The 55,718-nt window shown below is 68.9% G+C and carries 50 protein-coding genes and 10 pseudogenes; 38 read left to right on the forward strand and 22 right to left on the reverse strand.

Annotated features, from left to right (window positions below):
- Positions 1 to 602: tectonin domain-containing protein (locus ACZ7DE_RS38075; protein ID WP_470768977.1), on the forward strand; the 602-nt coding region annotated here is incomplete at its 5' end.
- A 293-nt stretch (positions 603 to 895) separates the two neighbouring features.
- Here ACZ7DE_RS38075 and ACZ7DE_RS38080 read toward each other — a convergent pair.
- The gene (locus ACZ7DE_RS38080; RefSeq protein ID WP_470768978.1) at positions 896 to 1,123 is read right to left on the reverse strand and encodes a hypothetical protein; all 228 of its coding nucleotides are present in this window, start codon (positions 1,121 to 1,123) and stop codon (positions 896 to 898) included.
- On the opposite strand from ACZ7DE_RS38080, the gene ACZ7DE_RS38085 reads away from it, so the two are divergent.
- Positions 1,111 to 1,329, forward strand: coding sequence for a hypothetical protein (locus tag ACZ7DE_RS38085; RefSeq protein WP_470768979.1), 219 nt, complete (start codon positions 1,111 to 1,113; stop codon positions 1,327 to 1,329). The two genes, ACZ7DE_RS38080 and ACZ7DE_RS38085, sit on opposite strands and share 13 nt — an antisense overlap.
- Before the next feature lie 446 nt (positions 1,330 to 1,775).
- On the opposite strand, the gene ACZ7DE_RS38090 is transcribed toward ACZ7DE_RS38085, so the two are convergent.
- Together ACZ7DE_RS38090 and ACZ7DE_RS38095 are read right to left on the reverse strand one after the other, a co-directional pair.
- Positions 1,776 to 2,372: an NADPH-dependent F420 reductase gene (locus ACZ7DE_RS38090; RefSeq protein ID WP_054238924.1), complete on the reverse strand. Its 597-nt coding sequence runs from the start codon at positions 2,370 to 2,372 to the stop codon at positions 1,776 to 1,778.
- A 43-nt stretch (positions 2,373 to 2,415) separates the two neighbouring features.
- A complete protein-coding gene (locus ACZ7DE_RS38095; protein WP_470768980.1) occupies positions 2,416 to 3,234 on the reverse strand; it encodes a 3'(2'),5'-bisphosphate nucleotidase CysQ in 819 nt (272 codons plus the stop codon).
- A 139-nt stretch (positions 3,235 to 3,373) separates the two neighbouring features.
- On the opposite strand from ACZ7DE_RS38095, the gene ACZ7DE_RS38100 reads away from it, so the two are divergent.
- Positions 3,374 to 4,267: a LysR family transcriptional regulator gene (locus ACZ7DE_RS38100; RefSeq protein ID WP_470768981.1), complete on the forward strand. Its 894-nt coding sequence runs from the start codon at positions 3,374 to 3,376 to the stop codon at positions 4,265 to 4,267.
- Positions 4,268 to 4,636: 369 nt separating this feature from the next.
- Here ACZ7DE_RS38100 and ACZ7DE_RS38105 read toward each other — a convergent pair whose 3' ends face one another.
- Positions 4,637 to 5,623: a GlxA family transcriptional regulator gene (locus ACZ7DE_RS38105; RefSeq protein ID WP_470768982.1), complete on the reverse strand. Its 987-nt coding sequence runs from the start codon at positions 5,621 to 5,623 to the stop codon at positions 4,637 to 4,639.
- Between the two features lie 71 nt (positions 5,624 to 5,694).
- Here ACZ7DE_RS38105 and ACZ7DE_RS38110 point away from each other — a divergent pair, with 71 nt between their 5' ends.
- The gene (locus ACZ7DE_RS38110; RefSeq protein ID WP_470768983.1) at positions 5,695 to 6,024 is read left to right on the forward strand and encodes a cupin domain-containing protein; all 330 of its coding nucleotides are present in this window, start codon (positions 5,695 to 5,697) and stop codon (positions 6,022 to 6,024) included.
- 440 nt (positions 6,025 to 6,464) lie between these two features.
- Here ACZ7DE_RS38110 and ACZ7DE_RS38115 read toward each other — a convergent pair whose 3' ends face one another.
- Positions 6,465 to 6,770 carry a hypothetical protein gene (locus ACZ7DE_RS38115; protein WP_470768984.1) on the reverse strand — a complete coding sequence of 102 codons (306 nt, stop codon included), beginning with the start codon at positions 6,768 to 6,770 and terminating at the stop codon, positions 6,465 to 6,467.
- 7 nt (positions 6,771 to 6,777) lie between these two features.
- Here ACZ7DE_RS38115 and ACZ7DE_RS38120 point away from each other — a divergent pair, with 7 nt between their 5' ends.
- Entirely contained in the window at positions 6,778 to 7,053 is a 276-nt protein-coding gene (locus tag ACZ7DE_RS38120; protein ID WP_470768985.1) for a hypothetical protein, read from the forward strand.
- Positions 7,026 to 7,421, forward strand: coding sequence for a hypothetical protein (locus ACZ7DE_RS38125; protein ID WP_470768986.1), 396 nt, complete (start codon positions 7,026 to 7,028; stop codon positions 7,419 to 7,421). Before ACZ7DE_RS38120 ends, ACZ7DE_RS38125 begins: the two co-directional genes overlap by 28 nt.
- A 340-nt stretch (positions 7,422 to 7,761) precedes the next feature.
- On the opposite strand, the gene ACZ7DE_RS38130 is transcribed toward ACZ7DE_RS38125, so the two are convergent.
- Entirely contained in the window at positions 7,762 to 8,154 is a 393-nt protein-coding gene (locus ACZ7DE_RS38130) for a hypothetical protein (RefSeq protein WP_470768987.1), read from the reverse strand.
- 241 nt (positions 8,155 to 8,395) lie between these two features.
- Here ACZ7DE_RS38130 and ACZ7DE_RS38135 point away from each other — a divergent pair.
- Together ACZ7DE_RS38135 and ACZ7DE_RS38140 are read left to right on the forward strand one after the other, a co-directional pair.
- Positions 8,396 to 9,231 (forward strand): annotated as a pseudogene (locus ACZ7DE_RS38135) (MerR family transcriptional regulator); the annotation flags it as partial.
- A 3-nt stretch (positions 9,232 to 9,234) separates the two neighbouring features.
- A complete protein-coding gene (locus tag ACZ7DE_RS38140) occupies positions 9,235 to 9,738 on the forward strand; it encodes a transposase family protein (protein WP_470769020.1) in 504 nt (167 codons plus the stop codon).
- A 19-nt stretch (positions 9,739 to 9,757) separates the two neighbouring features.
- On the opposite strand, the gene ACZ7DE_RS38145 is transcribed toward ACZ7DE_RS38140, so the two are convergent.
- A complete protein-coding gene (locus tag ACZ7DE_RS38145; protein ID WP_366885585.1) occupies positions 9,758 to 9,895 on the reverse strand; it encodes a hypothetical protein in 138 nt (45 codons plus the stop codon).
- 71 nt (positions 9,896 to 9,966) lie between these two features.
- On the reverse strand, positions 9,967 to 11,493 hold the full coding sequence (locus ACZ7DE_RS38150; RefSeq protein ID WP_470768988.1) for a glycosyltransferase family 39 protein: 1,527 nt from the start codon (positions 11,491 to 11,493) through the stop codon (positions 9,967 to 9,969).
- 128 nt (positions 11,494 to 11,621) lie between these two features.
- Here ACZ7DE_RS38150 and ACZ7DE_RS38155 point away from each other — a divergent pair, with 128 nt between their 5' ends.
- Positions 11,622 to 12,302, forward strand: a complete 681-nt coding sequence (locus tag ACZ7DE_RS38155) for a response regulator transcription factor (RefSeq protein WP_327187359.1) — start codon at positions 11,622 to 11,624, stop codon at positions 12,300 to 12,302.
- Entirely contained in the window at positions 12,289 to 13,758 is a 1,470-nt protein-coding gene (locus ACZ7DE_RS38160) for a sensor histidine kinase (protein WP_391981633.1), read from the forward strand. Before ACZ7DE_RS38155 ends, ACZ7DE_RS38160 begins: the two co-directional genes overlap by 14 nt.
- A gap of 574 nt (positions 13,759 to 14,332) precedes the next feature.
- On the opposite strand, the gene ACZ7DE_RS38165 is transcribed toward ACZ7DE_RS38160, so the two are convergent.
- Positions 14,333 to 15,505, reverse strand: coding sequence for an epoxide hydrolase family protein (locus tag ACZ7DE_RS38165; protein ID WP_470768989.1), 1,173 nt, complete (start codon positions 15,503 to 15,505; stop codon positions 14,333 to 14,335).
- Between the two features lie 103 nt (positions 15,506 to 15,608).
- On the opposite strand from ACZ7DE_RS38165, the gene ACZ7DE_RS38170 reads away from it, so the two are divergent.
- The gene (locus ACZ7DE_RS38170) at positions 15,609 to 16,184 is read left to right on the forward strand and encodes a CGNR zinc finger domain-containing protein (RefSeq protein ID WP_470768990.1); all 576 of its coding nucleotides are present in this window, start codon (positions 15,609 to 15,611) and stop codon (positions 16,182 to 16,184) included.
- Between the two features lie 303 nt (positions 16,185 to 16,487).
- Here the strand turns inward: ACZ7DE_RS38170 and ACZ7DE_RS38175 are convergent, their stop codons facing one another.
- Positions 16,488 to 17,078 carry a L,D-transpeptidase family protein gene (locus ACZ7DE_RS38175; protein WP_470768991.1) on the reverse strand — a complete coding sequence of 197 codons (591 nt, stop codon included), beginning with the start codon at positions 17,076 to 17,078 and terminating at the stop codon, positions 16,488 to 16,490.
- Between the two features lie 251 nt (positions 17,079 to 17,329).
- On the opposite strand from ACZ7DE_RS38175, the gene ACZ7DE_RS38180 reads away from it, so the two are divergent.
- Entirely contained in the window at positions 17,330 to 18,427 is a 1,098-nt protein-coding gene (locus tag ACZ7DE_RS38180; RefSeq protein WP_470768992.1) for a helix-turn-helix domain-containing protein, read from the forward strand.
- 51 nt (positions 18,428 to 18,478) lie between these two features.
- Entirely contained in the window at positions 18,479 to 18,742 is a 264-nt protein-coding gene (locus ACZ7DE_RS38185) for a hypothetical protein (protein ID WP_470768993.1), read from the forward strand.
- Positions 18,743 to 19,168: 426 nt separating this feature from the next.
- Here ACZ7DE_RS38185 and ACZ7DE_RS38190 read toward each other — a convergent pair whose 3' ends face one another.
- Entirely contained in the window at positions 19,169 to 19,924 is a 756-nt protein-coding gene (locus tag ACZ7DE_RS38190; RefSeq protein ID WP_470768994.1) for an ASCH domain-containing protein, read from the reverse strand.
- A 507-nt stretch (positions 19,925 to 20,431) separates the two neighbouring features.
- On the opposite strand from ACZ7DE_RS38190, the gene ACZ7DE_RS38195 reads away from it, so the two are divergent.
- On the forward strand, positions 20,432 to 20,728 hold the full coding sequence (locus tag ACZ7DE_RS38195; protein ID WP_470768995.1) for an ANTAR domain-containing protein: 297 nt from the start codon (positions 20,432 to 20,434) through the stop codon (positions 20,726 to 20,728).
- On the opposite strand, the gene ACZ7DE_RS38200 is transcribed toward ACZ7DE_RS38195, so the two are convergent.
- A complete protein-coding gene (locus tag ACZ7DE_RS38200; RefSeq protein WP_470768996.1) occupies positions 20,685 to 21,050 on the reverse strand; it encodes an STAS domain-containing protein in 366 nt (121 codons plus the stop codon). The genes ACZ7DE_RS38195 and ACZ7DE_RS38200 overlap by 44 nt on opposite strands.
- A gap of 213 nt (positions 21,051 to 21,263) precedes the next feature.
- Here ACZ7DE_RS38200 and ACZ7DE_RS38205 point away from each other — a divergent pair, with 213 nt between their 5' ends.
- From ACZ7DE_RS38205 to ACZ7DE_RS38230, 6 genes and pseudogenes are all read left to right on the forward strand, one after another.
- Positions 21,264 to 21,713, forward strand: a complete 450-nt coding sequence (locus tag ACZ7DE_RS38205; protein ID WP_470768997.1) for an ATP-binding protein — start codon at positions 21,264 to 21,266, stop codon at positions 21,711 to 21,713.
- 921 nt (positions 21,714 to 22,634) lie between these two features.
- Positions 22,635 to 22,838, forward strand: coding sequence for a hypothetical protein (locus ACZ7DE_RS38210; protein ID WP_470768998.1), 204 nt, complete (start codon positions 22,635 to 22,637; stop codon positions 22,836 to 22,838).
- 181 nt (positions 22,839 to 23,019) lie between these two features.
- The gene (locus ACZ7DE_RS38215) at positions 23,020 to 23,214 is read left to right on the forward strand and encodes a hypothetical protein (protein WP_470768999.1); all 195 of its coding nucleotides are present in this window, start codon (positions 23,020 to 23,022) and stop codon (positions 23,212 to 23,214) included.
- Between the two features lie 433 nt (positions 23,215 to 23,647).
- Entirely contained in the window at positions 23,648 to 23,881 is a 234-nt protein-coding gene (locus tag ACZ7DE_RS38220; protein ID WP_470769000.1) for a hypothetical protein, read from the forward strand.
- Positions 23,882 to 25,068: 1,187 nt separating this feature from the next.
- A complete protein-coding gene (locus ACZ7DE_RS38225) occupies positions 25,069 to 25,944 on the forward strand; it encodes a hypothetical protein (protein ID WP_470769001.1) in 876 nt (291 codons plus the stop codon).
- Positions 25,945 to 27,261: 1,317 nt separating this feature from the next.
- Positions 27,262 to 27,514 (forward strand): annotated as a pseudogene (locus ACZ7DE_RS38230) (RNA-guided endonuclease TnpB family protein); the annotation flags it as partial.
- A gap of 246 nt (positions 27,515 to 27,760) precedes the next feature.
- Here the strand turns inward: ACZ7DE_RS38230 and ACZ7DE_RS38235 are convergent.
- Positions 27,761 to 28,240: a MarR family winged helix-turn-helix transcriptional regulator gene (locus tag ACZ7DE_RS38235; RefSeq protein ID WP_470769002.1), complete on the reverse strand. Its 480-nt coding sequence runs from the start codon at positions 28,238 to 28,240 to the stop codon at positions 27,761 to 27,763.
- Positions 28,241 to 28,275: 35 nt separating this feature from the next.
- On the reverse strand, positions 28,276 to 29,190 hold the full coding sequence (locus ACZ7DE_RS38240; protein WP_470769003.1) for an NADP-dependent oxidoreductase: 915 nt from the start codon (positions 29,188 to 29,190) through the stop codon (positions 28,276 to 28,278).
- A gap of 596 nt (positions 29,191 to 29,786) precedes the next feature.
- Here ACZ7DE_RS38240 and ACZ7DE_RS38245 point away from each other — a divergent pair.
- Positions 29,787 to 30,209: a hypothetical protein gene (locus ACZ7DE_RS38245; protein WP_470769004.1), complete on the forward strand. Its 423-nt coding sequence runs from the start codon at positions 29,787 to 29,789 to the stop codon at positions 30,207 to 30,209.
- A gap of 389 nt (positions 30,210 to 30,598) precedes the next feature.
- Here the strand turns inward: ACZ7DE_RS38245 and ACZ7DE_RS38250 are convergent.
- A pseudogene (locus tag ACZ7DE_RS38250) lies at positions 30,599 to 30,946 on the reverse strand (IS5/IS1182 family transposase); the annotation flags it as partial.
- Positions 30,947 to 31,178: 232 nt separating this feature from the next.
- On the opposite strand from ACZ7DE_RS38250, the gene ACZ7DE_RS38255 reads away from it, so the two are divergent.
- Complete coding sequence (locus ACZ7DE_RS38255; protein ID WP_470769005.1) at positions 31,179 to 33,125, forward strand: glycoside hydrolase family 9 protein; 1,947 nt, start codon at positions 31,179 to 31,181, stop codon at positions 33,123 to 33,125.
- Between the two features lie 11 nt (positions 33,126 to 33,136).
- Here ACZ7DE_RS38255 and ACZ7DE_RS38260 read toward each other — a convergent pair whose 3' ends face one another.
- Entirely contained in the window at positions 33,137 to 33,640 is a 504-nt protein-coding gene (locus tag ACZ7DE_RS38260; protein ID WP_470769006.1) for a hypothetical protein, read from the reverse strand.
- A 499-nt stretch (positions 33,641 to 34,139) separates the two neighbouring features.
- Here ACZ7DE_RS38260 and ACZ7DE_RS38265 point away from each other — a divergent pair.
- From ACZ7DE_RS38265 to ACZ7DE_RS38275, 3 genes and pseudogenes are all read left to right on the forward strand, one after another.
- Positions 34,140 to 34,232, forward strand: a pseudogene (locus tag ACZ7DE_RS38265) (transposase); the annotation flags it as partial.
- Between the two features lie 88 nt (positions 34,233 to 34,320).
- Complete coding sequence (locus ACZ7DE_RS38270; protein ID WP_470769024.1) at positions 34,321 to 34,797, forward strand: hypothetical protein; 477 nt, start codon at positions 34,321 to 34,323, stop codon at positions 34,795 to 34,797.
- Positions 34,794 to 34,985 (forward strand): hypothetical protein, encoded by a 192-nt coding sequence (locus ACZ7DE_RS38275; protein WP_470769025.1) that lies wholly within the window; start codon positions 34,794 to 34,796, stop codon positions 34,983 to 34,985. Before ACZ7DE_RS38270 ends, ACZ7DE_RS38275 begins: the two co-directional genes overlap by 4 nt.
- Before the next feature lie 47 nt (positions 34,986 to 35,032).
- Here the strand turns inward: ACZ7DE_RS38275 and ACZ7DE_RS38280 are convergent.
- A pseudogene (locus ACZ7DE_RS38280) lies at positions 35,033 to 35,209 on the reverse strand (telomere-protecting terminal protein Tpg); the annotation flags it as partial.
- Between the two features lie 155 nt (positions 35,210 to 35,364).
- A pseudogene (locus tag ACZ7DE_RS38285) lies at positions 35,365 to 35,553 on the reverse strand (hypothetical protein); the annotation flags it as partial.
- A 109-nt stretch (positions 35,554 to 35,662) separates the two neighbouring features.
- On the opposite strand from ACZ7DE_RS38285, the gene ACZ7DE_RS38290 reads away from it, so the two are divergent.
- Positions 35,663 to 38,056, forward strand: coding sequence for a non-reducing end alpha-L-arabinofuranosidase family hydrolase (locus ACZ7DE_RS38290; RefSeq protein WP_470769021.1), 2,394 nt, complete (start codon positions 35,663 to 35,665; stop codon positions 38,054 to 38,056).
- A gap of 559 nt (positions 38,057 to 38,615) precedes the next feature.
- Here the strand turns inward: ACZ7DE_RS38290 and ACZ7DE_RS38295 are convergent.
- Positions 38,616 to 40,805 carry a WD40/YVTN/BNR-like repeat-containing protein gene (locus ACZ7DE_RS38295; protein ID WP_470769007.1) on the reverse strand — a complete coding sequence of 730 codons (2,190 nt, stop codon included), beginning with the start codon at positions 40,803 to 40,805 and terminating at the stop codon, positions 38,616 to 38,618.
- 555 nt (positions 40,806 to 41,360) lie between these two features.
- Entirely contained in the window at positions 41,361 to 41,597 is a 237-nt protein-coding gene (locus ACZ7DE_RS38300; protein ID WP_470769008.1) for a hypothetical protein, read from the reverse strand.
- Between the two features lie 135 nt (positions 41,598 to 41,732).
- On the opposite strand from ACZ7DE_RS38300, the gene ACZ7DE_RS38305 reads away from it, so the two are divergent.
- Genes ACZ7DE_RS38305 through ACZ7DE_RS38315 form a run of 3 tightly spaced genes read left to right on the forward strand, consistent with a single transcriptional unit; the run spans position 41,733 to position 44,198 of the window.
- Positions 41,733 to 42,170, forward strand: a complete 438-nt coding sequence (locus tag ACZ7DE_RS38305) for a GntR family transcriptional regulator (RefSeq protein ID WP_470769009.1) — start codon at positions 41,733 to 41,735, stop codon at positions 42,168 to 42,170.
- Between the two features lie 4 nt (positions 42,171 to 42,174).
- Positions 42,175 to 43,107, forward strand: coding sequence for an ABC transporter ATP-binding protein (locus ACZ7DE_RS38310; RefSeq protein ID WP_470769022.1), 933 nt, complete (start codon positions 42,175 to 42,177; stop codon positions 43,105 to 43,107).
- Positions 43,104 to 44,198, forward strand: coding sequence for an ABC transporter (locus ACZ7DE_RS38315; protein WP_470769010.1), 1,095 nt, complete (start codon positions 43,104 to 43,106; stop codon positions 44,196 to 44,198). Before ACZ7DE_RS38310 ends, ACZ7DE_RS38315 begins: the two co-directional genes overlap by 4 nt.
- Positions 44,199 to 44,239: 41 nt before the next feature.
- Here the strand turns inward: ACZ7DE_RS38315 and ACZ7DE_RS38320 are convergent.
- Positions 44,240 to 44,371, reverse strand: a pseudogene (locus ACZ7DE_RS38320) (IS5/IS1182 family transposase); the annotation flags it as partial.
- 9 nt (positions 44,372 to 44,380) lie between these two features.
- Between ACZ7DE_RS38320 and ACZ7DE_RS38325 the strand changes: the two are divergent.
- The 8 genes and pseudogenes from ACZ7DE_RS38325 to ACZ7DE_RS38360 form a co-directional block, all read left to right on the forward strand.
- Positions 44,381 to 44,602, forward strand: a pseudogene (locus tag ACZ7DE_RS38325) (transposase); the annotation flags it as partial.
- A 732-nt stretch (positions 44,603 to 45,334) separates the two neighbouring features.
- A complete protein-coding gene (locus ACZ7DE_RS38330; protein WP_470769011.1) occupies positions 45,335 to 45,532 on the forward strand; it encodes a hypothetical protein in 198 nt (65 codons plus the stop codon).
- A gap of 2 nt (positions 45,533 to 45,534) precedes the next feature.
- A complete protein-coding gene (locus ACZ7DE_RS38335; protein ID WP_470769023.1) occupies positions 45,535 to 46,278 on the forward strand; it encodes a 2OG-Fe(II) oxygenase in 744 nt (247 codons plus the stop codon).
- Positions 46,279 to 47,479: 1,201 nt separating this feature from the next.
- Positions 47,480 to 47,694 (forward strand): annotated as a pseudogene (locus ACZ7DE_RS38340) (IS5/IS1182 family transposase); the annotation flags it as partial.
- Positions 47,695 to 47,805: 111 nt separating this feature from the next.
- A pseudogene (locus ACZ7DE_RS38345) lies at positions 47,806 to 47,904 on the forward strand (RapZ C-terminal domain-containing protein); the annotation flags it as partial.
- Between the two features lie 659 nt (positions 47,905 to 48,563).
- The gene (tap, locus tag ACZ7DE_RS38350) at positions 48,564 to 50,813 is read left to right on the forward strand and encodes a telomere-associated protein Tap (RefSeq protein ID WP_470769012.1); all 2,250 of its coding nucleotides are present in this window, start codon (positions 48,564 to 48,566) and stop codon (positions 50,811 to 50,813) included.
- Positions 50,814 to 50,825: 12 nt separating this feature from the next.
- On the forward strand, positions 50,826 to 51,383 hold the full coding sequence (tpg, locus tag ACZ7DE_RS38355; protein WP_470769013.1) for a telomere-protecting terminal protein Tpg: 558 nt from the start codon (positions 50,826 to 50,828) through the stop codon (positions 51,381 to 51,383).
- Positions 51,384 to 51,728: 345 nt separating this feature from the next.
- Positions 51,729 to 52,328 (forward strand): lytic transglycosylase domain-containing protein, encoded by a 600-nt coding sequence (locus tag ACZ7DE_RS38360; protein ID WP_470769014.1) that lies wholly within the window; start codon positions 51,729 to 51,731, stop codon positions 52,326 to 52,328.
- Between the two features lie 254 nt (positions 52,329 to 52,582).
- Here ACZ7DE_RS38360 and ACZ7DE_RS38365 read toward each other — a convergent pair whose 3' ends face one another.
- Complete coding sequence (locus ACZ7DE_RS38365; RefSeq protein WP_470769015.1) at positions 52,583 to 55,102, reverse strand: helicase associated domain-containing protein; 2,520 nt, start codon at positions 55,100 to 55,102, stop codon at positions 52,583 to 52,585.
- A 212-nt stretch (positions 55,103 to 55,314) separates the two neighbouring features.
- Here ACZ7DE_RS38365 and ACZ7DE_RS38370 point away from each other — a divergent pair, with 212 nt between their 5' ends.
- Positions 55,315 to 55,590: a hypothetical protein gene (locus ACZ7DE_RS38370; protein ID WP_470769016.1), complete on the forward strand. Its 276-nt coding sequence runs from the start codon at positions 55,315 to 55,317 to the stop codon at positions 55,588 to 55,590.
- Positions 55,591 to 55,718: the final 128 nt, after the last annotated feature.

Below are 55,718 nucleotides of genomic sequence, written 5' to 3' on the forward strand. Positions count from 1 at the left end.
GGTACACCGGGCACGACGCGAACCCGTGGATCGGTATCCCGGGCAAGGCGGTGGACATCGGTGTGGCCGCCGACGGGACGGTGTGGCACGTCAACTCCGCCGGTGGGATCTTCCGTTACACCGGGGACCAGGGCTCCACCGACTGGGTGGGCGTCGCCGGCGGGCTGACCCGCATCTCGGTGGGGTCGCGGACCCATGTGTGGGGGGTGAACTCGTTGGGGCAGATCTACCGGTACACCGGGCACGACGCGAACCCGTGGATCGGTATCCCGGGCAAGGCGGTGGACATCGGTGTGGCCGCCGACGGGACGGTGTGGCACGTCAACTCCGCGGGCGGAATCTACCGTTACACCGGGGACCAGGGCTCCACCGACTGGGTGGGCGTCTCGGGCGGCCTGTCCCGCATCTCCGCCGGCTCCCGGACGAACGTCTGGGGCATCAACTCCTCCAACCAGATCTACCGCTACACCGGCCACGACGCCAACCCCTGGACCGGCATCCCCGGCAGCGCGGTCGACGTCGGCGCGGCTGCCGACGGCACCGTCTGGGTCGTCAACTCCGGGGGCGGCATCTACCGCTACACCGGAGACCAACCGAGCTGACCTGCGTGAGCAAGTCGTGCAGGGTCCCAGTCCGCAGCGACCGGGGCCCTGCACCTGGGTGGCGGTCACGGCAAACTTCGACTCCCTCATCGCAGCGCAGCCGCGACCTCCACCACAGCCAGGCCCGGCACGGCCACATGCGCGTCATTGATCTGCGTCATGCCGGTCGGCGGCCGCAGAGGTTCTCCGATCCCGCCGTCTTCACCCGACCGAGTAGGGGCGGCCTCGGTGGACGACGTCTTGGACCGGCTCGTGCGCGCGACGGCCGACCGGCTTGAGGGAGCGTTCGGCGGCTAGCTGGAGGCGCCGACCGCCTGCTGTTCGTGGTGGTGCTTGAGCGCGTTTCGGGCCGCGAGGACGTCGGCCGGGGCGAACTCGCTCCAGTACGCGTGCGTGACGATCGCCGTGGCAAGTTCGCGTTCCCGCGCCGTAGCCGGGCAATCTCCGCCGCGTCCTGGGGATCCCAGCCGGGGGAGGCGGGGCGGGACGACTGCCGCCAGGCGTTCTCGTGCGTCTCCCACGCATCCAGCGGTTCGACCGACCACGGCACCCGCTGGTAGAGCGTCTGCAGTTCAGCGCGGACCTGGCGGAGCTCGTCCTGGGCGTCGGTCAGGTCCGGGGGAAGTCGTACGAGGCTGCCACGAGGCAAAGCGAACTCATCGCCAACCTCGCCGACCTGCCCGCCGGTCCTCGCCGCATCGTGATCGGTTGTGGTGGGGGTCTCTAGCGACAACCGACTGTTGCTGAGACTTCAGTGACTGTGAGTGGCCGCCGCTGGCGGAGTGGGCGCACGCGCACGGCACGCAGACGGGACAGCCGCTGCTGCTGCGGGCCGATGGTTGGTCGGTGCCAGAGGTCAACGGGTTCTTCGCCTCAGCGCGGATGCGCAACGCGAGCGCGGGCACGCGGAGGAGAAGTACGCCTTTGCGGTAGCCGTCTGGCTGGGGTTCCTTGATGCGGCGGGCCGGGCTTGGCACGACGCCGACGAAGAGGACGTCGCCGGGTTCAAGTTCTGGCGGATGACTGACGAGGCGAGATTTTGTGCCTGACGCCCCCAGGTCAACGTCGGCTCCGCCACCAAGTCGGACAGTACATCCCACGATCGTGTCCCACCGGGAACCCATCCATGCCACGCGCCGGCTCCGGCTACCTCCAGCCGGCGCAGCTCGACAGTCAGCGGGCGATTGAGATCGCGAAGGGTGTGAATCCGGTGGAACGGATGACGTGAGGTACGAACAGGATCGCGGCCTCCGTGGCGCGGGCGGTCTGGATCCCGCCGAGGTCGGTGATCCATTCCTTTTGCCAGCCGAGGTCGGTGAGCAGTTCGCGGACGCTCTGCTTGGCCTGCGCGTCCTCGCCGGAGAGGAACACGGTCGGTGTCTGGGCGAGCGTGTCCGGCGAGGTCATCACCGGGAAGAGCATGGTGTTGAGTGTCTTGACGACGCGCGTTTCGGGGAGCGCCTTCTGGAGCTGTTCGGCCAGGCTCGAGCCGGGGTAGATCAGATCGGCGGGCAGTCCGTCCGGTCCGTCGGTGGTGGCGTTGGAGACGTCGACGAGGATCTTGTCCCGGAGTTCTTCGCGCAGAGCGGCGAGCCGGTCCAGCGAGCCGGCGCCCGGGGTGGCGTTGATGACGATCCGGGCAGTCCGGGCGGCGTCGGCGGCGGCGCCCGGCGTGCGGTCCGCCACTGTCACTTCGTGTCCTGCCCGGGCGAGGGCCGCGGCCAGGTTGCCGCCGACGCGGCCGTTTCCGAGAACTGCGATCTTGGTCATGATGATCTGGTCCTTCCGTGGGCGTGCGGGTTGTAGTGCGCGGTCAGCGCGAGAGCGTGGACACGGCCTCGGCGTGGACGCCCGGCGCGGCGGCCACAAAGCTCTGGCTCTGAGGGGTCCAGGGGCGGCCCTCGGCGTCGGAGATCCGTCCGCCGGCCTCGGTGACGAGCAGCGCTCCGGGAAGCAGGTCCGCGCGGGCGCCGGCGAACTGCCAGAAGGCGTCGATCCGGCCGGCGGCTACGTTCAGCAGGTGCAGGGTCGCGGGCACGGCGACGCGGACGACGAGCGCGTCGAAGAGCATCGCGGTGATCGAGGAGCCGACCCGCCGCACGACCTTTTCCTCCTCGTCCGGCCGGGCCTGGCTGGTGGCCACGATGCTCAGGCCGAGGTCGGCGGTCTGGGAGACGTGCAGCGGCCGGCCGTCGAGGTGGGCGCCCGCGCCGGTGAGCGCGGTGTAGGTCTCGCCGGTCAACGGCAGGTGCACTGCGGTGAGCACCGGCTGGTTCTCCCGCACGAGGGTGGCGGTCACCGCCCACTCCGGCAGGGCGTGCAGGTGGTTGACGTTGCCCTCGGCCGGATCCACGACCCACCACTCGCCGGCCGGCAGCGCCCCGCCGTCCAGTTCGTCCTCCACCCAGCCGGCCTGCGGGCGCAGGCTCGTGAGACGGGGACGCAGGATGTCGAGAGCCGCGTCGTCGTTGACGGCCAGCGCGCTCATCAGCTCTTCGCGGCTCTGGTAGCGGACCACCTCGCCGAAGCGCTCGCGCAGCGCCGAACCCGCCTCACGCACGGCGATCGCGGTCTGGGCGAGCAGGTCGGCGTCGGAGGCGGCGACGTCGGTGGTCTGGAGCGTTTCGGACATGGCGGTATTCCCGTCTGAGGAGGGGTGCTGAGGCCGGTCGAGTGCCGAACTGCGCGTTACTTCTTGCGCTTTCGCCTCAACGGTAGGCAGCCCAGCCATTAACTTCAAATGCATGTCAGGCACGGCTAGGATTACTCACATGCAATTGGATTTGAACCTGCTCGCCGCGCTCGACGCGTTGCTGGAGGAGGGCAGTGTGGCCGGGGCGGCGGCGCGCCTGCATGTCACCGCCCCCGCGATGAGTCGGAGTCTGGGCCGGATCCGGCGCACGACCGGGGATCAGATCCTCGTGCGCACCGGCCGAACGATGACCCCGACGCCGTATGCGATCGCCGTCCGGGAACAGGTGCACGAGCTGCTGCACCAGGTCCAGGGGGTGCTGGCACCGAGCCGTGAACTCGATCTGGCAACGCTCGAGCGCACGTTCACACTCCGCTGGCACGATTCCCTCGTCGCCTTGAGCGGTCCCGCACTGCTCGCGGCCGTGCGCGGACAGGCGCCGGGTGTGCGACTGCGCTTCGTCGCGGAATCGAGCATCGACACCCCCGAGTTGCGGCGCGGCGAGGTCGACCTGGAGGCGAACTCGAACCGCCCGAGCGCACCGGACATCCGTGCCGAGAACGTGGGCGAGACCCGCCTCGTCGTCGTCGCGAGGCAGGGGCACCCCCTCACCCGCGTCAGGACCCTCACCGCACAGCAGTACGCCGATGCTGAACACGTCACCGTCTCGCGACGTGGAAACCTCACCAACGCCATCGACGACGCCCTCGCCCGGCTCGGCCTCACCCGCCGTGTGGTGGCGACCGCGCCCACGGAAGGGGCCGCTCTGGAGTTCGCGCGCGGCTCCGACGTCCTGATCAGCGTCCCCGAAGCCACCACGCGGTCAGCGGTCGCCGACCTCGGCCTGGTCGTGCTCCCCCTCCCGCTCGAACTGCCGTCGGCACCGATATACCTGTCATGGCATCAGCGCTACGACACCGATCACGCCCACGCCTGGCTGCGCGGACTGGCGCGAACCGCGCTGGCCCTGTGAGGAGCGTCGTCGGCGCCGTGGCTGCGTCACCCATACATCCACGATCCACGCGACCACCACGGCGATCTGCTTGAACGTCAGCAGCGGCCTGTCCGTGCGGGCGCTGGCCGTGGAGGAAGCCAGACCGACGTCTGCGGCTCACAATCGCGGATCGCCGGTGTGCAGATCAATCTCACCGGGATTTCGCTGGTGGCCGGCAGCGCATCCGCGCGGGCCCGGATGGTTTTCGCGATCGGTCGGTATTTGAGATCCGCCTTGGGCGAGTCCGGCTGATGTGAGGGGTAGTTGCAGGTGGCGAATCGCAGCTCGATCAAGCTGGTGCGGGCTCCATCGTCTAACGAACTCGTGCACGGTTGGCCGTTGCACGAGTCAGGGCCGGCGGATCTCGCACTGGGGCACTGCCGGGCTCTCTCCGAACACCCTCCGATAGGCCCCCGGCGTGGTCCCCAGCACTGCCCGGAAGTGTCGTCGCAGATTCACCGCCGACGACAATCCGACCCGCGCGGCCACCGTCTCCACTGGCAGGTCGCTCTCCTCCAGCAACACACGCGCCGCCTCGATTCGCCGCGCGAGCACCCACTGCCCCGGACTGACCCCGAGCTGCCGCGCGAACCGTCGGGCCAGCGTCCGCTCGGACACCCCGGCCCGCCCGGCGAGCCGTCCCACCCCCAGTTCCTCGCCCAGCCGGCCGAGCGCCCAGTCCAGCAGCGGCGCGAGCGAGTCGTCCGTTTTCTCCGGCGCCCCGGGCGGACTCACGTACTGGAGCTGGCCGCCCTCCCGGTGCGGTGGCAGCACCATGCTGCGGGCGACAGCCGCGGCGTACCCGGCGCCCTGGTCACGGCGTACGAGCTGGAGGCACAGGTCTATCCCGGCGCCGCTGCCCGCGCTGGTGGCGACGTCTCCGTGGTCGACGTACAGCACGTCGGAGACGACCTCCACAGCAGGGAAAGCTGCGGCCAGTTGGGCCGTCCGGCGCCAGTGCGTGGTCGCCCGGCGGTCGTCGAGCAGCCCTGCCCGCGCGAGGACGAACGCGCCCGTGCAGATGGACACGACCCGCGCCCCACGCCGGTGAGCGCTGCGCACCGCCTCCAGCACCGCCCCGCTCACCGTGCCCCCGGGCGGCTGCCACCCCGGCACCACAACGGTGTCCGCCTCCGCGAGCGCCTCCAGTCCCGCCTCGACGAGCAGCGCGTGCCCGACGGTCGTCCGCAGCGGTCCCGACCGCTCGGCGCACAGCCGGACGTCGTAGCGGACGGGCAGGTCGGGCCGTACGCCGCCGAACACCTCGGCGGCACAGGCGAGTTCGAAGGGCGACTGGGGTTCGTTGAGGAGCGCGACAATCCGGTGGACAGCCATGGCAGGAATATACCCACAGATGTCATTTCAGACTCTCGTACGAGGCCTGGAGGCCCCCGCAGGATGAGCTCATGACCATCGAACGCAGCGAACCCAGCGCTCTCGTCACCGTTGTGCACACCGACCAGGTCGATGCCGAGGAGGTCGCCCCCGGCATCGTCCGCCGTCGCCTCCCCCGCACCGACCACGCCCGCGGCTGGCTCATCGACTTCGGCCCCGGCAGCCAGTGGCCGGCAGTCGACGTCCACGAGTCGGAGGAGCGCTACTTCGTGCTCGATGGCGAGGTCATCGAGGGCGAGGAGCGCCACGGCCCGGGCACGTACGTGGTCTTCGCCCCCGGCAGCCGCCACCGCCCGCGCACCGAACTCGGAGCACGCATGCTGGGCATCACAGTGCTATAGCCTCGTTGCCTCATATGGCCCTTTGCGACCTCGACCTCGCACGCCCCCGACCTCGACCGCGCCCCCGCAGCATCGACCGTGCCCAGGCCCACGTTTGGTCTGCCAGCACGGTTGCCTCATGTCCGGCCCGCCATGGCGGGGCCCTCCGGTACGCAGCCAGCAGGGACAGAGAGCCAGCCCTGCATGCCGTTCAAGTAGTACAGGGGAGGCGTGTCGCGGCAGGGGGCGTGGTCGAAGAACCTGTTGTCTGTTTCGATAAGGATTTTCTCGCACGCCGGGATAGGGGCGGGGAAGAGGGTCGTTGGTGGCGGCGATGACCTGACAGGCGTAGCCGTCGGGGGAGGCGTCGTCGGCGATGTCGATGAGCGTGTCGATCAGGCGCAGCCCGCTGGCGTGGTCCAGGCCCTGGGCTCCGAGGCCAGTAGGCGGCGAATCGATGATCAGGAGCGGGGGCACGCGGACGCCGGGGTCGGCGCGGCCGAGGTCGCGCAGGGCCAGGAGCATTGCGGCGTTGGTGGCCACCTTGGGCTGCCGGCGACCGAGCTCTCGGCGAAGGGCTTGTCGGTGGTGTGCCGCTCCTTGACGCGCGTGGTGAAGTCGCCCGGGTCGATGGAAGCAGTCTCGACGTCGGGATTGATCTGCTGCAGCCGGGTGAGGAAGAACTCCGCCCAACGACCGGTGACTTCCTTACGGCGCACGTCGTGGGCGGTGACCGCAGCGTCCCGGGCGGCCTGCGCCGCTCCCATCTGCTCCTTGGCCGCCCTTGATGACCTTCTTCTGAGCACTGATGTGGTCAGCCGATTTCAGACGTTCCTTGAACTGAGCGACGTCACGGCTCAGGCCGTGAGCCTCCTTCTCGGCCTGCTGCGCGGCCATGCGGGCGGACTGAAGATGGCCGTCGTCGTAGACATCGCGGGCGGTAAGCGCAGCCGCGACTGCCGTGTCGGCTTCCGCCGCCTCCGCAGCGGCAGCGACCGAGGCATCCTCCCCGCCGGGCAGGCGTGGCTTTCCTCATCGCCTGCTCACTGATCTCGCTGTCCGCAGGCATACCGGCGTGGGCCGCCGCAACCCTGCTCGTCACCGCGGTGGTGATCCATACGGTCGGCGAACTGTGGAACTCCGCCGCTGGCTTCGAGGTGTCCTTCGCCCTCGCCCCGCAGCACGCTACCGGCCAATACCTGGGCGTCTTCGGCCTTGGCGCGGGCATTGCCGAGGCCCTCGGCCCAGGACTGCTCATCGCCCTCTGCATGACCTGGGGCCGCCCCGGGTGGTATGTCGCAGGAGCCATGTTCGCGCTGACCGGCTTGGCGGCACCACCCGCCGTCCGCTGGGCGCAACGCCACCAGCGCGCTCCGCAGACACAGCTCACACCTGCGGAAAAGGCGACAGCTGCCTGACCGCCCCGAACAACCAGCTCAACCCCCGTTCGGGGTGGGCCCAAATCAAACCGCCCCCCGGAGCCGCCTCATGGCGCTCGATCTTCGCGAATCATCCGCGAACTGGGCCCAGTTGGGGTCGCCTCGATGGGGCCGCTAGAACCCGCCCTGGCCAGCCAGTTGATGGTTTGCTTGCCGTTGCGACCGTAGACGACGCTCCCCACGTGCTCTCGGTTAGATTCCGGCAGCACCACGCGATGGTCTTGCCCGGCCGCTTCTCCTCGGCTTGCATCACCGACGTCGTGTCCCGCGACAACCAGGCCGCCTCCCCACCTTCCACTCGAAGCGGACGGCGGGCCCGTCAGGCCGCACTCCGGTCGTTGTAGTGGCGGACGATCTCGTCGAACGCGGCTCGGGCGGCGTCGTCGAGGCGGTAGGTGTCGCGGTGGGGGAGGGGTGGGCGGGTGCAGTCCGGCCCGTGGACCTGGCCGCCGGAGTGCTTCCAGTACAGGCAGCACGGCGTGAGCTGCCGGACCTGCTCGCCGGCCTCCAGCCGTGCCGCGTGCTGTGCCTCGGCCCGCGCGCGGTGGTGCGCGGACCGGCATAGGCCGTCGGCGGCGAGCAGGCTGGGCGCGGCCCAGACGACGAGGATGCCGAGCAGCCACTCGTGGTTGACGAGCAGCCAGGCCGCGGCCGCCAGTGCGGTGAGGGCCAGGGTGCGGCAGGCGAGGGCGAGGGCGAGGTGTCGGGTCACGGATGGCTCCCGGTGGGTGGGCTGTTCCTGGTGTAGTTGCGGATGCCCCGTCCGGCCCGCGTCAGCCCGCCGGCCTGCGCAGGCGCCAGCCATGGCCCACGAGATCTTCCGGCCGCGCGACGGAGGAATTGCCAAGACTTGTGGATGAGGAGTGGGTTGCCTGCTGGCAGGCGAAGGGACTTGAGTCTCCAGTAGGGGGAGACACAAAAGTGGGGGCAGGGACGGCGACACGCTTTACTCGATCGGCGAGCTCGCTCGACGGACCGGTCTCACGGTCAAGGCCATTCGGTTCTACTCCGATCGCGGAACCGTGGTGCCGACGGACCGTAGCCCGGCCGGCTACCGCCTCTACCGCATCGACGCCGTCGCACGCCTGGACCTCGTGCGGACCCTGCACGAGCTGGGACTGGACCTTCCCACGATCCGCAAGGTCGTGGACCGCGAGCTCTCGCTTCCCGAGGTCGCCGCGGCGCACGCCGAAGCACTGGCAGGGCAGATCCGCGTCCTGCGCCTGCGGCGGGCGGTGCTGATGGCGGTGGCCGAGCGCGGGTCCACACCTGAGGAGACGGAACTCATGCACCGGCTGGCCCAGCTTTCCGAGGACGAACGCCGACGTCTGATCGGCGATTTCCTCGACGCCGTCTTCGGCGGTCTTGACGCCGCCTCCGCATTCGCGGGGTCATGCGCTCGATGACCCCCGAGTTGCCCGACAACTCAGAGGCAGAGCAGGTCCGGGCATGGGTGCAGTTGGCCGCAATTCCCTGGACCCGGCTTTCCGCGCCATGGTGCGGCGGATGGCCGAGGACCAAGTGGCCGAGCAGCCCCGAAGCGACATGATGGGCCCGCGCCGCGACATTGCCGCAGTCGTCCGTGACCAGGTCGGCTCGGCCCTGGCCGCCGGCATCGACCCGGCCTCGGCCGGCCGATCCAATCGCCGCTGCGTTCACGGCGCAGTGCGCGCACCTCCTGGGCCGCCCCGACGACGTTGAGCTTCGCCGCCGGCTGGCGACTCGGCTGGAGAGCGTGAGTGACCCCCGCAGGGACCGGGCCCTGAAGAAGATCGCCCGAATGGGTGGCGGCATGGTACTGCTGGACGGATCGGTGGTCCGCACCCGGCGCAGAACCGGGAAGGAGAACCGGAAGAACTACTCCGGCAAGAACAAGTGCCACGGCCTGCTCGTGATCGCCCTCACCGACGACCGGGGCCGGCTGCTGTGGATCTCGGCGGCCCGCCCAGGGCGCACCTCGGAGATCACCGCCTGCCGGCACGACCAGCTCACCCGGAAACTGCGGGAAGTCGGGCTCGGCGCCATCGCCGACCTGGGATTCGTCGGCCTCGACGACGGCGGCCCCGACGCCGAACCGGCGGTGATCACCGGCTACAAGGCCGCCCGGAACCGGCCCCTGACGCGAGGCCAGAAGCTGTCCAACACGGCACTGGCGGCCGTCCGGGCACCCGTCGAGCACGGCTTTGCCCACCTCAAGAACTGGCGCGTCCTCGGCATGGTGCGCACCGACCCCTCCTGGGCGACCTCCCTGGTCAGGGCCTTGCTGGTCCTCACGAACCGCGAAGTCGCCCGATGACCGACGATCTTCACCAAAGTCACCTGCCAGCGACCAGCACGAGCATCCCGATGCCCACGCACACCAGCCCTGTGACCAGCAACTTCAGCTTGCGCACCTCCCAGTTGGGCAGCGGCGGAGAACAGCCGCAGCCTCCCACGGCAGCAGCGATCGGCAAGCCGAGGTCTATGGCTTCCGGGTCGGGACAGCGTGACGGCGGTGGTGCTGGCCGGCCGGCGCCAGTCGCGGTCACCTCATCACCCCACCGCTCTCTCTCGGGCTGTTGGACCCAGGACCGGCCTTCCGAGACGGGTCGTGGTCTCGGACATAGACGGTGACTCGCGCCCCGTTGACGTGGGTTGTTCCGTACGCGCGGAAGTGGCGCCGCAGGGTGCTTGTTTTCGCTTCCTCCTGCGGGTTGGTCGAGTGCGTACCCGCCGCGCGGACCACGACGATCCGGTCGAATTCCAGCATGCGTGCCGCAATTTCCAGGGCGGGAAACTCGACACCTGCAAGTGTGTTCGACGAAACGGGGTCCTGTGCCAGGGCGAGATCTGTCAGGAAACGGGTGTCCTCGGGGTTGGCCGCAGTCAGGATCCGGTGCTGGCCGGAGAGATAGAGCAGACCGTCGCCGGGACGGCCTTCCTTGCGTACGGTGGCGCCGATGGCGGTGACGTCATTGCTCCGGCTCTGGGGCGTCCTCAGCGAGAGGCTCGGCTGGACGAGCGCGGCCAGTACGGCAACCGCCGCGATCCACGCGTAGCGGGAAGACCGCTGCCGCCGGAGGAAGTAGTCCGTCCAGGCGCCCAGCAGCAAGGCGACTCCGATATTGCTGTAGAGCACATACCGGTCGACGAAAAGGGGCTTGACCAGTGAGGCGATCAGCAGCAGAAGGCCCGGAAGCGCAAGAATCGGCACAGCCAGCGCGGAAAGCCGCACGGGCCCCCTCACCCTCAGGGGCGCCAGGGCACACGCCACGCCCACGACCGCCACCACCAGAAAATAACCAGGCCGCACCGGTCCGCCGATCCAGGACACCTGCTCCGACTGGCCCGCACTGCAGATTGCCAGCGGCAACAGCCCGGCCACGACGCACGCGGCAGCCACACTCCACGCCCTCAGCACCGGTCGTGGAGCACGGGAGACGACCAGTGTGACGCCGTGTGCGACCAGGGCGAGGACCGCGAACTCATGGAGCAGACAGGCCAGCAGCATGGTGGAGCCATAGACCGCCCATCGCCACCGGGTGCGATGCGGGACGCTGACCACGAGCGCATAGGTGGCCCAAGTGAGCAGGGCACAGACCATGGCATACGAGCGGCCTTCCTGCGCGTACTTCTGTACCTGGGGAAGGAGCGGGAACACCAGCCCGGCCAGCAGCCCGGCACGGGGTCCCGCCAGGCGTAGCGCCAGAAGCCCGACTCCGCTCGCCGCCACGGACATAGCCAGCACGGACGGCAGCCGCAATGTCAGCAGCCCTCCGCCGAAGAGGCCGAAGATCTCGTGCATCACGGCGTAGTAGAGGGCATGGACCAGATCAATGTGCTGGGCGGTGAGCCATATCTGCGAAAGATCGCGGTGCGCGAGCTGATAGGTGACGGACTCGTCCCCCCACATGGTGTTCTTCCTGCGGATACCCCAGAGCCCCAGAGCGATGGTCAGTGCCAAGGGCGCGATGACGACAACGGCCTTGGCCGGGCCCGGTGTTTGTCGACGGGCGGGCACAGGAGGGGAAACCGTCTGGGCCGCGACGGGGGCACGTTCATCAACGGACATCGGCGACAGGGCCTTTCAGCAGTGGCGAAGACACTCCGCCAGCGTGCCCGGACCTCGTTGACCGGAGGCTGACCCAACCTGACCAGCCGATCAGGAAGGCGGGCCGGCGCTGTGCGAGGCTGCACCGCATGCGCATCCTGGTAGTCGAAGACGAGGTGGACCTTGCCCACACCCTGCACACCGGTCTGACCGCCGAGGGCTACAGCGTCGACCTCGCCCATGACGGCCGGCAGGGACTGTGGATGGCCCGGACCGGCGAATACGCCCTTGTCGTACTGGACTTGATGCTGCCCGGACTCAACGGCTACAAGGTCTGCGCCCAGTTGCGCCGGGAGGGCAACGCGACCCCCATCCTGGTACTCACCGCCAAGGACGGGGAGTGGGATCAGGCAGAGGCCCTGGACACGGGGGCCGACGACTACCTGGCCAAACCATTCTCCTACGTGGTGCTCGTCGCACGGCTGCGAGCGCTGGTCAGACGGGCCGCCACGGTCGCCCCGCCCGTCCTTGCTGTGGGCGACCTCTCGTTGGATGTCGCCGGCCGGGTCTGCCGCCGGGCCGGGGCCCGGGTGGAACTCACGCCCAGGGAGTTCGCCGTGCTGGAGCTGCTGGCCCGCCGGGCGGGTCAGGCGGTCTCCAAATCGGATCTGCTCTATCACGCGTGGCCCGAGGAAGCCCTGGATCCCAACCTGGTGGAGGCACGCGTCAGCGCACTGCGCAAGAAGGTGGACTCCGCGTTCGGCCGACGGTCCCTGCAGACCGTACGGGGTACCGGTTACCGGCTGGTGGACGACCGTGAACGCGACTGAGCCGCGGCGCCGTTGGTGGCCGCGTTCGGTACGGGCCCGCGCGGCCCTGGCCGCTGCCTCGGCCGCCGCCGTCATCCTGGTCGGCATCGGCTGGTGGCTGCACCACGACGTCTACCGCCAGAGCACGCAGATCGCCGAAGACCAAGCCAAGGAACAACTCTGGTCTCTCTGCGACAAGTTGCAACAGGGTGTCATTCCTGACTCCATAAGCACTGTGCCGTACGAGGTCGTCGCGACCGGTCGGCGCACCGCTGTCGCCTACGGCGGAGGCATGGACGACTTCGCTCCCGGCACCCACCACGTGATGCCCGCCCCGCCGAAAGCCTTGAGGGCCGAGCTCATTACTACCGTTCGCCTGCCTGCGAACCCCGACTACGACCCCCATGACAAATCCTCTGTGGCCGGCGGGACCAATCAGGTCATCACGGCCAATATCCCGGCCGATGTTCTGGGCGATGACAAAGCCGCTGCTCTGGGCGTCACCGCCGACGCCAACCTGCGGGTATATGTGGTGGTGCTCCCGCACACAGCCGAGGCAATCACCGAGACCACCGACCTCCTGCTGCTGCGGGCCGGGCTCGTGAGCCTCGTACTGATCGCCGCCGCCGCCTACTTCGCCGTCCGAATCGCGCTGCGGCCGGTCGAAGCCATCCGCGTCCTCACCGCCTCGGTCACCGCGAGCGACCCCCGCGAACGCGTCACCGTCCCCGCCACGGGACACGAGATCACCGCCCTGGCCACCACCATCAACAGCACCCTCCAGCGCCTCGACGACGCCGCCGCCCAGCAACGCCGCTTCGTCGCGGACGCCGCCCACGAACTACGCAGCCCCCTCACCACACTGCTGGCCAGCCTGGAAGTCGCGCTCGCCTACCCGGAACGCACCGACTGGCCCGCCGCGGCCACCACCGCCGCACGACAGACCCGCCGCCTCCAGGCCCTCGCCGAAGACCTGCTGCTCCTGGCCCGCCTCGACACCCGCACCCTCATAGCCGGCCCCGAAACCGTCGACCTGACAGCCCTCGCCTCCCGGCTGACCGAGCAATACCCCCTCACCGAACGGCCGTTGACCCTCACCTGCGACAGCACCGCCCCCGCACACGCACGCGGAAACCCGGACGAATACGAACGACTGCTGCGCAACCTCATCGACAACGCCGCCCGCCACGCCGCACACCGCATCCAGATCACCATCCGAAACCAGGACGCCTGGGTCGTCCTCACGGTGCACGACGACGGACCGGGCGTGCCCACCGAGGACGCCGAGCGCATCTTCGAACGCTTCGTCCGGCTCGACGACGCCCGCTCCCGCGACCACGGCGGCACCGGCCTGGGCCTCGCCATCGCCCGCGACCTGGCCCACCGTCACCGAGGCACCCTCACCCTCACCCCCCGGCCCCTCGGAGCATGCTTCCAGCTACGCCTTCCCCGAGCCTCCACCCCGGCCGAGGAATGACGCGCTTCACCGCGGCAGCCCTTCGGAACCGGAAGACCACCAGATGACCACGCCCAAGAAGCTCCCGCCCGCGAAGAAGCAGGTCAACCAGCTGATCGCCGCAGAACGAGCCGTCTGCGAACACGCCTTCGCACACCTGAAGAACTAATCCCTTTTCAAGGGCAACCCGGCTCGTCCGCGCGCTTATGGTCGTCAACTGGCACGAGATCGCCCGCTGACCGACGATCTTCACCGCAGACAACCGCCGCCGACCAGCACGAGCATGACCTCACCCCACCCATGCCACCCCCGTGACCTGCACGTTCAAGATGAACACAACTCATTGAGGGCCTGCTGAGCGGCTTGGGCGGCCTGCTCGGGCTCGCCCTCGTCGAAATAGTGCGGCGGCCAGGCCGGCGCGGTCCAGGACGCGGACCCGATCGAAGCCGGGCTTGCGCAGGGCGAGCGCGTCGGTGAAGTGGATGCTCGCACGGCCGTGCCGACCGCCGATGCCGTTCAGGTAGCGGGCTGAGACCGCGCGGGCAACGCCTTGAACCGGAGCAGGCGGTGATCGAGTGCCGGCATCCAGCCGCGTTCACCTATTGACGGCCAGCACTGCCGCGAGGCCCTCTTGCAGATCTTTGACGAAATAATCGGGGACCTCCAGCGACGGGAAATGACCCCCGACTTCGGCCGACCTCCATCGGACGATCTGTCGGTACCGCTCCTGTGCCCAGGGCCGCGGACACTTCTCGATGTCGCGCGGATACATACTGATTGCTGACGGGACGTCGACCCGAAGTTCAGGGTCCAGCGAGTTGTGGCTTTCGTAGTAAATGCGGGCCGCCGATGCGCCGGTCCGCGTCAGCCAATACAGGGTGACGTCGTCAAGAACTCTGTCTATGGAAATCGTCTCGAACGGGCTGTCTTCGGTGTCTGACCACTCAGCGAACTTGTCAAGGATCCAGGCAAGAAGCCCGACCGGTGAGTCGACGAGCGAGTAGCCGATGGTCTGCGGTCGGGTCGCCTGCTGCTTCGCGTACGCCGCGCGGTGGCGCCAGAAATGGCGGGTTTCCTCAGTCCACCTGCGCTCGACCGCCGTCAGTCCGTCCGTTGTCAACCCGGGCGGTCCCTCCGCGAACGTTGTGTGGATGCCAAGAACGTGCGCGGGGAACCTGCCGCCGAGAACCGTGGTGATATTGCCTCCCCAGTCGCCGCCGTGGGCTGCGAACTTGCTGTAGCCGAGCCTTCCCATCAGTTCCACCCATGCGGCTGCGATCTTTTCGGTTCCCCACCCGGTGGTGGTCGGCTTGTCGCTGTAACCAAAGCCTGGTAGCGACGGGACCACGACGTGGAATGCCGGTGCGTCTACATCTTTCGGATCTGCCAGCTCGTCTACTGCATCGACGAACTCAGCAATGCTGCCTGGCCAGCCGTGCGTCAAGACCAGAGGAGTGGCATCTGCGCGCGCGGATCGGCGGTGCAGGAAGTGGATTCCCAGATCATCAATGGTCGTGCGGAACTGGCCGATCCGGTTGAGGCGCTCTTCGAACGACCGCCAGTTGTACCCGGTGCGCCAGTAGTTGACGACATCGACGAGGTCGGCGAGAGGAACGCCCTGATCCCATCGGCGAGGGTCCGGCGCGGCGCGACAGACCGTCTCAGCCTCCGGTAGTCGCGCCGCGGCCAGTCGCACGCGCAGATCGTCGAGGTCAGCGTCAGTTGCGTGAGCTTCAAAGGCTTGCACATCGCTGGTTGGGCGGGGCATGAGACCTCCTGGCCGTCGTGGAACCGACTACGGTCTATCGCGAACCGGCTAAGACGGTTCTAGCAGTTCTCCGAGCGACGCTGCAACCGGCTAAGGTGGTTCTATGCGTGCTGCTTTCCCTGACTTCCGCCTCGGTAACGTGCTGGCGACCAGCTTCACGGGGACTCTGTCGGAACGTCATGGCGACGCTGTGGAGCGCATTCCCACGCCGCAGCGACTCATCGACTGGCTGGCAGTGAACGAGCTCGCCGTGGACTCCTGCACCACTGCCCAGCTCGAACTCGCTCGGGAACTGAGGGAGTCGATTCACGCCACCGCGACAGCGGCCGCGATCCAGGACGCTCTCCCTGCATCTGCTGTCCAAGTCATCAATGACTGCAGCGTTCAAGGTCGGGCCGCGGCTATCTTGACGCCCGAGGGTAAGCGCCGATGGCAACTCGGCTCGGTTTCCTGTGTGGAAGATGCCCTCAGCGTGATCGCCGCCGACGCGATCAGCATCATCGCAGGCGAACGAGACGGAAGGTTGGCCTTGTGTGCGTCACCAACCTGCCAAGCCGCCTTCTTCGACACCAGTCAAAGTCGCACCCGCAAATGGTGTGACATGAACACGTGCGGGAATCGTCAGAAGAAAGCGCGCTTCAATGCCAACCAGCGCAAAAGCCCCAGATCAGCGCAGTGATCGTTACCTCGGTACATCCAGGTGGGCTCCATGCCTGCGACACGCGTGAACCGCGTCCGCGCCGAGCCGCGCCCTCGTTTGACCACGATGCCGTGGCCCATGATCCGGCTCCAGCACGGTGACTTCGCCCGGCGTCCTGGCTCGCCTACCGGGCTCGGCGCGTCTGGCCGGTGCGATGCCGGGGCCGACGTCTGCCTCACCCCTGCATGTGGGTGGATGTGAACAGTCCCGCCCGGGTACCGGGCGGGACTGTTCTTGCGCGTGCGGGGGCTCTACCCCCACGCTCTCAGCCGGCGCGGTGGGTTACTTGACCGTGAGCGTCTTCGGCCAGCCGTAGCGGTTTGCCGTGGCGAACAGGTCCTTGATGTCGGACGGCTTCAGCTTGATGCAGCCGTTGGAGTAGTAGTCCCTGTCGCCATCCCAGCGCTCCGACTCGATGCTGCCCTGCCCGCCGTTCGGCTTCATCTCGCTGTGCACGAACAGCTCCGTGCGCTTGGTGCCGCTGTGGCCGTTGTCCTTGCACCTCATGTCGGACACCTTGATGACATAGCCGTTGATGATGCCGTCGAAGTTCGTGCGGTGAAACTCGATGTTGTACTTGCCGTTGGGCAGCCACCCCTTGCCGACGGCGCACGGATTCTTGCTCATGTTGCCGGAACCGGCACGATACTTGGCGTTGCCGACGACCTTGTCCGCGGCGTTGGGCACGCTCTTCATGAGGTAGAGCCTGGAGTTGATCGGGTTGGCCGCGTTCTTCTTGAAGTACAGGTAGTAACCGCCGCCGGCCGCATGAGCCTGCGGGGCCGTCGCGGCGGAGGTGACGGCGATACCGCCGACCAGGGCCGCCGTGAGGACGAGCGGGGCGATACGGGTACGCAGACTGTACGAGTGCATGGGAGCAACTCCTCTTCGTTGAGTGTGTGTTGCCTGGGTGCGCCGCCGCCGGCCCACCCTTTCTGGGCCCGGCCTCGGCGACAGACCAGAGCCTGGGCGGGGAGCCTTCTGTCCGGCAAGGGTTTGCGCTGTCCGGGACAGCCAGCCCCTGTCCGGGCTGGTCAGCGGCTCGGCCGGACACCCGGACGCAGTCGCCGGAACTGACTGGGACGGGGATTGTCGGGTGCAGTGGACGGGACGACAATGACCGCATGGCGATCTTGGGGGAGCCGGATCCCGGCGAGGCACGTAACGCGTCCGAGTACGTCGCCCTGTTACGGCAGCTGAAAGAGGCCAGTGGGCTGACGTATCGCCAGCTCGAGCACCGGGCCGCCAGGCGCGGTGAGGTGTTGGCGCGCAGCACACTGGCGGACGTGCTGCGCCGCGACGGGCTACCGCGCGCGGAACTGGTCACCGCCCTCGTGCGGGCCTGCGGCGCCGCAGCGGACCTTCCCGAATGGCTTGCTGCCCGAGAGCGACTCGCCTCCACCCAGAGCGGTGTCCCGCAGACTCAAGAAGATCCACAAGCCCTGAAGGCCCCGGAGGTCCCAGGGACCCCCGAGGACCGACAGGCCCAGCGGACGAACGGGTCCGACGCAAACGGGCCCGAGGAGCACGGACCGGGCCGCGACCGGGTGGGATCCCCCGGCCGCCGAGGCACCACGGTCGCCGACAACCGCGTCAGGACGGCCTCACTCGCCGTACTGAGCTCACTCGGCGCGATCGCCCTGCTCGTCGTGGGCGCGCTCAACCTGCTCCCTGACGACAACGGCGCACCGGCTGAGGAAGGTGCGGGCAACGAGTCGGCCACGACCCCGCTGCCCACACCGACGGGACCTGGCCCGACGCCGGGCTTCTCGCACATCCGCCCCGCCCTCGCACCAGAACTGTGCGTGACCGACGGGGAAACCCGTCTCGCCGGTGCCGACCGCTCCAAGACCGTCGCCGTCCAGCGGCCCTGCACCGACGCCGTCCCACCGCGCACCTACCTCCAGCGCACCGACGATGGCCTGTACCGCATCCAATGGCGTCACCCCCGGCAGGGCACCGGCTGCCTCACCGTACTGGCCACCGGCGACTTCCGCGGCACACTCGAACCCTGGGACGACTGCCGCGCGGCCGGCCCGGCCCAGCTGTTCCTCATCGAACGGAACGGCGGCTCGGAGCGGTGGCGCATACGTCCGGCCTTTGACGACAAACTGTGCCTTGACATCCACGGCGAAGCCGCCGAAATAGGAGCCGTGGCCATGACAGAGCCCTGCACGGCAACGGACGGCGGGACACAGACGTTTCTGATCGGACCGGAGTAGGTCGCGCTTCGCCATGCCTGCGGAGGAGCGTCGCCTCGAAGTCCGCGCCCTGTGCAGAATCCCGAGCAGCTCAGAGCCGCCCGTTTCGACGGCGCGAAACTCCTCGGCGAGGTCGACCCCGCCGTCATGGCCCGCGTGGACCAGGCGCTGCGCGCCGTCCTCGACCTGCAGCCCGCTAGCAGGCGCAGAACCGCCCTGCGCCTGGCTGTGACGGGGGCTCGGGAGCATCCTGGGGCCGTGGCCGGGAAGAAGGTCCAAGCGGGCAGCCAGTACGGCATCCCGTTGCCCGAGGGCAGCCGGCGCTCACGTCGGTAGTGTTCAGCGGCCTGTCGCACGAAAGCGTGACGATGGAAGCGCGAGCATGAAAGGTGGTGGCGGGGCAACATCGAGTTTGCCGCTGCCCTACGCGAAGGTCGCCCATATCACCGTCCGAAGAAGCGGTGCCCGATCTGCAAGGACTGGCGGGTCACGGGCGAGACCACGGGCGGCAACCGCAAGCGGGTGGATGCCCTGTACTGCTCACCGAGATGCCGCACCCGGGCGTACCGCAAAGGCGTTGTGCCGCGACCCTCGACGCCACGCAGCAGCTTGCCGCGCTCGGCCTCGGCGACGACCTGGCGGGCGGGGGGCGACGCCCTGTGAGGCGCGGTGAGATCTGGACTCTCCCCGACGGCCGGATCTTGGCGGCCCTCAGTGCTGGTCGTCACCTCGCGGTCTGGTCGCCGTTGGCGCATCCGTCGTTTAAGTGGCGCCCGTCTTGTCGTTGATCTGGAAGGTGATGACGTCGACTTCGTCGGTTCCCGCCAGATCTGGGTAGTGGCCCGTGAGGCCTTCCCGGAGTTCGGCTGCGGTCGTTAGCCCCTCGGCTTGGGCGTCCTGGTTGGTGAGGTCGCTGACCAGGCAGTGCCTGATGCCGGTCACCTCTGCCGACAGGACGACTTCGGGGTCGCTCTCAAACACCAGCCGTGCCGGCCCGAGCTGGGCCGGGTCACGGAAGCGGGTGGTCTTGGTCTTGGCGCCGGAGCGGACGACTTCGAGGTAGCGGGGGTTGAACCGAATGATCGGGGGACCGGCCGTCTCGGGGTCTTGGTAGAGCGATGGATCGAGACCGTTCATGCCCGCCTCCGGGGTCCATCGCTGGGCCAGCGGCATCAGGTCGGCGGCGAGAACGGACCTGAGCCCCGCGGGCGTGGGCACGATGACGCGCATGGTGGGGTAGTAGTCCACGAAGACCTGCCGATCGCGCCCGCACGGGCCGATGACCCCGCGCCCGTGGTTTCCCACGGCGACGATGCAGCGCATCTGGCGGGCGCCCTGGGCTCGGGCGGCTCCCAGAGCCACGAGTTCGGCGCAGGGGCCGCCGGTGAAGTGGTAGAGGTTCACGCCAGCGAACATCCGGTAGTCGGCGGCCATGACCGCGGCGCCCATCGTGTGGATCCCGTCTTCGTCGGGCCCGGCGTCGGTATGCGCGTCTATGGTGCGGCGTGCCAGCTCCACGAGCTCACGCTCGTCATCGTCGAGAGCTCGTGCAGATGACGGGACGTACACCTTTGTAACCTTCCCTTCCGTCAGCAGTCGCCCAAGAGCATTCCACGCCATGCAGGTGGGCTCCACAGGGTTTCGGCCTACCTTGGCTGGACCCCTATCCCGTGGGCGGGGATGGAGCGCTCTGGCTGACGCTGGTGGTGGTCACGGACGACGATCCCGGGCCGCGACTCTGCCGTGGATGTGGTGGCCCAGTGAGGCCGACGGTGAAGGCGGCGGCGGTTTTCTGATCGTCGGCTTGTCGTGCGCGGCACTGGCGGCGGATGCGGAGAGCGCGGGCGCGGACCGAGGCGGTCCAGGCCGACCGGACGGCGAACTGCCCGGAGTGCGGCGCGAGTTGGACGGTCGGGGCGGAACATCCGGCCTCAGCACGGTATTGCTCTCCCTGCTGCCGCAAAAGGGCATGGCATCGGCAGCGCACTGGGCCAGTTGCGGCATGCGGACGACTCTCATGCCGCTGTGGATCAGGCCATCGGGATCCTCGTCGCGCTGCACCGCATCTCGCCCACGGTCGGGTTCGAGGTGCTGCGTGAGGTGTCCCAGCACACCGACACCAAGCTGCACACGGTGGCTGAGACAGTGATCACCTGGGCGTTGGGACAGCCCCTGCTGGAGCCGGTGGAGCTGGAGTTGGACGCGGTCGTGCGGCGGCGCCTCACGCCCGGACGCGGAAGCCGGATAGAAAGCCGTGGCCGGGCCGGGCCGGTGTTGGTCAGGGGGCCAGGGCCTGTTCGACGGTGGGATGGCAGCCGATGAGCTGGTCCAGGCCGACGAGCTCAAGGACCCGCAGCACCGATGCCTGGGCGCCGGCGATACGAAGCCATCCCTGGGCGTCGCTCATGGCCTGGTGGGCGGCGATGAGGGCGTTGATGCCGCTGGAGTCCATGAAGATCACGCCGCTGAGGTCCACCACGGTCCGCGGCCGCGTCCCGCTGCCGTGGGACAGCAGGGCCTCGATGAGCTCCTCGGTGACGGTGTGGTCGATCTCGCCGTGCAGAGTGACCACCTGAACGTCGTCGACGGCGGTGTGGCCGACCGACAGGCCGCCGGGCCGGGCTGCTCCATGGGTGTCTGTCACGGTTTCCTCGACTGCGCTCGCTGATGGGGGCTCGGGTCCCGACACGATGTGCGTTGGCAGCCTGCCCCGATACTACGGTGAACACCCGTTCGACCCTCTGCGTAACCGAGCCCACGGGCATGCGGGGGACGGTCCGGGGTACGTGCAGGCGGGTGAACAGGGGGAAAACGGGTGGATCCGACGGAATCAGCCCCCGAGGGCGAGGACAGCGTCATGCCCTGTGACGCCCCTTCGATACAGGACACCATCGCCTTGGACGGCGACGGATCCTGCATAGCCCAGGCACGCCACCGCGCGGTGGACTTCCTCACCCGTGTGCAGGCCGAGCACGGCCTGCCGGTGTCCGCACGCGCCATGGACCTGGCCCAGCTGGTGGTCAGCGAGCTCGTCACCAACGCTCGCAAGTACGCGCCCGGACCGGTGCTGATGGAGCTGCGCATTGTCGGGGACCTGGTGGAAGTGGTCGTGTGGGACAGCGATCCGGTCCTGCCGGTGGCGCGGGCCGCTGATGCGGGCCGGGTCGGGCAGCACGGCCTGGAGATCGTCATGGCCGTCGCCCAGGGCTTCGAGGTGCAGAGGGAGTCGGTCGGCAAACGCATCACCGCCCGCATCGCCCTGCCCGACGACCCGGGCGGAGACATCACCGGACGCCGCCCCCAGTAACAGCCGAGCTCCGCCAGCCGCTCACGACGGCGAGGCCGAGCACAACAGCACCTACGTCGACGCGGCCACCAGCCCCGAACGCCCTGCCGCTCTGGCCCCTTCAGCGCCGGGTAAATCCGGTGGCATGGTCTGCCTTCTTGCGGGCGCGCGGCTTTGGTGTCGTGTACGCCTGCTGAGCTCGTCTCGCAGGTGAGTTCTGCGCTGGCCCAGGCCGGCTTCGATGTGCTGGGCGACACGGACACCGGCGCTCCCGGGCTGCGGGTGACCGAGGTGCTCGAGGTGCTTTGGTGACCTGGACGGCCTGGGAGGGGTTCACCTCGCCGGCCCGTGAACCAGCCAGACACGGTAAGAGCAGCGACAGCATGCGAGTGGTCGTGCAGGCCGCAGCAACCGGGCTGCTGGTCCAGCTCGGACACACGGTTAAAGAAGCTTCCGGCCCAGGCGACGTGGTGGTCCTTGCCGACACAGCCGCATCGGACCGACACCTCCCGGCCGCCACATAGCCCGAGAGGGAACGGATCCGAGGGCGATGAGCTTGTGCACCCGTCCCCCGCCCGGCTCGACCTCCTGGTCGGCCGCCGCGTGCCCGCCGTGCCTTCCATGGCGTTTCACCGTTCGCACCATGCCGTACGGGTGGCCGGCGAACGTACCCACCCCCACACGGCGCATCCATGACAGAAGCGAAGATTTGTGTGCACCCCGACCCCGCCCGCGCCGCGATCACCGCCCTGCTCGCCTTCCACGCCCTGCGCGCCAGCGAGATCCGCCCGACTCCGCCGTCGGCCTTGCGGACGGCCGCCTGTCCCTGCCCGGCCGCACCGTCTGTATCGCAGACCCGGTCGGCGTACGCCTGTATGCCTACCCTCGCCCACCGCACCCGGCGCTGGCCGCACACCGCCAACCGGTACTTCTTCGTCACCCATGCGCACCGCGCTGTCCACCGTGCCGGTCAGCCGACCCTGGCGGTATCGGCACTACCCCGCCGCCGACGTACTGCGCGGCGACCGCATCGTCGATGAAGTTCAGGCCGCAGGCGGCGACGCCCGGCGGCTGTGCGACCTGTGCGGCCTCAGCATCCAGGCCGCCACCCGTTACACCGCCGCTGGGGACTTACCTTCCGGGTGACCGTCTGTGGCGCAGGGCCCCGGGCCGGCCGAGGGTGGTGGGCCTGGTGACGGGGAACGGGTGGAAGGCCCCGTTCGTGGGGCAGCCAAGAGAGCAGGTCTCGCCGCCGAGGGATCGACGGCCGGGGTGATCGTCCACGGGCGACTCGCGGTGTGCTTACGGCGCCGGAGGAGGGGAAGTGATGATCTCCATGACGAGCGTGATGCAGAACTACGGCCTCCTGTGGACCGACCCGGACGGCACTCCGCAGGCGTCGGCCGGCAGGTACGACAAACGGTCTGCGAAGCATCGCCGCACCGAACTCAAAGCCGTGGGCTGCACCCGGGTCGAGATCGTGCCGGTCAGGCCGGGCGACGTTCCCGAGCCGGTTTCCTGAGCGAAGCGGACGAGGCAGAGCACTCCAAGCGTGAGGGAGTCTGTCCAAGCAGGCGTATGCCGTCCAGCGGCACCCGAGGGCCGCGCAGTGCATCGGCCAGCCACCGCGGGTTGTCCTGACCTGGGGTCTCCCACGAGCCAGGTGCCGTGGGTGTCGCCGAATGGGCCCGCGTTGCCGAGCCGAGACGTCCGTCCTGCAGGGCATCCGGGCTCGTGCCCCTGCCCCGATGCCCGCTCCTACATTCGCAGCGGGGCGGGCAGTCCCGTCGGTCGGCGCGGATCCGTCCGGACCGCATCGATCTTGGAGGTTCGACCTCAGGCGCTGCTGGCACTGGCGGAGCTGTTGCCTGCGACGATGCGCTGGTGAGTCTTCACCGTCCAGAACTTCACCATGGCCGACGGAGACATCATCCTGCTCCACACGGACGGGGGTCGTGGAAGCGCGCAACATCAAGGGCGACTTCTCTCCGCTGGCCGAACGACTCACTGCCTGGTCAGGGCAGGGACCGGATGACCTTCTCCGCTACCTGTGCAGCGATCTCCTGACCCACACGGGCCAAAACCTCGGCGGCGACGCCGCCCTCGTCGCCATCGAGCGCACCGGCCCCTCGCACGCCGCCCCGCACACCCCCTTACGGCGGGCGCCAATTGTGCAGGTTCAATCATGAGCTCGCGGAGCCCTCGGCAGAGGTACCGTTGCGCGCCTCCTGCTTGGCGCGGGTCCATGGCATCCCAGTCGGGTTCCGGGCCGGGATCCTTCGTGGGGATCTTGGTGACCGTCAGGCCCGCAGCACATCCGCGGGTGTGCTGTCCGGTATCGCATGTCAGGAACCGGACCGGACGGCCGGCGAGAGTCTGGATGGTCACTGTCCGGTCGATGATCTCGTCGTCGGCGAGGGGTAGCCGCACGTGGCCGGGCGGATCCAGGAGGATCTGCATGGAGATCCTCCCGCGTCCGTTGCCTGGAGCGAGGTCGGAATCCTCGGGGCGCCAGACGTCGAACGTGCCGTCTCGAAGGACCTCATCGAGCAAACCGAGCGTGTGAGGGGCACGCCACCGAGCCTTCTGCTTGGCTTCCTTCAGGGCTTCCAGCTCGTCGACGACGACGATGGGGAACAGCCGGCGAATGGGCTGGGAGCTCGGCAACCCCCGCCGCTGTGCGAGCGCGCCGGGCCGACGCGGTACCTTCGAGGACAGGAAGGGCGGTCGGCTCCGGGCCGTGTGATGCGAGAGGGGATCGTGGAGACGACCGCGCAGGCAGGACCTCGGTTGTCCGCCTGGCGGAGGCGGGGCGGCGGGGCGAGGCCCTGACCGCTGTCGAGGAGGCGGTGGAAATCCGGCGTCGGCTGGCGGAGGGCAACCTGGCCGCCTACGAACCCGACCTGCCACCTCGCTCGCTGTCTTCACGACGCTTCTGGCCTGAGTGTCTGGGCCGGTGGCCAGGTGCTTCTCCCTGTATCTGGGGCTGGACGGTCAGGTGACGTAACTTCGGGGTTCCTGAATCGTTCTCAACCTGTCCGACTGATCTACGGTCTGGGCGAAGGTGAGGGGGCTCGGGATCTGCGCGAGCTTCGGGAGCCGGCCTCGGGCGATGAGCGCGCCCTGCCCCCGTCCTGGAGAACAGCGCCCTCAGAACCTGCCCGGCACCGTCGACGAGGACCCCAATTGGTGCCTCCCCAACGCCGACCCCGCCGGCCAGCCGCTGACCCTGGAACAACTCGCGGCCTCCCCGGGCCCCCAAGCCGTGGCCGACCTCTACACCTACCTGGCCGCTGTCGCCTGCGATTCTCGTCCTCGAGAAGGTACGGCTCGCTGTGGCCTTACGAACTCCTCTGCAGGGTCCTACCTTTGCGTCATGGCAACTCAGCATCCCGGCCCGCTGGCGGAAGTTGTGTCACCCGTGACAGCCGGATGGCGGCTGCTGTTCGTGCCCAGCCGGCCCCGCGAGCTGGCCGTCGCGCTCGGCGCGAGCATCACGGTCCCGTCGATGGTCGCAGCCCCACTTCTGCTGGCGGCTCTGGTGGCCGCCGTGATCTCGGGGAGCTCACTCGTCTGGGGCAGTTTCTGGGTCCTACTGGCGCTCACGGTCGGCGCAGTGATCCTGCTCACCGTGGCCATGATGTACGTCACGGTCTCCATGACGGTGCGGTGGGTCGAGCTCCGCCCCCTGGGAACTCCGGCCCAGGTCGTGATCGCCGGCTTTCTGCGTTCGTCGACCATGGCGACGGCTGATCTGCAGCGAGTCGTCGTCATCGAGCGTCTCAGTCTGGGGCAGCGACAGTCGATCAAGGTGGTGTTGCATACCCGCAGTGAGACGGTGGAGTGCGAACCGGCGAAGTCCGCACCGCTGTCTCGGGTCGACGCACAGGCGCTGACCGGCTGGTTGACCGAGCAACTCGGCCGGGTCCAGGTGACGGTGGAGCGTCACACGGAGGTCAAGCGAGACTTCCTGCGTCCAGACGAGTGGTGGACCCGATCCCACACCGCCGAGCTGTGGCGGGTACCCGTCGGCGAGGTCGACGGCATAGCCGCCCAGCGCGGCGTCGAAGGCTATCGGTGCACGCCCCGGGCATACGCGATGTACAGCCCTGGCACTTCGGTCACCGTCTACGACCCAGGCCGGGCCTACGAGGTCGCCGAAGAACTCCGCGCGGAACGAGCCGCCGGCCAGGCCGCCGACAGCACGGCAGCCCCCGGCCCGACCGAGGGCGACGCAACGGATTCCCGCTGACTCGGTTGGGCCGGTCAGGGCCTGGCTCGGAGACTGCACTCTATGAGCGAGCGGATGGCATCGCCTGTGGTGGCGAAAACCGTCGGAGCCCGCCCTAAATCCCCTGCGTTCCGACGGTGACGTGACCGTATGCTCGGCCGCTCGGGGGCTGGGAGGTCCGGCCCGGTAGCCAAGGGCATCCTCCTGCATCGGGGGCTTGGCGGTCAGGTGAGGTCTTCGGGATTCCTAGTCCCGATGCCAGTTGGCCGGTGGGATTCAATCGCTGCTGCCTCGCGCCTGGCAGTCCAGGAATTCAATGAGCCGTGTCTGCGAACGTGCAAGGTTTTCCCGTTGCTCGAGGGGAAGCGGAGCGAGGACGTCGATCAGGATCCGCTTGCGCGGGATGTGCACCATGTTTCCGGAGTAGATCCGGCAATGGGAACACCAGGCGAGTCCGATGCACCGCTCGAACATGGAGGACTCGGGCGGATGGAATCGGTACGCGTAGGAATGGACGGGCGTTTTGCAGGCGGCACAGATCCGTTGGTCTCCGTCGGAGACGGTGTCCCAGGTCACGACTTTGCGCCAGTGCTGACGCCTGGCGGGGGGTCTTCAAGTGGTCATGCCAGGCATTGTCTTCCACGGCGTGTCGCTCAGCACAGCCGTTATGGCGAAGCTGGGCCGCAACAGACCGGAAGCCGGAGCCACTTCAAGCCGGACCAATGCCGCGCCAGCCCCGAGTGGGGCCAGTGCAGGCCGGTACCGCTGCTGGGGGAGAGGTGCGTAGGCCTGCAGGTCGGTCGGAGAGCACCGACGGCTCGCGGCGCGGCTTCAGGGGTCGTCTCGTCGCGATGGACGCGAACGACAGCGTGCAACCGGATCCGCTACCGCGCGGCGTTGTTGGCGTCAGTCGGCCCAGCACCCTGCGCGTGTCTCACCCGTCCGGGAGATGCTGGAGGTGGCAGGTTGCTGTCAGGCGCACGGTCGCGACATCAGTGGGGCTTTCTTCGCGTGGGCGGTGGCGGGGGAGGGGGAGGCTTTCCAGTTGATGGGCGCCCCCAGGCGTCACGTGGAGGGCGGGGTTCCCGCGTGGCCGGCCGCTGACCGGATCGGCATGCGTCTCACGGCCCGCCCGGTCTGGGTGGGTGGTGGGTTGGTCGACGTTGTGGTGGTTGTGGCGGGGTGTGGGTGGCGGGGGGTTTTGCTGTGCTTGCCGCCGCATCTGTCGTCTGGTTGTCTGGTCTTTTCGTTCCACGGTTTGGGGGTGGCAAGGACCCCGCTGCCCGGCAGCTGAGGCGGGACACAGGCCGCCGCGCCGCCCGAGCCCACCGGCGCTGCGTGGCGTTCGCGGGCGGCGTCTCCTCGGTCCTGCTCCAGCAGTGCCTGTGGCGCCTACAGACGGCGTTCGGCCACTTCTTCGCAAGCGGGCCGCGTACCCCACGCTCAAGTCGAAGATGAGGTCCCGCACGAGTGCCGAACACCGCCTGCGGTTTTCTGTTTCCGCGACGGGAGGCTGACTCTGGCCAAGATGTCGCAGCCGCTGGACATCGTCTGGCCGAGGCCGCTGCCCGAGGGGGCGAAGCCGTCCTCCAGGCTGTGCTTCGCCTGCGGCGCCCTCCACGGCATTCGCCGGTCTGTGCCTGGCCGCTCTCCTCGCCATGGCCCTTGGGGGAGGCTGCCCGGTCGCCTTGATGTCTGCGTCGCGCAGTTCTGAGGGCTTCGGGCTGGGGTGGGGGGCTGCTGGTCTTGAGGGTGGCGGCTAGGCGATGTGTGAACGGCTCTGTGCGCGGGGTGGGGTGCGGTCGGTCTGGCGGGTGGGCCGCCTGGCGGTGCCTGGTTACCCGGCGGGTGCCTGTCGGCTGTGCTGCCTGACGGACTTTTCGATGGTGTGCGCGCAGGTGGTGAACATGTCGACCTGGTCAGGGGTCAGGTCGCGCACGGAGATCTGCTCCAGCGTGCGCCACATGTCAGCGATGGGCTCCTGCAGGGCGCGGCCGGCATCGGTGAGGCTGACCACCATGACCCGACGGTCGTGGGGGGCGGGCTGCCGGGTGAGCAGTCCGGCCTCCTGCATGCGGCGCAGTGACTTGGAGACGGTGGAGTGGTCGAGGCCGACGCGCTCCAGCAGTTCTCCCTGTGTCTGGCCGTCGCGGTCGAAGAGCTGCATCAGCAGCAGTTCCTGTCCGGGGTGCAGGTTCAGGGCGCGCAGCATGGCGGCGGCGTGGCTGCGGTGGGCGCGGGCGAGCTGGAAGATGGCATAGCTCAGTCGTCCCTCGCGTGCCGCGTCCGGCAGTTCCGGTGTGGTGGTGTCGGACATTTTTTCTTGCTCCCTGACCTGAAGAGGATGAGCGGTTAGCTGACGGTGAGGACGATCTTGCCGCGGTTGTGGCCGGCGTCGCTGGCCTGCTGCGCCGTGGCGGCTTGTGCCAGCGGGTAGGTGGCGCTGATCGTGGTCACCAGTGTGCCGTCGGCGGCCTGCTGGGCCAGTTCGGCCAGCCGTGCGGCGGAGCGGCGCTGGGGGCCCGTTGCGAAGACGACGCCGAGTTCGCGGGCGCGGAAGTCGGCGGTGGTGACGATCCTGTCGGTGCTGCCGCGCAGGATGATGGAGTCTTCCAGTGCGCCCTTGCCCGCGGCGTCGAAGACAGCGTCCACTCCGTCGGCGGCGAGGTCGCGGACCCGCTGGACCAGGTTGTCCCCGTAGACCAGTGCGGTCGCGCCGAGCGAGGTGAGGTATTCCTGGTTGGCGGCTGCGGCCGTGCCGATGACGCGGGCGCCGCGTGCGACGGCGAGTTGGACGGCGACGGTGCCGAGCGCGCCGGACGCTCCGTGGATCAGCAGCGTCTCACCCGAGGTGACGCCGAGCAGGTCGAGCACGCGTTCGGCGCCGTCGCTCGCCACAGGCAGAGCGGCGGCGTGTGTCCAGTCCAGGCCGGCCGGCTTGGGCGCGAGGACGGCCGCGGGTGCCAGGGCGTACTGGGCGTAGGAGCCGGTGTCGGACCAGCCCAGGACCTCGTCTCCCGCCTTGAGGTGGTCGACGCCCTCGCCGACGGCGTCGACCACACCGGCGATCTCCCCGCCGGGGACGGCGGGCAGCGCGGTGGGGAAGACGGCCTCCATGGCGCCAGAGCGGATCTTGCCGTCCACCGGGTTGACGCCGGCGGCCTGTACCCGCACACGGACCTGGCCGGGGCCGGGCTGAGGGATGTCGATGTCCGCCTCGTGCAGGACCTCGGTGCCGCCGAACGCGTCGAAAACGATGGCCTTCATCACGGTGGTCTCCTCAGGTGGGGTGCTGCGCCGACCACTATCTGTGGCTAGCCACATAAAAGTAGCACCAATTGCGTGGCTAGCCAAGTATTGCGTGGGGGAGACCCCGCAGGCACATACCCGCCCTAAGATGCCGGCGGCGTCGGCGAGTTGGACCAGGTGTGTTCCCGCTGTCACGCGGCCCGTCGCCCGACATCGAGCCCGTGTACCGTGGGCCCGGCACGATCGGCGCCGATGCAACTCGTACAGCTGCGCGCCACCGGCTCCCAAGGGGAGTGGGCGCAGCGGATCCGCGCCACGGCTGTGCGCCCGGAACGCTGCAAGCGTCGCGGGGACGCGGAGCCGGGGCGGCCACGGCGTCCCCGTCGCGCCCGGCGGCTCGGCGGCTCGGCGCACGGGCACCCGCACCGTCCAGCCTCGCTCCTCACGCCGCTTCCGCCGGGTTCAGCGGACCGTCTCGGCTCCTGATCTGCCTGTCGCGTGGTGTGCAGGCGATGGTCGGCGAGGAGTTTCGGTCGTGTCGGGACCAGAGGCGAGGGTGGGATGATCTTTTCCTCTCCGGTATGCCTGGCGGCGCCCCATCTACCGGATTGCTGGTGGCTGACGAGGAGGACGAAGGATCGATGACGCTGAGCGTGGGTCAACGGGTGCGGCTGGCGGCGGACCTGCGGTTGGCCGGGGCGGTGACCGCAGCCGAGGAGTCCTCGCAGGAGATGGGTGCTTTCGCCGCGTCTGTGGCCCTGGCGGCAGGTATCGAGGGCACTGTCGAGCGTGTGGAGGAGCATCACCGGCAGCAGAGCCACGAGGTCGGTGAGTACCTGCGCCTCAAGTCGCTCCTGGACGACTTCGGACACCAGATGCCGCCGGAGAGCAGAAAACAGTTGGAGGAGCAGGTGGGGGCCTTGGAAGAGCACTGGGCCGCCTATCAGCGACACAGGCTCCGCGTCACGGTCCGCGTCCGGCTCGACAACGGATTCGTCCTCGACGACGCCCCCGAGGAGGCGTTCGCCTCTGCCTGACCAAAGATTGTCCCGTGACGAGGCCCAGGGTCTCAGGCATATTGGCGCTCGTTGTCGCTGAGGCTCGGACCTAGGACGGGAGCCTGAGTGCCTGAGTTGCGGTGTGAAGCGGTTCGTTGGGTGGATGACGAGCCGTTTCCCGGTATCGTCGAGGTTCGGTTCGTTGACTCTGCGGGCCAACGTCGGTCTTTGATCGACAAGAGCTCGATCTTCGCCCAGGTCGCTGAGTTGGCTCCCGACTCGGTCTACCCGGTGAAGGTCACGGTGGCGTGCGAGGTGCAAGGCGACGTCGAGGCGACGGCCGGCGACGGAGTCGTGGCTATCTCCACTTCCGGACGGGGTCGCGACGCCGGATGGACGGGACACCTTCGCTGTGAACCAGAGCCAGCTCATCCCGTGAGAGCGAGATGGTGAAGTCGGGCCATGCCGAGCATGGCCTGGTGAACGCCGGTGCCCTTGAGCCGGCAGTCGCGCAGGATCTTCCAATTCTTCAGCCGGGACAGGGCGTGTTCGACCCGGGCGCGTGTCCGGCGGTGGACGGAGTTCTCCGCCTCCTGCTGCGGACGAGCGCTGCCGCCCGCCGCCAGCAGCGTTTCATGGCGGTGGGGGACACCTCGCCAGCTCCCGACGGCGTGGCCGACCCTGCGCCTGAGACGCTTCCACAACCGCGCGGCGCGGGTGCGCCCCCACCCGCGCGCCGCCGCGCATACGGATAGCCGGCCAGCCGGCGGAAGCCCAGGCCGCATGCACCGGCGCCACCCCCTCCGCTACGACGCGACCGTCGGCGGCCGGGCGAGCCTTGACGCAGAGTCAAGCCGCGCCCCCGCCGTCTAAGCTCTGGACCATGCATGTATTGATCTTGGAGGACGGACCCGGGCCGACGACGCGCGTGGCTGCTCTGCCGTGTGGCGCGGGCTTCGCCGTGGAGCCCGCGCGGACCGCGGCCGTCGCGGATCTCAAGCGGGGCGCATGAACACTGCGCACACGTCCCGGCTGTTCGTCGGCGCCGCCGCGGGGCTGGGCGCCCTGGTCCTGGCCGCGACCCTGCACGGCCTGCCCTTCGGCGGCGAGAGCGGGCGTGCCTCGACCGAGGTGGCCATCCGGGTCGACCAGGCCGGCTATGTACGAGGTGAGGCGAAGCAGGCCTACGTCATGGGGCCCTCGTCGGCCCTCGCCGCAGCGCGCTTCAAGGTCGTCGACGCCGAGAACGACGTCGTCACGGCGGGGCGGCTCGGTGCCTCTACCGGCCGCTGGAACGCCAAGTACCCCTCGGTGCGCACCGTCGACCTCTCCATGCTCGACACCCCCGGCACCTACCGCATCGTCCTGACCGGCACCGCGGCCGGCCGCTCGCCCGCATTCCGGATCGCCGATGCCCGCGATCTGATGACCCCGCTCGTCCGGGACAACGTCCGCTTCCTGCAGGCACAGCGCGACGGAGCCGACGTGCTTCCCGGCGCCCTGCGGCACGGCCCTTCGCATCTGGCCGACCAGGACGCAGCCGTCTACGCCGACCCGGACTACGACGAGGAGGGCAACGAGCTGCTCGACGAGCAGCTCACCCCGACCGGTGACCGGGTCGACGTCTCCGGCGGCTGGTTCGACGCGGGGGACTTCCTCAAGTTCACCGCCACCACCTCCTACTCGGTCGCCGAACTCCTGCTGGCCCAGCGCCACGTGCCGGGCATGGTGGAATTGTCCGCCGAGGCCTCGCACGGCCTGGCCTGGCTGGACAAGATGTGGGACGAGGACAGCGAGACCCTCTACGCACAGGTAGGCATCGGCGCGGGCAACGACGCCGTACTGACGGATCACGACGTGTGGCGGCTGCCGGAGGCCGACGACCTACTCGACGTGTCACCCGGCGACCCGCAGTACACGATCAAGCACCGGCCGGTCTTCCGCACGGCCGCACCGGGCGAGGCGATCAGTCCCAACCTGGCGGGGCGGGTAGCCGCGGTCTTCGCCCTTGCCGCACAGCGCGCCGCCGCCACGCAGCCGAAGCAGGCCCAGGTCTGGCTGGACAAGGCGGCCGCCGTCTACGACCTGGCCGACACCGGCCACGACCCCGACGAGCACCTCGTCACCGCGTTCCCGGCCGCCTTCTATCCCGAGGACTCATGGCAGGACGACATGGAGTTCGGCGGCGCGGAACTGGCCCTGGCCGCACGGGAACTCGCAGACGACCGGGAGAGCGACTACGCCGACGCGGCGGCCGGATGGGCCCGGGACTATCTCGACTCCGACGTCAAGGGCACGCTCAACGTCGCGGACGTCAGCGCCCTGGCCCACGCCGACCTGGCCACGGTCCTTGACGGCGCCCGGAGCAACGGCATCGGGGCCGAGGAGCTCTACGCGGACCTGCGCCGCCAGTTGGACGAGGGTGTCGCCCGCGCCGCTCACGACCCGTTCAAAGCCGGCGCCGTCTACGACGACTTCGACGCCGTACCGCACACCTTCGGGCTGGTGGCCACCGCCCGCCTTTACGCCAACGCCACCAAAGACACCCGCTACGCGGCCTTCGCCGGCCGGCAGCGAGGCTGGGCCCTGGGCGCCAACGCCTGGGGAACCAGCTTCGTGATCGGTGCCGGTGAGGTCTACCCGCACTGCCCGGAACACCAGCTCGCCAACCTCCGAGGCAGCCGGGACGGAAAGGGCGCCATCCTGCGGGGCGCCGTGGTCAACGGCCCCAACGCCGCAGCGAGGCTCAAGGAGTTGAACCACTTCCCGACCATGAAGAAATGCAGCGCCGCCCCGCCGACCGGAGCCTGGAGCGACTTCGACGGCAAGGGCGCACGGTACGTCGACGACGTGGGCGCCTGGCAGACAGTGGAGCCCGCACTGGACTTCACCACGACGGCGCTGCTGGCATTCGCACTGACCGCAACGGACGGCAGCGAACCACTGAGCCGGTGAGACTCCTCAAGTCACAGCGCGGGTGTGGCGGGTCCTGCGGCATGTGCTGCCCTTTTGCGGGTGAGTTGAGGCACCCGAAGGGCTGTGGGGACCGTTTCTGATCGGATGGCGCTCGATGCCGACCGTTTTGCGCGTGCGGGCATGTCGGTGGCGCTGGCGGCGGGCGGGACCAGGACGTAGGCGACGGGGACCTGCCCGTCTGTGGCTGTGGGGCCGTGGCGTCGGGTGTGGGCGAGGTGGCATGCGCGTCCGACCTGGAGCAGGGCGGTGGTTTTCCCGGCGCCGGCGGGGCCTGTGACGATCAGGGACGGCCGTGCGGTGACGGTCTGGTGGCGGCCGAGGATCATCAGGGTGCGCACGTTCTTGGCGAGGGCGTCGATGGCCGGGGTGCGTACGGTGACGAACCGCGAGTGGTAGGCCAGGCGTTTCTCCAGGCTGCGGGGCGGCGCGCCGGGCGGGGGAGGGGTCGCCACGGGTGTGGTGGCGAAGGCATGGAAGCCGTCCCAGACGGTCACCGACTGCGTCTGCGTCGCTGGGGCATCGCCGTCGGTGCTTGCCGAGGTGCCGGGAGACCGGCCCGTTGCCAACGGGGACCTGCCGGCCGGTGTGTCGCCCGTGCCCGACGGGGCGTTCACCACTGCTCGGCCTCCGCTTCGACGTCCCACAGCCCGTATCCGCCTGCCTCGGCCGGCGCCACGCTGGTGTTTTCCGGGTCGCCAGTGCCTGACTCGGTCCAGGCCAGTGCCGATGAGGTCGTCCAGGCTCTCGCCCCAGTCCGGTTCGGGGGCGGGTGCGGTCTCTGCGTCGAGTGGGCGCCGCTGGCCTGGCAGGTCGGGCAGCTGCGCCGCTGTACCGCGGGCACGACGCCTTTTGCGGGTGTTGGTTTCGTGTTCTGTCCCGGCGGGGCTGCGGGTGTGGCGTAGGAGTTGGTCGAGGGCGCCGGCGAGGTCGGCTTCGTGCTGCTCGCGGTCCCCGCGTTGCCGAAACATACCGACAGCCACGTTCTCGCGGATGCCGCGGGCGGTCCGGGCGGAGAAGGACGCGGCCGGCGACATCGACTGGCTGGTGTCGGTCGACTCGACGATCGTGCGAGCCCACCAGCACGCCATGGAGGGCTTCCGAGGGTGCTTCGGATCGGTCACCATGGAGGTCCGTCGGCGATCCGAGGGTGGGGATGAGCGAGGGTGGGGACGTTTTGGACGGGCAACCGGAGCAGGTCGGACCCGCGCCGTGGCTGGCGCTGGCCTGTCTGTTCGGCCTGTTTCTGGCCTACGTCGTGCTGACGAACTTCACCGGCGAGCTGCGGGCGGCGCTGTGGGGCGAGCCCGGGACCGTGACCGACGCCAGCTGCCGGACGTACGACAACACCGTGGCCAATGCGGGAACGTCGACGTCCTGCTCGGGCGCCTTCACCCCGGACGACGGCGGCTCCTCGTTCGACGTCCCCGTCGAGGGCGACATCAATTCGCAACCGGTCCGTGCGTGGCTGGTGGACGGTACGTCCGGCACCGCGTACGTCTCACCAACGGTGTGGGCGGGGGTGCCCCCGGTGGGGCTGTCCCTCCTCCTGGCGGGTCTCCCGGCGGCGGTGACGGTGAAGCGCGTGCGCCGCGTCCACGCACAGCACCCCAGAGAGCCTCTTCAAGGATCAGCCCCAGAGTCGAGTGCGTGATCGACGACGGGTACAGCGAGCATGTCACCTGGCTCGACATCGACAAGCCGGGCTTCTGGCTAGGGGAGCGGCCCGCGGCCGAGGGCCCGGCTCCCTCCGTGCGCTCCGTAGCGACGCTGGCCTGCGACGAGTCGTCCGCCATCTACGCTGGTCAGCCCCGCCAAGTAGCGCACTCATCCGCCAACTGAAGCGCTCAGCCACAAGAGGGGTGTTGTGCACCCGGTCGGGTCTGGGGTCAGTAGTCGTCGAGGTAGTCGATGTCGTTGAGGGTGACGTCGGTGAGTCCCAGGGCGCGGCCACCGCCGTCTTGGAAGTAGATGTCTTTGAGTCCTTCGGCGATGATCTGGCGCATCTCCTGGTCGCTGGCACCCGTGTTGCGGGCGTGGAAGAGGCGTTGTGCGTAGGTCCGGGGAGGGTTCGTCCCGACCGGTGAACGCTGCTGTGCGGTGAGGCGCCCCCGGCCGAGTACCAGCGAGGCCGGTGTTGCCGGGTCGGCTGGGGCGGCATGGGCGTAGGAGGGCGTGAGGGCGGGCACGACGGAGATCCGGCGGCCGAGGGCAGGGCCGTGAGGCCGGCGGCGCAGTCGGGGGACATCGACCCGAACTGCTGGTACGTGGTCCAGTCGGCCGGGCTGGTGTTGCTCCCATCGGCGTAGGTGGCCTCCGTGGTGGTCGGCAGGTCGCCGCGGAACTGGGTGGGGATGGTGGCGACGGCCGCGAAAGTTCTTCCCTCGATCGCGGCAACCCTTGTGTGCATGGCGGCAACTGACAGGCATACGGGGCTGGATCAAGGCCCGCCGTGCCAGAAGGACATACCGTTGTCAGATCAGAACCGCTCTCATCGCCGCCGTCCGGCAACCCGCCGCGTGATCGCCGCCGCCGTGGTCCTCGCCGCCGCGGGTGCCGCCGTACCACTGGTCGCCCTGGCCGCACGCACGCCGGAGGCCCCCACACCGACCACGGCCGCCGACGCGGCGGCCGGCAGCGGCCGCTACTTCGGCACGGCAGCGGCCGCGGGCAAGCTCCGCGACTCGGCCTACACCAGCATTCTCGACCGGGAATTCAAGATGATCACCCCGGAGAACGAGATGAAGTGGGACGCCATCGAACCCTCCCGCGGGTCGTTCACCTTCGCCGCCGCCGACTCGATCGTCAGCCACGCCTCCGCGCACGGCCAGCGCCTGCGCGGCCACACCCTGGTCTGGCACTCCCAACTGCCGGGCTGGGTCAAGTCCATCACCGACGCCGGCACCCTGCGCACGGTGATGAAGAACCACATCACCACCGAGATGAATCACTTCAAGGGCAAGATTTACGCCTGGGACGTGGTCAACGAGGCGTTCGCTGACGGCGGCAGCGGCCGGCACCGCAGCTCCGTGTTCCAGGACGTGCTCGGCGACGGCTTCATCGAGGAGGCCTTCCGCACCGCCCGGACCGCCGACCCCTCCGCCAAGCTCTGCTACAACGACTACAACATCGAGAACTGGTCGGACGCCAAGACCCAGGGCGTCTACAAGATGGTCAAGGACTTCAAGTCCCGCGGTGTGCCCATCGACTGCGTCGGCTTCCAGAGCCATTTCGGAACCAGCGGTCCGCCGGCCGGCTTCCAGACCACCCTGTCCAACTTCGCCGCACTCGGCGTGGACGTCCAGATCACCGAGCTCGACATCGCCCAGGCGTCCGCCACCGCCTACACCAACGCCGTCCAGGCGTGCATGAACGTCGCTCGCTGCACGGGCATCACGGTGTGGGGCATCCGCGACAGCGACTCCTGGCGCACCGGTGAGAACGCGCTGCTGTTCGACGCGGGCGGCAACAAGAAGCCCGCCTACAGCGCCGTGCTCACCGCCCTGGGCAGCACCGGCAGCGTCGGCACACAGGCCGGGGGCATCACCTCCGGCACCGTCTACACGCTCTCCAACGCGGCCGCCGGACGCGTTCTCGACGAGCCCGCGGGACAGAACGACAACGGCACCCCGCTCCAGGTGTGGGACGCAAGCGGCGCCTCCAACCAGCAGTGGCGGGCCAGCCGGAACAGCGACGGCTCCTACACCCTGACCAACATCGCCAGCGGCCGGGTACTGGACGAGCCGGCCAACCGGACGGCCAACGGAACGAAGTTGACGGTCTGGGACGCAAACGGCGGCGCCCACCAGCACTGGAAGGCCCGCCACAACAGCGACGGCACCTACACGCTGACCAACGTCGCCAGCGGCCGGGCGCTGGAGATCCCCGGCGGCCGGACCGCCAACGGCACTCCCGTCCAGATCTGGGACACCAACGGCGGCGGCGACAACCAACGCTGGAACTTCCAGCCGACCGCGGCGCCGAAGAGCGACACCTGTGCTCTTCCGTCGACGTACCGGTGGACCTCGACGGGCCCGCTGGCGCAGCCGGCGAACGGGTGGGCCTCGCTGAAGGACTTCACCACTGTGACCTACAACGGCAAGCACCTGGTCTACGGGTCGAACTACTCGGGATCGGCCTACGGCTCGATGGCGTTCAGCCCCTTCACGAACTGGTCGGACATGGCGGCGGCCCGCCAGACCGGCATGAGCGAGAAGGCGGTGGCGCCCACGCTTTTCTACTTCGCGCCCAAGAAGATCTGGGTGCTGGCGTACCAGTGGGGTCCGTGGCCCTTCAGCTACCGCATCTCCAGCGACCCCACCGACCCCAACGGCTGGTCCGCGCCGCAGCCGCTGTTCACCGGAAGCATCCCCCGCACCGACTCCCCCACCGGCCCGATCGACCAGACCCTGATCGCCGACGACAAGCACATCCACATGTTCTTCGCCGGTGACAACGGCAAGATCTACAAGTCGACCATGCCGATCGGGAACTTCCCCGGCAGCTTCGGATCGTCGTACACGACGGTCATGAGCGACACGGAGAAGAACCTCTTCGAGGCGCCACAGGTCTACAAGGTCGAGGGCCAGAACCAGTACCTCATGATCGTCGAGGCTCGGGGGGCGACGGAGCAGCGCTTCTTCCGCTCCTTCACGGCCTCCAGCCTGAACGGTCCGTGGACCCCGCAGGCCGCCACCGAGTCCAACCCCTTCGCCGGCAAGGCCAACAGCGGCGCCACCTGGACCAACGACATCAGCCACGGCGACCTGGTCCGCGACAACCCCGACCAGACCATGACCATCGACCCCTGCAACCTGCAGTTCCTCTACCAAGGCAAGTCGCCCAACACGCCGCCGAACACCTCCTACGACAACCTGCCGTACCGGCCCGGCATCCTTACCCTGAAGCGCTGACCCGCCTGATCGACACTCACCACCGCAAGGAGCCCCAGCCCTGCATCGGCTGGGGCTCATCTCTTTTGGATCTTGCCGCAGGCACCAGGCGGTCGAACGTCTCCAGGGGCATCGGCGAGGTAGGCCGCGATGTCGGGCACCGGGAGCACAGGACAGCGTTGCTCCTCCCGGTGGAAGCCAGGTCGCCGGCCGTGCTGCTCTGGGTCGGCCGACCGTCGCCGACGCGCGCTCCAGCTGACGGTTGATGATCGAGTGCGGAGGCAGCGTCCGTGCGGCCGCCGTACCCCGCGCAGCCGTCGTCAGGGCGGCGCCCTTGGCACTACTGCCCGCCCAAGGGCCGTACCCCGGGGAGCGCTATGCCCTTGGCCCACGGCCAACGGCGGCCCTCGGCCGGAGCCGAGGGGTGCCGCGCGCAGATGGCCGACTGGGGTGCGCCGGGTCAGTATCGTTCACGACTTAACCGTTGAGTGAAGTGGCGGCCCATGTCTGAGTGAGGTCCCTCAGCGCTGTGCAGGGGCCGCAGGTTGTTTTGTCTGCGGCCCCTGCTTGGGCGTTTGGGTCAGGACGGGTCGCCGTACTGGAGGCCGCGGCCGTTGGTGCCGACATAGACGCGGCCGTAGGTGTCGGGGTCGCCGGTGATGACGCCGACGCTGCCTATGGCGCCCCACTGGTGGGCCTTGTCGTTGACGCGGAGCCAGGTGGCGCCCTTGTCGGTGGAGCGGAAGACTCCGGTGACGTTCTTGACGGTGCCGATCAGGTACAGGGCCTGGTAGGAAGTGCCCGGCTTGGCCTTGCCGAAGCCGAGGGCGGAGGCGGACTGCACCGACCTGAGCGTGGTGAAGGTGCGGCCGCCGTCGGTGGAGTGCAGCAGCCCCTTGCCGCCGCCGGCGATCCACAGGTCACCGGCGATGCCGGGGACGGCGGTGAGCCTGCCGGCGGGCAGGTTGCCCGCGCGGGCGGTGAAGGTCGCGCCGCCGTCGGTGCTGGCGTAGAGCGTGCCGCCGGACAGTGAGTAGAAGGTCCTGGCTGAGGAGCGGTCGGCGACGACCACGGCGCCGGTGCCCAGGCCGTTGACCCTCGACCAGCTCGACCCGTTGTCGGTCGAGCGGTAGGGGACCTGACCGGTCTGGGTCCAGACGATGGCGGAGCCGTCCGCCGCGAGCGCGACATGGCCGTCCTGGGCACTGGCCACCGGCTCCGCCTTGAAGCCGTTCCAACTGCGGCCGCCGTCGGTGGAGTAGGCGCCGTCCTGCTGGCCGCCGCGGCCGACGCGGACCATCAGCGCGGGCTTGGACTGCGCGAAGTCGATGTCGGTGCTGTTGGTCATCATCGGGTTCTTCAGCCGCCCGGAGGGCACCTTGGTCAGGGAGTCGTGCCGGAAGCCGCCCTGATCGCCCATGGAGGTGATGACGGTGGCGCCGCCGGGCGGGGCGATCGCGTCCAACAGCGCGGTCTCCTCCAGTCCCCGGGCGCCCATGCTCCAGTGGCTGGTGCCACCGCTGTCGGAGGCATTGGCGTCCTTGCTGCGCAGGATGCCGTTGCCGGTGCCGTACAGCACGTGCCCGGAGTTGAAGGGATCGATGGCCAGGGCGGTCATCCAGTGCCCGGTGTGAGTGCCGACGTAAGGAGCGGCGGAGGCGTTGCGCACCGACTTGCCGGCCAGTGCCTTCCAGGTCGCGCCGCCGTCGGTGGTCCGGTAGATCTCGTCCTCGGGCCACCAGCGGCCGAGGGTGGTGACCATCACCGTGGTCGGCTTGCGCGGGTCGACGGCCAGACCGGAGAACCCGTAACTGCCCCGGGACGGGGAGATGTTCTTCCACGCCCCGCCGGCCGGTGTGTACTTCCACACCGAACCCGCCGTCACGCCGTTGGGCCCCAGGTTGTCGGTGTACGTCAGGTACAGCGAGCCGTCACGGGAGAGCACCCCGTGCTGCGGCAGCTGGCCGGTCGGCTGTCCGGAGACGGCCTGCCAGGTGCCGCCGCCGTCGGTGGAGCGGTACAGGGAGGTGGACCTGTCGTTGACGCCGACGTAGACCGTTTTGCTGCCGGCCGGGCCGTACGTCACGAACGAGATGCCCGCACCGCTGCTCGCCCCGTTCTTGACGGGGAACGAGGAGACCTGACGCCATGTCACGCCGTGGTCGGTGCTGCGCCACAGGCCGTTCTTACGGGTGCCCAGCAGCAGGGTGCCGTTGTCCGCGGGGTCGACCACCAGCCGCTCGCCCGCCCCGCGGCCGTCCTCGTTGCCGCCCACCTTGAACGGCAGATCGGTGCGCTTGAAGGTGCGGCCCCGGTCGGTGGAGCGCAGGATCGCGCCGTTGCCCGCCCATTCGTTGGTGTAGGTGCCCGCCGAGAGGTAGAGCCGCTCGGGGTCGACGGGGTCGGTGGCCACCGAGTCGATGCCCAGCAGGTTCCAGTCCTTCTCGCCGATCCAGTCGGTCAACGGGATCCACTGCTCGGCCGCGGCGTCCCAGCGGTAGGCGCCACCCATGTCCGTGCGCGCGTACAACAGCCCCTTCTCCCGCGGGTTGAACACCAGCCCGGTGACATAACCGCCCCCCACCACCTGGGCGTTCTTCCACAGGTACGGCCCGGCCGCGACCGTGGTCTTCGCACTGCTGGCCTGCGAGTCGTCCTGCGTGAACACGAGGTACGGCACGACGGCGGCGGGCACACCGAGCAGTACAGCGGTGGCGGTCCAGCGGCGGCGATGCCGCCCGCGGCGCCCGCCCTTCGTGTTGTTGCTCATGGGGGTGAGGATCTCCTTGCATGCTGTCACTGGAGGAAAGCCGGCCACCGGAACTGGCCGGATCCGCTCCCTTGTCGTCACAGACCCCTCACATGGTTGCCGTGAGCCGGGAACTTCTTCAGTCACTCCGTGGTGAGGTGGGACGTTGACCAGCGTTCACGATGGTGCGGGTGCCCTCGGCATCGACGGCCTCGGCCAGGCGGCGCCGTCATTCACGCCGATCACGAGGGCAGTTCGGCTCCTGGGGCTGCGCCGCGCCAGATCCAGCAGGCTGGTGGCCTCGACAGGCTCGATCGGCGACTGCGCGCACAACGCACTGATGGAATCCTTCTGGAGCCGAGTGCAGACCGAACTCCTCAGTCGCCGACGCCGGCGAACCCGCCTGGTGGTGTCCACCGCCTGTTCCAGTACGCGGACACCGGCCCCTTCGCCGCTCCCTCGGTCTGAGCGGGGGCCCGTAGGCGGCTCCTCCGCGGGAAGCGAGCTCCGGCCAGTTCAGAAGGGTACGCGCGGGCTGGTCAGTGAATGCGCCCATCGCGGGGTCGAGCAGCACGGTCAGTGGAACAGTGCCCGCACCGGCATCAACGGCAGTGTCGCCGTCGTGCTTATCCAGCGCGTGTGCAACAGTGTTGTGGCCGTCGCCGCGCACGGCCAGGGCGCTGCCAGGGCGTGGCACACGACCAGTACGTCGGAGAGTGCGGAGGCGTCCTCGACCGCGGCTGCCGAGGCGAGGCCCGCACGCAGCTGACCACCGAGACGTTGTCCGACGAGCCGCTCGGTCATTGTGGACACACCGGATCTCGCCTTCTCCTCGCCTCTTTCTCGCCTCGTCTGGCTCCGGCTCGTTCCCGGACCTCGTTGACAACGGCCACCACTGCCTTCCATCATCATTCCACTAATCGAGTAGTGAAATAGCGATGGAAGGGAGTGGTGGCCGTGGAGTACCGCATCGACAGGCGGAGCGGGGTCCCCGCCTTCCAGCAGATCGTGCAGCAGACCAAGCAGGCCCTGCGGCTGGGCGTGCTGGTGCCGGGTGACCGGCTGCCCACCGCCAAGGACGTCGCCGAGACGAGCGCGGTCAACCCGAACACCACCCTCAAGGCGTACCGCGAGCTGGAGCGCGAGGGCCTGGTCGAACCGCGACCGGGCCGGGGCACGTTTGTACGCCGCACGCTGGGTCGCCCCGAGGCGGGCACCGACTCGCCGCTGTACGGGGAGCTGGTGGCGTGGATGTCGAAGGCGGCCGGGGCCGGTCTGGAGCAGGAGGACGTGGCCGCGCTGGTCGCGTCGGCGCTGGAGAAGCAGTACGCCACTGGGACCAGGGCGGTCACGGGGGTCACGACAACGAGGAGCACAGGTGAGTGACGTCATGTACGCGGGGGAGCCGGCGCTCGAGGCGCGCGGACTGGGGATGCGCTACCGGCGGGGCTGGGCGCTGCGGGACTGCACCTTCCGGCTTCCGGCGGGCAGAGTATGTGGGCTGGTCGGCCCCAATGGGGCGGGCAAGACCACGCTGCTGAACATCGCGGCCCATGTCCTGAAGCCGACGCAGGGCTCGCTCAGTGTGTTCGGCGAGGCGCCGGGCTCGGTGGAGTCCGCTCGGCGTACGGCCTTCCTCGCGCAGGACAAGCCGCTGTTCCGTCGCTTCACCGTGGCGGAGACCCTGCGGATGGGGCGGGAGTTGAACCCCGGCTGGGACCAGCGCTCCGCCGAGGACATCGTCCGCGCGGGCAACGTGCCCTTCGACGCGAAGATCAGCACCCTCTCCGGCGGCCAGCGCACCCGCGTCGCCGTCGCCCTTGCCTTCGGCAAGCGCCCGGATCTGCTGCTGCTCGACGAGCCGATGGCGGACCTCGACCCGGTCGTTCGCCACGAACTCATGGGCACTCTCCTCGCCGAGGCCGGCGAGCGCGGCACCACCGTGCTGATGTCCACCCACGTCCTTGCCGAGCTGGACAACGTGTGCGACTTCCTCGTCGTCGTCTCCGGCGGCGGCGTGCGCCTGGCCGGTGACGTGGACGACCTGATGACCGTGCACACCGTGGTCACCGGCGTCAGGGAGGGCGAAAGCCTGCCCGCCGCCCTCGGTTACCACACCCTCGTTGAGGCCCGGACCAGCGGACGGCAGTTCACCGCGCTCATTCGCCCGGAGGGCCCGGTCACCGGCCCCTGGGAGATGGCCGCCCCGAGCATGGAGGAACTCCTGCTCGCCTATCTCCGCTCACCCGACGCACCACCGCTGATCACTCCCACCGCCCAGGTCCAGGGTCAGGCGTTCGGCATCGGGACGGTGGCGGCATGAGCACCTTCACCAACCCCTCGACCGGCGGCAAGAACGGGACGGCGAACCGGACGATGAACGCGACGATGAACGCAACCAGGAACGGACCCAGGCACGGGGCCAGGAACGCGACCACCACACAGGCCACCCGGCGCCCCCGCCTGAGCGGTATGACCTGGCTGGTCTGGCGCCAGCACCGGGCCGCGTTCTGGACCATGATCGCCGCCACCGTGCTGTGCGCGGCCTGGATGATCTACCAGCGCGCCCAGATGATGAACTTCCTTGACGCCTACGGCTTTCCCGCCAAGAACCTCGACAACGCGGAAAGGGAGTTCAAGCCCTACATCGGGGCGTTCACCTCCGTCACCACCGGTCTCACGGCGATACCCGTCATGCTCGGTGTCCTCCTCGGCGCCCCGCTGCTCGCGGGCGACCTGGAGAACGGCACGGCGAAGCTGATCGCCGCCCAGTCCGTGAGCCGCAACCGCTGGCTCGCCACGAAGCTGGCGCTGACCGGCCTGGCGGTGACGGTGACCACGGTCACGCTGTCGGCTGTGTTCGCCTGGTGGTGGAGCCCCATCAAGCCCCATTACCTGGACACCGACTGGACCTCCAGGGAGTTCTTCAACACCACGGGCCCGGTGCCCGTCGCCCTCTCCCTCCTCTCCGTGTTCGGCGGGGTGCTGATCGGTGTGATCCTGCGCCGCACGCTGGCGGCCATGGTCGTGACCCTCGGTTTCACCGTCGCCCTCCAGGCCGTCTGGGGCTACTTCAAGCTGTCGCTCGGCGACATCGTCACAGCCACCAAGCCGGTCAGTCCCGGCAACCCGATCACATTCCCGTCGTCGGTTCCCCGCACCGCGCACGTGCTCGACACCTCGTATGTCAGCGGCAGCGGGAAACGGTTCGACTTGAACACGTGTATGGAAACGCCGACGGAGGAGGCGACTCGGCTGTGCATGAAGAAAGCGGACATCGTCGGCTCGTCGATCGATTACATCCCCATGTCGCAGATGAGCGGTATGCAGTGGCTCGGAGCGTCGATCCTGTTCACGCTGACGGCAGGCGTCGTGACGTTCCTCTTCTTCTGGGGTCGTAAGCGGCTCGTCTGAGAAGCCGTTCGCGCCCCCGCAGGGGCACTCGCTCCCGTACAACGGGGCCGCACCGTCCGCGAGCGGCAGCGGATGGGCGGTATGCCGCGGACAAGGGGCTTGAGGGCCTGGCTGTCGTGCAGGTTGGCGCCCGAGATTGCGACGGACAGGGGCAGACCGGTCCGCTCGGTGATGCCCTCCTGCGGCGATGGTTACGCGGACGCGGCATCAAACACCGCATCGCCCGCAGAGGCATCGAGTCCTCACAACGGCTCGGCCGCGACCGATGGGTCGTCGAAAGGACCATGTCCTGGCTCGCCGGCTGCCGACGACTCCACCGCCGCTACGAACGCAAAGCCGAGCACTTCCTCGCCTTCACCAGCCTTGCCTGCACCCTCATCTGCTACCGCCGGCTGGCCAAATGAGATGATTCCTAGGGAGGTTGGGAGCCGGAAGTGAAGTGGACGTGCTGCTCGCCGCCGATCTGGAAGGCGGCGGGGCCGTTGCACGTGTTGCCGGACACTTCGGCGGGGCCGGCGTCCGCGGGGCCGGGCTATGGGCGGGCCTGGGCCATGAGTTTGCTGAGCTCCGCCACCGCCTGGTCGCTCGACCCCGTCCAGGTCCTCCAGCAGGGTCTCGATCCGGCTCTGCCAGACGGCCTCGTGCCGCACCCGGAGCCGTTCCACCTCGTCCTGGCCGGCCGTCGACAGTTCGGACGCGCTGCGGTCCAGCCGCTCCAGCTCACGGCTCTCCCGCACCGCGTCCCCACGCCCGAACCACTCGGCGACCCGGCCCCGAAAACCGTCCCACAGGTTAGTCCCCGCTGCCTGGACCACTGCAGATCCGCCCGCCGCCGCTGCCGCCGATGCCAACTCGTCCAGCATGCCGCCTCTTTCAACTCCCGTGGCCCTGCGGGCATTACGACCCTAGCGCGCGAAGGGCGCCCGCGGAGGGAACTCGCACCCGGTCGGTGCCCGGCAAGGTCGACGCCCTCGATGGCGTCAGCCGCTGCGGTACGGAGCAGCCCAGCGCCGCGGTGGGACTACCTCGCCTCGGTAGTCCCCTGAGCCGGTCCCCGCCCCGTCTCCCGGCCCTCTCCGCCGCGTTGGGTACGTCCTGCTTGCTTTGTGGGCTCACCCCGACCTAATATCGTCATCGTGACGATAATCGCCCAGTGGTCCCCGCTCCCTGCAGGCATTGACTCCAGGGGCTTCGAGTCCCTCCACGGACTCGAAGCGCACAAGTACGTGGCCCGCGGTCCCGCCGTCCACCTCAATGCGCTGCCCGCGGCCGTTCCGGGCTGTGGGGCCCACGGCCACGTTGGGATCGACGACGGCCTCAGCATGGAGAAGTGATCATGTTCGAAATGCCGGTAAATCCCTTTGAGCTCTCCGAAGAAGCGTTGAGCCGAATATCTGCCGATGACTCATGGACCCCGATCGAATCGGAGATCCCAAAGGCCAACGCCAAGGTGATTCGCCATTTCCTCACTCCGGCCGAAGTGGAGACATTCGCGACCGAACTGGCCGCCCAGTGCTTTGCCCCGGTGGGCCGAGACGGCATTGCCGCCAACTATGCAGAGGGAGATCCGGTCGCTCATCTCCGCGCCACGGCCGAATCTACATCCCTGGCGGCAGAATTCTACCGCAGACTGCGGACGCTTCTATCGCTTGAAGTGGGATCGGACGATCCGACGGATTCGGACGGAAGGCCCTGGAGGCCGGCGGCCGTCAATCCGCGTATGCGCTTCATCACGTACGAACATGGCGGATTCATTGTCCCGCACTACGATTCGCCCTATTTCGCCCCCGACGGAAGGCGCACTCTCCTGACGGTCGTCGTCTACCTGTCTTATGAGGCCGTGGGCGGAGAAACGCGGTTCATCACCGATAAACAGAACGATCTTCCCTTTGCGCAACGTGACTTCTCTGACTGGCCGCGGCTCGCGAAGCCTGAGGAAATATTGAGTGCCCACCACCCCGAACCGGGCGATGCGCTCCTCTTCTGGCATCGGACGCTTCACGACTCGGCCCCGCTTCTTGAGGGTACGAAAACAATACTCAGAACCGACGTGCTCTACGAGCCCGTAGATGTGCCTTGAGCAGCGGCAAGGCCACCGTCGCGTTGTCCCTCACCCCGGAGACCGACGTCCGGCACGCCGTGATCGCCCACCTCCGGGCCGGGCGGCATCGGGCCCTGCCCGCGGCCGGGCATCGAATCCACTCGCACCGAACGGCAGGGAGAGCAGCATGACCAACGGGAGGATCCACACCGACTGGGTGGAGACGGTGTCTCGGGACGGCCTGCACCTGATGCAGACGCGCTTGGAGGTGAGAGTTCCTACGTCTGAGGGTCGCAAGTTCATCACCTGCGGTCTGGCCCGGAAGACGTACGTGGTGGAAGACGGTATTGCCTGTCGGGTTTCGTCCTACGCACTCGGCCGCGACCTGGGCAGCCCGGGCAACTACGACTTCGAGATCGTTTCTGCGACGGGGGGCCCTCCGATCCGGAGGTTCTTCAACTGGGACGGCGTGCCGGCCGAGATACGCGAGGGCGCTCTGTTCGACGCGCAAGAGGGGCTTGACGACGGCGAGTACATCGTCCGGATCGCGGCGGGAATGACGACCAGCTGGGACAGCGGGACGGGACAGAGCATCGAGCTCCCTGTCCCGTGCCACGAGCTCGCATTCGTCGTGGTGGGATCCGCACCGCAGGGGGCGCGCGCGAGTACCGGCGGCCCGTGGGCGGCGCGGCCCTCCGTGGAGGTCCCCGTGGTCGATTGGCGCGATCAGCCCACGGCGGAGGCGGCATGGGAGGCCTACCTGAACGGGAGCAGAATCAGTCTGGATGCCTACGGGATCTTCTCCCCGCAGCATCTGATGAGGAATCAACGGGATACCGCTCTGGAGATTCTCCGGAGCGAGGGCTACGCCATACCGCGGACCCCGGAACCCGCCGAGACGCCTGGGACCTGGCTGGGCCACTGGGGTGGAGCATGGATGCCGGCCGATGTGCTCGCGGCCCTTCACACCGTGCCGGACGACACCGCGCAACGTGCGTGGTATCAGGGAGCGAAGGAATCTCTGGACATCGCATGGGATATGCCATGCACCTCCTGTGGACCACCGACGTGTTCTGACCGGGCCCGCGCTCCGTCCATGACCACCGTGGCGGGCCGTCGGCAGTCACCCTGCACCGAGGTGCCGAGTACCGGCCGCGGCCCGGTCCGCCTCCGGCCTGACTGCCGGTCGCGGCCCGGGCGAGGATGTACGGCAGCACCAGAAGGTGCGCCCGTGAGGTTGCGCCAGCGTGGCATCCGCCACCGCATCGCCCGCAGGGGAATTGAGTCCTCGCAGCAGCTCGGACGCCACCGCTGGACCATAGAACGACCATGTCCTGGCTCGCCGGCTACCGCCGACTCCACCGCCGCGACGAACGCAAGGCCGAACGCTTCCTCGCCTTCACCAGCCCGGCCCCCCACTCTCATCTGCTACCGCAGACTCGCCAAATGAGATGACCTCTTAGTCGGTCTGGCCCGTCTCTCGCACGAGCTGCTGCTCGCTGTCGGCGACGAGGCCACCATCGAGCACCGCGACGTCGACCAGGTCCCCGGACCGAGCCCGAGAGCATCCGCTACACCGCCGACGTGGTCGCCATGACACCGGACGGGGACGTGCTGCTCATCGAGCGCGGCTGGCCGCCCCACGAGGGCGCGTGGGCGCTGCCGTACTGGAATCCGTGCTCCCAGCGCGGTGCGTAGCGCACCACCCTCACGGCCGTCCCCGTGCGCCGGGCCGCGCACAGGCGGCAGCCGAAGGCGACCGGCCCGGCGACCGCGCCGCCGGTCCGCCACGCCGCCGCCGGCACCCCGTCCTTTCCGGACGACAGCTTGGAGTCCTCCTGTCTCCAGGACGGCAACGCCCGCGCCAGGACGTCTTCTCCAACGCCGCACAGGCTTGCCAGGAGCTGCCGTCCGGGCGTGTTCAGCAGCACCTCGGCGTCGGCCCGCGCGCCCCCGCCGTCGTGCCCAGGCGGGTAGTTGCGCCACTGCCAGTACGACCGCAACGCCTTCGCTTCCATCCCATAGCGGCCTGCGATGCGGCAGATCAGCGAGGTCGTCTCCCTCGGCAGGGGAGCGGTCCGCAACAGGCCGGGATGATGGATCACTCCACCACGGTCTCGTGTCCGCCGTCCCGGGCGGGCGCTTTCGCAATGGATGCCCAGCGGAATCCAGGCAAGCCGGTTCCCCGAGAACGGCCGCCTGGCGCCGTAAGGGAAGACCTGCGCCATCATCGCCTGCCCCAATGCAATTCGTACGCTATTCGTACGGTAAACGTACGCTATCTGTACGGTTCATGGGGTAGGGTGTGGCTCAGGAGGTGTTCCATGTCCGAGTTGTTCGATCGGATCGATGCGCTGGTCGCGTCCCGGTCTGTGCTGCCGCCGCCGACGGAACGTAAGCGGCTGCGCCAGGCACACGGTCTGACGCTGGACGAAGTGGCTTCCGCCCTGGACGTTCGGCGGGCAACCGTCAGCGGCTGGGAGGCCGGTAAGACCGAGCCCAGACCGCCGGAGCGTGACGCGTATGCGCGGCTGCTGGACCAGCTCGCGGAGCTCTACCCTGCCGCCCCCAGCGCCACGGCGCCCGAGCAGGACACGGCGGTGTCCGAGGCGTCCATCAGCGTGCCCGCCCCCGCTCCGGAAGTTCGGACTCTGCCCGCGGCGCCGGTCTCCGAGGCTGCGGCCGTGACTGCAAACGAGAACACCCAGACCTCTGCCCCCGTCGCCCCAGCTTCGGATGCTGCGTCACGTCCGGCGCGCACCGCCAGGGCTACGTCGTCGACGTCGCGGCGTCCGGGCGCGCGGAAGGCGGCCCCGGCCGCGACTCCTACGGGTGGCGCGGATCCGCGGTTTGAGAATGGTCCGCTGGCGGTCGTCGATGTCGACGCCGACGGCCAGGCATACGCATATTGCGTCGGCGGTCTGGTCCTGGACGTGCCCGCCAAGAGCATCCCGTCCTTGGTGGACTGGACGCTGAAGGAGGCGAAGCTCGGGGCGCCGAAGCTGTCCGGTCCGGGCAAGGACGCCGACCCGTTGCTGGTGCTCACCGAGGCCGCGCTTAAGCGTTACGGCCTCCCCGTCACGCTCACGGAGGAGGAGAAGCACGCCGGGCGGATCCCGGAAGACCACAAGGTCATCAAGCAGCTGGTCCGTGCGGAGTGGAAGCTGACGAAGCGCGGCTTCGGCCCGTGGGCGCGGATCTACCGCCCCGCCACCGGCTCGGACCGCCAGTGCGTGCAGCTGTGCATCCCGTCGTGGCACGCGCTGGACACCAGGCACTGGGGCGAGGCCGGGCAGCTCCCGCCGGCGGAACTCGCCCGCGTGCTGGGCGTGTACGCGTCGCGGGTGATGACGCCGCGCGGATCGACCGCCGTGACCGGCCTGGAACTGATGACCGCCCTGCACCCGCCGACCCGCGCCTCCGAGCCCGACGCCGACGGCAAGCGGCACTCCGAGCACAACCCCGGCAGCCTGGGCAAGGACCCGGTCGACTGCGCCCCGTGCGAGGCCCCCGACGGACACCCCCTCCTGGCGGATCTGCCGCGCTTCCACGTCCGCGGTCCCGGGGAGAAGTTGTTCGAGGAGGCGTACGACTGGGCGCGGCCGATGACGGATGCCGAGTGCACCCTGCGGCACCTGGTCGGCATCGACGTGAACATGGCCTTCGCCGCCGGCGCGAACGGCCTGGTCGTCGGCCTCGGTGCGCCGACGCACGTCAAGGCGCCGGTGTTCGATGCGAAGCTGCCCGGCTCGTGGCTGGTCGACCTCTCCCATGTGGACCTGTCGCGGGTGAGGGTCGGCAAGGACACGTGGGCGGACCTGGACGCCAGTCTGCTGCCCAGCCCGTTCACGCCGAAGGGCGAGCAACCGGAGGGGCCGGCCTGGTATGCGACGCCGACCGTGGCGTACGCGGTGGAGCTCGGCTACGACGTCGCGCCGATCGAGGCGTACGTCCGCTATGACAACGGCCGCTACCTGGACGGCTGGTACCAGCGGCTGCGCGACGCCTTCCTCGCCACCATGGCTGACCTCGGCGTGCACGCGGACCTGTCGCCGGCCGACTTCCTCGCCGCAATGGACGGCTACCGCAGCCGTGACCCGGAGCTGGCGATCGTCGTCTCCGCGGTCAAGGCGACGGTCAAGGGCGGCCTGGGCAAGCTGCGCGAGCGCCCACGCGGCGAGGGCTGGAAGCCCGGGCAGCCGTGGCGGGCCCTTGCCCGCCCGACGTGGCGCCCGGACATCCGCGCGGCGGTCATCTCCCGCACCCGGATCAACCTGCACCGCAAGATCGTCAAACACGCCGCGTCCACCGGGCAGTACCCGATCGCGGTCCTGTCCGACTGCGTCGTCTACGCGGCAGGCGGCGAGAGCCCGCTGGACTTTCTCCCATACCGGGACGGCAAGCCGCTGCCGGGCGGGTTCAAGCTCGGCATCAACCCGGGCCTGGTCAAACACGAAGGCACCCAGAGCGTCCTGTGGGGCGAAGAGGTCCGCGAGCGGTTCAACGCCCCCGAGCTCAACCTCGCCCGGTACATCAAGGACGGCACCGTCACCGACGTCGACAACGGAGAGTAGGGGAAGGCGACGATGACCCTGTTCGGGGACGGCCTGGACGCCGCGGTGCAGAAGGCGTTCACCCGCCCGGCGCCCAAGAGCGCGGGGGCGCAGATGCGGTACCTGGTCAAGCAGCTCAAGGGCACCAAGGCCGTCGCCCAGATGCTGCGGATCTCCCAGCGCACCGTCGAGCGGTACGTGAAGGACCAGATCAAGAAGCCGCGTCCGGACCTCGCCGCGCGCCTGGAGCGCGAGGTGAAGGCCCGCTGGCAGCCGCAGATCCGCGCCAAGGCCAAGGAACGGGCGGCGACGACCGCCGGCATCGTCATCGACACCCGCGCCCGCCTCGGCTACACCGCGCCGATCGGGTCGACGGACCAGGACCGCATCCGGCACCTGACCGTCGCCCTGCCACCGCAGTACGCGGCCCGCCTCTTCGAGGCCCAGGAGCAGGGAGCCACCGAGCAGCGCCTCCAGGAGCTCGCCGCTGAGGCACTCAAGGAGGTGTACTTCCAGGACGGCGGCCGCCGCGCCGGCCAGCTGGAGGAGGTCCGGTTCACGGACATCGAGCACCTCGAGTTCGACCTGTAGATCTCGAACAGCCGCGAGCCCCGTCGACTGAGTGTGACTGAGCACTTCAGTCGGCGGATGAGCGCTTGAATTGGCGGAGCCATGTTCAGGGCGCCGCAGCACTGGGCCCGGTTCGCTTGACGCGCAGGTGGCTGACGGAACGAGGTCCGGGTGGCATCGGGGCGCTTCGTGGTGTGACCTGTGAGTGCAGCGGATCGTTTTGTCGTGGCGGCGTGCACGGGCTGGGGGATGCGGATCGGCGGTCCGGTGTGCTGGATTGAGGCCGGTCGGCGCGGGCACGCGCACCTCAAGATGGCAGACGTCCTGCTGTTCAGGCGGCAGGCGGCAGGGGAGAGGTGAGTGGGGATGGCCGAGCGGTCGACGGCGGTGTCGACGCAACGGTCGCAACCGGCGGATTGCGATGGCGTTCGGACGCCACCGTTGCGGCCCGGTGGCTACGATCCGGTCGACTACGCCGCGTATGTGGTGCGCAGCGCGGAGGAGGCCGCAGTGTCGCCCCTGCTCGTGATGACCGTGCTCCACAATGAGGCGTACAAGCCGCACCATCCGCTGCTGGAGCGGCTGTGGCAGTGGTGGAAGCCCGGGGCGGCCTTCGGAGTGGCCAACATGCACCGTGCGACGTTCGAGCGGGTTCGGCGAACGCACGGCCTGTCGGAGCGGTGGCAAGACCTTCGCGACGATCCCGCTTTCGCCATCCACGCGGCGGCCTTGCACCTGAAGGACCTCGACCGGAGCCTTCCACAGCGGCACGTGCGCCGCTACACCCGCGACGAACTCCTCGCCTTGGGCTACAACGCGGGCGAACGCAACATGCGAGCCTTCGCCCGGGGGATCCCGCCGGGCCCTCTGGCACGGTCGTATCTGCACCGTTTCCGTGCATACCGGAACCGGGCCGCCGAAGCTCTGGCGGACTGCGGCAGGCCGGGCGATGCCGTGACTGGTTGAGCTGTCACGGTCGTGGATGGTTCCGATCTCGCCGAACCAGTGCTTGGCCCGGCCGTCCACGATGTCGTCGCATGCTCCAGGAATAGTTGGCCGATTCACCGGGCGACGGGAGGCGTCGCTCCTGCGCGAGTACCAGGGCCCGCTCCGACCGCTGTTCGGCACACCCGCCGGCTACGTGTCGGCGAGGGCTGGCCGCATGATCCGCACAGCGCATGGATGCGTGGCTGGTCCCGGCCCCGCTTCCCATCCGTACATCATGTCCAGCGCATTCCGATCGCGGAGAGCTGCTCCACCCGCTCCGGCGAGAGCGTCGCGGCCCTGCTGCGCTGATTCCCCACCCATGCCCCGAGCCGAAGCTCCCGCTCCTCCTGGTCCTCTCCGTCCCCGTCGCGGACAACGATCGTCTCGACGTGCTTGCGCGGTACCTTCAGGTGTCCTTCGCGCTGGTAGTACTGCTTGGCGGCCTCGTAGTTCATCGCCCACTTGTCGGCCTGTGTGCGGCGCGGCTTCGGCTTCTCGTCCTCGGTCGCGGGTTCGATCCCGAGGATGTGTTCGCACATCCACTGCTGGACACTGGTGAGCTTGTCCCAGCCCAGCCGGACCGAGCGCACCCACCGCCCCAGATCCTCGCCCTGGCGAACGACGACACCCGGCTCGGTCGGCAGTGTGCCGTCTTCGTCCAGGTGCTGGCGGGTGAGGTGGAAGCATCGCTGCCATTCCACGGGCCAGGTGGGGCACCAGGAAGGGTCGATGTCCTCCAACTGCTCCCGACGGTCCTGCGACAGGGCGCCGGCCGACGACCCCACGGGCAGTCCTTCGGCACGTCGCTGCTCGATCTCGGCAGCCTTCCGGGCGGCGGCCCGCGCATTCTTCAACCAGATGCCCACCTTCGCGCCCTGGTAGGTGGCGTCCAGCGGTGCCAGGAGGTGGCCCGCCTCGGCCGCCCAGCCGCGGGCGGCGGCCAGGCCTTCTTCCCACGCGACGTCGAAGTGTGACCAGACCATGCCCAGCTTCTCCAGCTGCTCTATGCGGTCCTGGTCCATGTCGCCGCGGGCGTAGAACCTTCTGGCGTCGGCAGTCCATTGCCCCAGTGGGAACGCGGCGAGGGAGGCGGGCCAGCCCTCGGCTTCCGCTTCCCCACCCATCGGCACACGGTAGGTGAACGGCACCTTCAGGTCGCCGTGCTGGCGGGTGTAGATGGCGGCGGCTTCGATGCCGCGTCGCCAGTGCTGGTGTTCGGGGTTGAGGACACGGAGGTTGATGAACGCTGCCAGCTGTGCGGGGTCGCGCGGCGTGCTGAACTTCAGCAGTTCCCGGGCCGGCACCGACAGTCGGTCGCTTCGGTCGCTCTCGGCTCCCTCACCTTCCGCCCCGCTACGGCTCTGAACACCCCTGACACGGCTTGGCGCCTGCTGCTCGGCGAGCTGCTCGACGATGCGGGCATCGTGTGCACGGAGTGCCTCGAGCAGTTTCGCCAGTCCGCCGAACGCCCGCGAGGTGAGCATGTTGTCGGCCGTCTCTCCGGGTCCGAGCAGGACCGGCACAACGAGGGATGCGACCTTGCCTTCGCCGGGTCGCATCCGCAGTGCCCGGCCGACGGCCTGGACGAGGTCGGGCATGGAGCCGCGTACGTCGGCGAAGTACACGGAGTCACAGTGGGATGTATCGATGCCTTCGCCGAGCACGCGAACGGACCCAAGAAACGTCTTCTCCACGACCGTGCCGTCAGCAGCGATTCCCTTGGAGAACTCGTCGAGGACACGGCGCCGGTGGAGAGGCTTGTGGTCGCCGCACAGCCAGTTGGCCCAGACCGTCTTCGGGTACAGCTCCGGATCGGTGGCATGCAGTCGCTTGGCGACGCGGGGGAGGCCGGCCGCGAAGGCTTCAGCCTCCTTCACCATGTGGTGGAAGACGAGCGTGCGCCGAAAGCCCTCCTCCGCAGACGCCTTCACCAGAGCAGTCTGCAGCGCGGCGAGCCGGGCCCCGCGCACGTGCTCGGAGCGCGCGTCTTCGCCCAGGAGCTGGGCGGCCTGGAGCTGGGTGTCGGTGATGTCCACGCACACCACCTGGTAGGGCGCGCAGATGCCCCGGTCGATCGCCTCGGAGAGCGTCAGCGTGTAGCAGCGGGCGCCGAACGGCCCGCTGGGGTCGTCATCCATCGACGCCACCAGCTCGCCCGGCGCGCCCTGCTCGGAGGCCTCGTCGAGCTGCCACAGCCGGGGCGTGGCGGTCATGTAGAGGCGGCGCAGGGCGGGGATGCGGGTGTTGTCGTGGACGACCGCCCACGGCCGGCCGATCCTGCCCGAAACCCGGTGCGCCTCGTCCACGACGATCAGCGACCATCCCGGAAGGCCGGCGGTGTGCGCGCGTTCCAGTGTGCCGAGCCCGAGTGAGGCGTAGGTGGCGAACACGGTGACCTTGTCCAGGTGGCGGGTCCATTCCACCAGCTCGTCCACGTCTGTGGTGTTGGGGAAGGACACCTCCTGACCGCGCAGGGAGGAGACTCCGATCATCGGGCCTGTGCGGCCTCCCTCGCGCCACGCGGCCTCGGTCTGGGCAAGCAGGTCCAGCGAGGGCACGAGGACGAGCACCCGGCCCGCACGGAGCTCCTCCGCGCTCCGGGTGGCCACGAGGGTCTTCCCGGTTCCGGTCGCCATGATCACCTGAGTCCGCAGCCCCCGCTCCGGAACGGTAGACCTTGCAGAAAATTCGAGCGCACGGCGTACCGCGTCCACGGCCTCTCGCTGGTGAGGACGGAGTTCCTTCACGGCCATTCCGATCTACCCTTTTCTGCAGGGCCGGACGAATAATTTCATCCGCCAAAGGCGAGCAACGAGCATGAAACCGCCATGCGATGGGCCACGGCGCCACCACCCCGACACCCCGTTCACGCCTCCGCCCCGGGACACAGAAGACCACCTTGCAGCGGCATACAGACCCCAGAACCCGGGAGTCATCTAAGTCCAGAGTCTATCTCAAGTCAAAAATGAAGCAGACCTCCGAGAGAGTCAACGCCGATGCCATGGGTACTCCACAACCATCACGGTCCACCCTGACCCGGAGAGCCATGACACACAAGACTGAAAACGACAAGGGAAACCGGTTCTGCAAGGCCTGCGGCACGCCGGCGGAAGACGGGAAACTATGCAATCACTGCGGCGCCGTCTTGGACCTGCCTGACGATGCAGGGCTGATCGAGGATCAAGGCGCAGCGGTACGACGTGACTTCGAAGGACGCACCGAGCAGCAAGGACAACAGTGAGCGAGACACCACGCACGAACCCACTCCACTGGGGGGCGCGGTTCGGGGTACACGGGCCGGCATGGCACCGAAGACTGATCACCTCATTTCCTTGCGGGCCGTGCGACAGCTGCGCCAGATCCGCGCCT

The organism is Streptomyces sp. NPDC037083 (assembly GCF_055606485.1).

Excerpts from the sequence above, each read along its gene's own strand:
- ACZ7DE_RS38090 (WP_054238924.1), bottom strand. The coding sequence starts at position 2,372 with ATGACCAAGATCGCAGTTCTCGGAAACGGCCGCGTCGGCGGCAACCTG.
- ACZ7DE_RS38095 (WP_470768980.1), bottom strand. The coding sequence starts at position 3,234 with ATGTCCGAAACGCTCCAGACCACCGACGTCGCCGCCTCCGACGCCGAC.
- ACZ7DE_RS38100 (WP_470768981.1), top strand. The coding sequence starts at position 3,374 with ATGCAATTGGATTTGAACCTGCTCGCCGCGCTCGACGCGTTGCTGGAG.
- ACZ7DE_RS38105 (WP_470768982.1), bottom strand. The coding sequence starts at position 5,623 with ATGGCTGTCCACCGGATTGTCGCGCTCCTCAACGAACCCCAGTCGCCC.
- ACZ7DE_RS38110 (WP_470768983.1), top strand. The coding sequence starts at position 5,695 with ATGACCATCGAACGCAGCGAACCCAGCGCTCTCGTCACCGTTGTGCAC.
- ACZ7DE_RS38115 (WP_470768984.1), bottom strand. The coding sequence starts at position 6,770 with ATGGGAGCGGCGCAGGCCGCCCGGGACGCTGCGGTCACCGCCCACGAC.
- ACZ7DE_RS38140 (WP_470769020.1), top strand. The coding sequence starts at position 9,235 with ATGGTACTGCTGGACGGATCGGTGGTCCGCACCCGGCGCAGAACCGGG.
- ACZ7DE_RS38150 (WP_470768988.1), bottom strand. The coding sequence starts at position 11,493 with ATGTCCGTTGATGAACGTGCCCCCGTCGCGGCCCAGACGGTTTCCCCT.
- ACZ7DE_RS38155 (WP_327187359.1), top strand. The coding sequence starts at position 11,622 with ATGCGCATCCTGGTAGTCGAAGACGAGGTGGACCTTGCCCACACCCTG.
- ACZ7DE_RS38165 (WP_470768989.1), bottom strand. The coding sequence starts at position 15,505 with ATGCCCCGCCCAACCAGCGATGTGCAAGCCTTTGAAGCTCACGCAACT.
- ACZ7DE_RS38170 (WP_470768990.1), top strand. The coding sequence starts at position 15,609 with ATGCGTGCTGCTTTCCCTGACTTCCGCCTCGGTAACGTGCTGGCGACC.
- ACZ7DE_RS38175 (WP_470768991.1), bottom strand. The coding sequence starts at position 17,078 with ATGCACTCGTACAGTCTGCGTACCCGTATCGCCCCGCTCGTCCTCACG.
- ACZ7DE_RS38180 (WP_470768992.1), top strand. The coding sequence starts at position 17,330 with ATGGCGATCTTGGGGGAGCCGGATCCCGGCGAGGCACGTAACGCGTCC.
- ACZ7DE_RS38205 (WP_470768997.1), top strand. The coding sequence starts at position 21,264 with ATGCCCTGTGACGCCCCTTCGATACAGGACACCATCGCCTTGGACGGC.
- ACZ7DE_RS38210 (WP_470768998.1), top strand. The coding sequence starts at position 22,635 with ATGCGCACCGCGCTGTCCACCGTGCCGGTCAGCCGACCCTGGCGGTAT.
- ACZ7DE_RS38215 (WP_470768999.1), top strand. The coding sequence starts at position 23,020 with ATGATCTCCATGACGAGCGTGATGCAGAACTACGGCCTCCTGTGGACC.
- ACZ7DE_RS38225 (WP_470769001.1), top strand. The coding sequence starts at position 25,069 with ATGGCAACTCAGCATCCCGGCCCGCTGGCGGAAGTTGTGTCACCCGTG.
- ACZ7DE_RS38235 (WP_470769002.1), bottom strand. The coding sequence starts at position 28,240 with ATGTCCGACACCACCACACCGGAACTGCCGGACGCGGCACGCGAGGGA.
- ACZ7DE_RS38240 (WP_470769003.1), bottom strand. The coding sequence starts at position 29,190 with ATGAAGGCCATCGTTTTCGACGCGTTCGGCGGCACCGAGGTCCTGCAC.
- ACZ7DE_RS38255 (WP_470769005.1), top strand. The coding sequence starts at position 31,179 with ATGAACACTGCGCACACGTCCCGGCTGTTCGTCGGCGCCGCCGCGGGG.
- ACZ7DE_RS38295 (WP_470769007.1), bottom strand. The coding sequence starts at position 40,805 with ATGAGCAACAACACGAAGGGCGGGCGCCGCGGGCGGCATCGCCGCCGC.
- ACZ7DE_RS38310 (WP_470769022.1), top strand. The coding sequence starts at position 42,175 with ATGTACGCGGGGGAGCCGGCGCTCGAGGCGCGCGGACTGGGGATGCGC.
- ACZ7DE_RS38315 (WP_470769010.1), top strand. The coding sequence starts at position 43,104 with ATGAGCACCTTCACCAACCCCTCGACCGGCGGCAAGAACGGGACGGCG.
- ACZ7DE_RS38335 (WP_470769023.1), top strand. The coding sequence starts at position 45,535 with ATGTTCGAAATGCCGGTAAATCCCTTTGAGCTCTCCGAAGAAGCGTTG.
- tap (WP_470769012.1), top strand. The coding sequence starts at position 48,564 with ATGTCCGAGTTGTTCGATCGGATCGATGCGCTGGTCGCGTCCCGGTCT.
- tpg (WP_470769013.1), top strand. The coding sequence starts at position 50,826 with ATGACCCTGTTCGGGGACGGCCTGGACGCCGCGGTGCAGAAGGCGTTC.
- ACZ7DE_RS38360 (WP_470769014.1), top strand. The coding sequence starts at position 51,729 with ATGGCCGAGCGGTCGACGGCGGTGTCGACGCAACGGTCGCAACCGGCG.
- ACZ7DE_RS38365 (WP_470769015.1), bottom strand. The coding sequence starts at position 55,102 with ATGGCCGTGAAGGAACTCCGTCCTCACCAGCGAGAGGCCGTGGACGCG.
- ACZ7DE_RS38370 (WP_470769016.1), top strand. The coding sequence starts at position 55,315 with ATGAAGCAGACCTCCGAGAGAGTCAACGCCGATGCCATGGGTACTCCA.